Source organism: Massilia pinisoli (assembly GCF_024753285.1).
GTDB lineage: Bacteria > Pseudomonadota > Gammaproteobacteria > Burkholderiales > Burkholderiaceae_D > Telluria > Telluria pinisoli.
In genome coordinates this window covers 1-57,671 of sequence record NZ_JANUGW010000018.1, presented here as the reverse complement: position 1 = coordinate 57,671, position 57,671 = coordinate 1, and the positions used below count along the sequence as shown (strand labels likewise).

40 protein-coding genes (1 of these 40 running past the window's edge) are annotated in these 57,671 nt (G+C 67.2%); 15 read left to right on the top strand and 25 right to left on the bottom strand.

Annotation, left to right across the window (positions count from 1 at the left end; all coding sequences use genetic code 11):
- The 4 genes from groL to NX784_RS21000 all read left to right on the top strand — a co-directional run.
- On the top strand, positions 1–397 hold the 3' end of the coding sequence (groL, locus tag NX784_RS21015) for a chaperonin GroEL (RefSeq protein WP_258818650.1). The gene continues 1,250 nt to the left of window position 1, outside the view; only the last 397 of its 1,647 coding nucleotides appear in the window; the start codon falls outside the window, past its left edge; its stop codon occupies positions 395–397.
- 121 nt (positions 398–518) lie between these two features.
- On the top strand, positions 519–2,507 hold the full coding sequence (locus tag NX784_RS21010) for a M13 family metallopeptidase (protein ID WP_258818649.1): 1,989 nt from the start codon (positions 519–521) through the stop codon (positions 2,505–2,507).
- Positions 2,508–2,585: 78 nt separating this feature from the next.
- Positions 2,586–3,008: a hypothetical protein gene (locus tag NX784_RS21005; protein WP_258818648.1), complete on the top strand. Its 423-nt coding sequence runs from the start codon at positions 2,586–2,588 to the stop codon at positions 3,006–3,008.
- 94 nt (positions 3,009–3,102) lie between these two features.
- The gene (locus NX784_RS21000; protein ID WP_258818647.1) at positions 3,103–3,552 is read left to right on the top strand and encodes a hypothetical protein; all 450 of its coding nucleotides are present in this window, start codon (positions 3,103–3,105) and stop codon (positions 3,550–3,552) included.
- Positions 3,553–3,694: 142 nt separating this feature from the next.
- Here NX784_RS21000 and NX784_RS20995 read toward each other — a convergent pair whose 3' ends face one another.
- A complete protein-coding gene (locus tag NX784_RS20995) occupies positions 3,695–4,423 on the bottom strand; it encodes an AraC family transcriptional regulator (RefSeq protein WP_370662959.1) in 729 nt (242 codons plus the stop codon).
- Positions 4,424–4,564: 141 nt separating this feature from the next.
- On the opposite strand from NX784_RS20995, the gene NX784_RS20990 reads away from it, so the two are divergent.
- Positions 4,565–5,776, top strand: coding sequence for an MFS transporter (locus NX784_RS20990; protein WP_258818645.1), 1,212 nt, complete (start codon positions 4,565–4,567; stop codon positions 5,774–5,776).
- 23 nt (positions 5,777–5,799) lie between these two features.
- Here the strand turns inward: NX784_RS20990 and glk are convergent, their stop codons facing one another.
- The 11 genes from glk to NX784_RS20935 form a co-directional block, all read right to left on the bottom strand.
- A complete protein-coding gene (gene glk, locus NX784_RS20985) occupies positions 5,800–7,662 on the bottom strand; it encodes a glucokinase (protein WP_258818644.1) in 1,863 nt (620 codons plus the stop codon).
- On the bottom strand, positions 7,662–9,290 hold the full coding sequence (locus tag NX784_RS20980) for an alpha-amylase family glycosyl hydrolase (protein ID WP_258818643.1): 1,629 nt from the start codon (positions 9,288–9,290) through the stop codon (positions 7,662–7,664). Before NX784_RS20980 ends, glk begins: the two co-directional genes overlap by 1 nt.
- 202 nt (positions 9,291–9,492) lie before the next feature.
- Complete coding sequence (locus NX784_RS20975) at positions 9,493–9,819, bottom strand: YciI family protein (protein WP_258818642.1); 327 nt, start codon at positions 9,817–9,819, stop codon at positions 9,493–9,495.
- Positions 9,804–10,853 carry a hypothetical protein gene (locus NX784_RS20970; protein ID WP_258818641.1) on the bottom strand — a complete coding sequence of 350 codons (1,050 nt, stop codon included), beginning with the start codon at positions 10,851–10,853 and terminating at the stop codon, positions 9,804–9,806. The genes NX784_RS20975 and NX784_RS20970 overlap by 16 nt, the downstream gene beginning before the upstream one ends.
- 196 nt (positions 10,854–11,049) lie before the next feature.
- Complete coding sequence (locus NX784_RS20965) at positions 11,050–11,421, bottom strand: energy transducer TonB (RefSeq protein ID WP_258818640.1); 372 nt, start codon at positions 11,419–11,421, stop codon at positions 11,050–11,052.
- Positions 11,422–11,439: 18 nt separating this feature from the next.
- Positions 11,440–15,690 carry a DUF3857 domain-containing protein gene (locus NX784_RS20960; RefSeq protein ID WP_258818639.1) on the bottom strand — a complete coding sequence of 1,417 codons (4,251 nt, stop codon included), beginning with the start codon at positions 15,688–15,690 and terminating at the stop codon, positions 11,440–11,442.
- 126 nt (positions 15,691–15,816) lie between these two features.
- The gene (locus tag NX784_RS20955; RefSeq protein ID WP_258818638.1) at positions 15,817–16,479 is read right to left on the bottom strand and encodes a hypothetical protein; all 663 of its coding nucleotides are present in this window, start codon (positions 16,477–16,479) and stop codon (positions 15,817–15,819) included.
- A 69-nt stretch (positions 16,480–16,548) separates the two neighbouring features.
- Entirely contained in the window at positions 16,549–17,253 is a 705-nt protein-coding gene (locus NX784_RS20950) for a hypothetical protein (protein WP_258818637.1), read from the bottom strand.
- Between the two features lie 80 nt (positions 17,254–17,333).
- Positions 17,334–18,140 (bottom strand): DMT family transporter, encoded by an 807-nt coding sequence (locus tag NX784_RS20945; RefSeq protein ID WP_258818714.1) that lies wholly within the window; start codon positions 18,138–18,140, stop codon positions 17,334–17,336.
- Between the two features lie 55 nt (positions 18,141–18,195).
- A complete protein-coding gene (locus NX784_RS20940) occupies positions 18,196–20,067 on the bottom strand; it encodes a glucokinase (protein ID WP_258818636.1) in 1,872 nt (623 codons plus the stop codon).
- Positions 20,068–20,219: 152 nt separating this feature from the next.
- Positions 20,220–21,560, bottom strand: a complete 1,341-nt coding sequence (locus NX784_RS20935; protein ID WP_258818635.1) for an MFS transporter — start codon at positions 21,558–21,560, stop codon at positions 20,220–20,222.
- Positions 21,561–21,693: 133 nt separating this feature from the next.
- On the opposite strand from NX784_RS20935, the gene NX784_RS20930 reads away from it, so the two are divergent.
- Entirely contained in the window at positions 21,694–23,826 is a 2,133-nt protein-coding gene (locus tag NX784_RS20930; protein WP_258818634.1) for a sensor histidine kinase, read from the top strand.
- A complete protein-coding gene (locus tag NX784_RS20925; RefSeq protein ID WP_258818633.1) occupies positions 23,823–24,428 on the top strand; it encodes a response regulator transcription factor in 606 nt (201 codons plus the stop codon). Before NX784_RS20930 ends, NX784_RS20925 begins: the two co-directional genes overlap by 4 nt.
- 97 nt (positions 24,429–24,525) lie before the next feature.
- Here the strand turns inward: NX784_RS20925 and NX784_RS20920 are convergent, their stop codons facing one another.
- From NX784_RS20920 to NX784_RS20890, 7 genes are all read right to left on the bottom strand, one after another.
- Positions 24,526–26,208: an alpha-amylase family glycosyl hydrolase gene (locus tag NX784_RS20920; protein ID WP_258818632.1), complete on the bottom strand. Its 1,683-nt coding sequence runs from the start codon at positions 26,206–26,208 to the stop codon at positions 24,526–24,528.
- Positions 26,209–26,233: 25 nt separating this feature from the next.
- A complete protein-coding gene (locus tag NX784_RS20915; protein WP_258818631.1) occupies positions 26,234–27,865 on the bottom strand; it encodes an alpha-D-glucose phosphate-specific phosphoglucomutase in 1,632 nt (543 codons plus the stop codon).
- Between the two features lie 81 nt (positions 27,866–27,946).
- Positions 27,947–29,281, bottom strand: a complete 1,335-nt coding sequence (locus NX784_RS20910; protein WP_258818630.1) for an MFS transporter — start codon at positions 29,279–29,281, stop codon at positions 27,947–27,949.
- A 143-nt stretch (positions 29,282–29,424) separates the two neighbouring features.
- Positions 29,425–31,197, bottom strand: coding sequence for a DEAD/DEAH box helicase (locus NX784_RS20905; protein ID WP_258818629.1), 1,773 nt, complete (start codon positions 31,195–31,197; stop codon positions 29,425–29,427).
- A 143-nt stretch (positions 31,198–31,340) separates the two neighbouring features.
- Positions 31,341–34,001, bottom strand: coding sequence for a TonB-dependent receptor (locus NX784_RS20900; RefSeq protein ID WP_258818628.1), 2,661 nt, complete (start codon positions 33,999–34,001; stop codon positions 31,341–31,343).
- A gap of 362 nt (positions 34,002–34,363) precedes the next feature.
- Positions 34,364–35,875: a tryptophan halogenase family protein gene (locus NX784_RS20895; protein ID WP_258818627.1), complete on the bottom strand. Its 1,512-nt coding sequence runs from the start codon at positions 35,873–35,875 to the stop codon at positions 34,364–34,366.
- Between the two features lie 188 nt (positions 35,876–36,063).
- On the bottom strand, positions 36,064–38,913 hold the full coding sequence (locus NX784_RS20890) for a TonB-dependent receptor (RefSeq protein ID WP_258818626.1): 2,850 nt from the start codon (positions 38,911–38,913) through the stop codon (positions 36,064–36,066).
- 521 nt (positions 38,914–39,434) lie between these two features.
- On the opposite strand from NX784_RS20890, the gene NX784_RS20885 reads away from it, so the two are divergent.
- Entirely contained in the window at positions 39,435–42,389 is a 2,955-nt protein-coding gene (locus tag NX784_RS20885; protein ID WP_258818625.1) for an MGH1-like glycoside hydrolase domain-containing protein, read from the top strand.
- Positions 42,386–43,462, top strand: coding sequence for an alpha/beta hydrolase (locus NX784_RS20880; protein WP_258818624.1), 1,077 nt, complete (start codon positions 42,386–42,388; stop codon positions 43,460–43,462). Before NX784_RS20885 ends, NX784_RS20880 begins: the two co-directional genes overlap by 4 nt.
- Before the next feature lies 1 nt (position 43,463).
- Here the strand turns inward: NX784_RS20880 and NX784_RS20875 are convergent, their stop codons facing one another.
- The 4 genes from NX784_RS20875 to NX784_RS20860 form a co-directional block, all read right to left on the bottom strand.
- Entirely contained in the window at positions 43,464–45,158 is a 1,695-nt protein-coding gene (locus NX784_RS20875) for a methyl-accepting chemotaxis protein (protein ID WP_258818623.1), read from the bottom strand.
- 69 nt (positions 45,159–45,227) lie between these two features.
- The gene (locus NX784_RS20870) at positions 45,228–45,782 is read right to left on the bottom strand and encodes a GNAT family N-acetyltransferase (RefSeq protein ID WP_258818622.1); all 555 of its coding nucleotides are present in this window, start codon (positions 45,780–45,782) and stop codon (positions 45,228–45,230) included.
- Positions 45,783–45,785: 3 nt separating this feature from the next.
- On the bottom strand, positions 45,786–46,316 hold the full coding sequence (locus NX784_RS20865; RefSeq protein WP_258818621.1) for a GNAT family N-acetyltransferase: 531 nt from the start codon (positions 46,314–46,316) through the stop codon (positions 45,786–45,788).
- Between the two features lie 145 nt (positions 46,317–46,461).
- Complete coding sequence (locus tag NX784_RS20860) at positions 46,462–47,736, bottom strand: amidohydrolase family protein (protein WP_258818620.1); 1,275 nt, start codon at positions 47,734–47,736, stop codon at positions 46,462–46,464.
- Between the two features lie 211 nt (positions 47,737–47,947).
- On the opposite strand from NX784_RS20860, the gene NX784_RS20855 reads away from it, so the two are divergent.
- The 4 genes from NX784_RS20855 (at position 47,948) to NX784_RS20840 (ending at position 54,715) form a co-directional block, all read left to right on the top strand.
- Positions 47,948–48,784: a phasin family protein gene (locus tag NX784_RS20855; protein ID WP_258818619.1), complete on the top strand. Its 837-nt coding sequence runs from the start codon at positions 47,948–47,950 to the stop codon at positions 48,782–48,784.
- 124 nt (positions 48,785–48,908) lie between these two features.
- The gene (locus NX784_RS20850; RefSeq protein WP_258818618.1) at positions 48,909–50,660 is read left to right on the top strand and encodes an ABC transporter ATP-binding protein; all 1,752 of its coding nucleotides are present in this window, start codon (positions 48,909–48,911) and stop codon (positions 50,658–50,660) included.
- Complete coding sequence (locus tag NX784_RS20845; protein ID WP_258818617.1) at positions 50,650–52,440, top strand: ABC transporter ATP-binding protein; 1,791 nt, start codon at positions 50,650–50,652, stop codon at positions 52,438–52,440. The genes NX784_RS20850 and NX784_RS20845 overlap by 11 nt, the downstream gene beginning before the upstream one ends.
- A 205-nt stretch (positions 52,441–52,645) precedes the next feature.
- Positions 52,646–54,715, top strand: a complete 2,070-nt coding sequence (locus tag NX784_RS20840; RefSeq protein WP_258818616.1) for a tetratricopeptide repeat-containing diguanylate cyclase — start codon at positions 52,646–52,648, stop codon at positions 54,713–54,715.
- A gap of 9 nt (positions 54,716–54,724) precedes the next feature.
- Here the strand turns inward: NX784_RS20840 and NX784_RS20835 are convergent, their stop codons facing one another.
- Positions 54,725–55,078, bottom strand: a complete 354-nt coding sequence (locus tag NX784_RS20835) for a hypothetical protein (protein ID WP_258818615.1) — start codon at positions 55,076–55,078, stop codon at positions 54,725–54,727.
- A gap of 170 nt (positions 55,079–55,248) precedes the next feature.
- Here NX784_RS20835 and NX784_RS20830 point away from each other — a divergent pair, with 170 nt between their 5' ends.
- Positions 55,249–56,118: a hypothetical protein gene (locus NX784_RS20830; protein WP_258818614.1), complete on the top strand. Its 870-nt coding sequence runs from the start codon at positions 55,249–55,251 to the stop codon at positions 56,116–56,118.
- A gap of 15 nt (positions 56,119–56,133) precedes the next feature.
- Here the strand turns inward: NX784_RS20830 and NX784_RS20825 are convergent, their stop codons facing one another.
- Positions 56,134–57,018: a LysR family transcriptional regulator gene (locus NX784_RS20825; protein WP_258818613.1), complete on the bottom strand. Its 885-nt coding sequence runs from the start codon at positions 57,016–57,018 to the stop codon at positions 56,134–56,136.
- An 88-nt stretch (positions 57,019–57,106) separates the two neighbouring features.
- Between NX784_RS20825 and NX784_RS20820 the strand changes: the two genes are divergently transcribed.
- Positions 57,107–57,553 carry a PACE efflux transporter gene (locus tag NX784_RS20820; protein WP_258818612.1) on the top strand — a complete coding sequence of 149 codons (447 nt, stop codon included), beginning with the start codon at positions 57,107–57,109 and terminating at the stop codon, positions 57,551–57,553.
- Positions 57,554–57,671 lie beyond the last annotated feature (118 nt).

The window sequence follows — 57,671 nt, the reverse complement described above, 5'->3', positions numbered from 1 at the left end:
GGCCCTGCTGCGTGCCCGCGCCGCACTGCAAGTCAAAGGCGACAACCCGGACCAGGAAGCCGGCATCAAGATCGTCCTGCGCGCCATGGAAGAGCCGCTGCGCATGATCGTCCAGAACGCCGGCGAAGAGCCGTCGGTCGTCGTCGCTGCCGTCATCGGCGGTCAGGGCAACTACGGCTACAACGCGTCGAACGGCACCTATGGCGACATGGTCGAAATGGGCGTGCTGGATCCGGCCAAGGTCACCCGCTCGGCACTGCAGAACGCAGCGTCGATCGCCGGCCTGATGCTGACCACCGACTGCATGGTCTCGGAAGTCGCCGAAGACAAGCCGGCTGCCGGCGGCATGGGCGGTATGGGCGGCATGGGCGGCATGGGCATGGACGGCATGATGTAATAGCCGGACAGGCTGCCGGCATCGCGCCGGCACCGTTCACGAAAAAGCCTGCGGGGTTCGCGCCCCGCGGGCTTTTTTATTTAGAATCGTCCCCTATCGAACGCGAACGAAAGGATGCGGGATGCGAGGATGGCGCCGGGCGGCACGGGCCGCGCTGTGGGGTGTGCTGATGCTGCCGGCGACTGCCGGCGCAGCGCAGGAAGGCAGGTCGGGCTTCGACGTGGCCGGCATGGACCGTGGCGTCCGCCCTGGCGACGACTTCTTCGCCTACGCCAACGGCGGGTGGGCGCGGCGCACGCCGATTCCGGCGGACCGGTCGACGGTCGGTACGATCGGCGCGCTCGACGACCGCAGCCGCGAGCAGGTCCGCGCGATCCTCGAGGACGCGGCGCACGACGCCACCAGCAGGATGGGCACGGCCTGGCGCGCCTTCCTCGACACGGCCGCCATCGAACGGCGCGGCATGACGCCCGTCGCACCGTTGCTCGCGCGCGTGCACGCCGTGGGCACGCGCGCAGACTATGTCGCGACCGCTGCGGAACTGGGCAAGCTTGGCGTCGCGCTGCCCCTGGACTTCACGGTGGAACCGGACGACGGCGACCCGGATCACTATGCGCTGATCGTGTCGCAAGCAGGCCTCGGCATGCCCGACCGCGACTACTACCTGGCCGACACGGCCACCATGCGCGACGCGCGCGCCGCGTACCGGCGCTATCTCGCGGCCGTGCTCGCGCTGGCCGGCATCGACGACGCGGGCGCCGCCGACCGCCTGCTCGCGTTCGAGACGCGGATCGCGCAGGCCAGCTGGCCGACGGACGCGAGCCGCGACGCGCAGCGCACCTACAATCCCCTTCCGCTCGACCGCGCGGGCCCCGGCTTGCCGGCACTGGTACGCGCGCTCGGCTACGACACGCGGCGCGCCGTCGTGCGCCAGCCCGGCGCGGTGGCGGCGATCCTCGCGCTCGTCGACACGGAACCGGTGGAGACATTGCGCGCCATGCTCGCCGTGCGCCTGCTGCACCGCTACGCCGCCGTGCTGCCGACGGCCGTGCGCGATGCGGACTTCGCGTTCTACGGCCACACGATCGACGGCATCGACACGCCGGAGCCGCGCTGGCGCCAGGCCGTCGGCTTCGTGCTCGACGCCGTGCCCGACGACGTCAGCCGGGTCTATGTCGCGCGCCATTTTTCGCCCGCGACGCGCGCGGCGGCGCAGGCGCTCGTCGACAACCTCGTGGCCGCGTTCGGGCGCCGCATCGACGCGTTGGACTGGATGACGCCGGAGACGAAGGCGCGGGCGCGGCGCAAGCTGGCGTCGTTCCGCGCGCAGGTGGGCTATCCGGACCGCTGGCACGACTACGGCAAGCTCGCGCTGCGCGACGGCGACGCGTTCGGCAACGCCACGCGGGCCGCGGCCTTCCACCACGACTGGGACGCGGCCAAGGTCGGGCGGGCCGTGTACCGCTGCGAGTGGAGCGCGACGCCGATGACGGTGGACGCCTTCGCGAACTACCCGAAGGTGGCCATCGTCTTCCCCGCCGCGATCCTGCAGCCGCCGTTCTTCGACGCCGACGCCGACCCGGCCGTCAACTACGGCGGCATCGGCGCGTCGATCGCGCACGAGATGACGCACCATTTCGACGACCAGGGCGCGCGCTACGACGAGCGGGGACGCCTCGCCACGTGGTGGTCGGCGCGCGACCGGGCCGCGTTCGAGGCGCGCACGGGCGCGCTCGCGGCGCAGTTCGACCAGTACGCGCCGCTGCCCGGCGTGCACGTGAACGGCAGGCTGACGCTGGGCGAGAACATCGCCGACCTGGGCGGCCTCGCCGTCGCGTACGACGCCTATCACGCGGCGCTGGGCGGCAAGCCGGCGCCCGTGATCGACGGGCTGACGGGCGACCAGCGCTTCTTCCTCGGCTGGGCGCAGATCTGGCGCCTGCGCTACCGCGACGCCGACCTGCGCCGGCGCCTGCTCACGAACCCGCACGCGCCGGCGCCGCAGCGCGTGTGGACCGTGCGCAATCTCGACGATTTCTATCCCGCATTCGACGTCGAACCGACCGATCGGCTGTACCTGAAGCCGGCCGACCGCGTGCGGATCTGGTAGCGGCGGCCGTCTCCAAGCGTGCGAGCCCGCGCGCGCAAGCGCTGCATACTGGCGGCATCGAACGGAAGCGGAGGCACCATGGCAGCAGTCAACCTGGACGAGCTTGAACACGCGGCAATGGTCGTCGACGACGGCGAGGGCCGCGCCCGCGCCCTCGTCGCGCGCGCGACGGGCATGATTCACGTGCTCAACGACGACTACATGGACGAGGAAGCGCCGCTTCCGTCCGACGCGGACAGTGGCGATGCCGCGTACGTTGCCGTGCCGCCCGCGAGCACGCTCGGCATCGGCGACCCGCTCGTGCTGCGCTTCGCGGCCGCGCACATGGCAGGCGACCAGGCCACCGTACACGACCTCATGCGCGCCCAGGACACGGACGGCTTCGACCGCCTGCTGGCAGAGCGTGGCGCCGCCGAGGCGTGGCAGCGCTTCCGCACCGAGGAGACGCGCACGGCGCTGCAGCGCTGGTGCGACGAGCACGGGTTGCAGCTCAAGGGCTGAAGGACCGCGGTTCGATCGGGCGGCGGCGGCAACTGCTGAGTTGCCGGGTGACACCAGTTGGTTTAGACTGGTTCTTTCTCCCCATCGAGCCGCCATGTCCGCACGTCCGATCCGCCTGCTGAGCGCCACTCTGTTCGCCCTGGGCGCGCTCGCCGCCTGCAAGGGCGAGAAACCGGCGCCGCCGCCGAAGCCTGCCGCCGTCCAGGCACCGGCCGCGCCCGCGCGCACGCGCGAGCAGGCCATCGCCACCCTGATGGCGCTGCCGGAGCTGAAGACGTGGTCGGAACAGATCGAAAAGCACTCGCACGGCGCGGCCCACGGCGCCGTCATCGAGGACGATCCGAACCCGCGCGTCATCGGCGGCAAGGCCTACTACCAGCTGAGCTTCGTGGAAGACCGCAAGCAGAACGTACACCGCCGCGCCAGCTTCCTCGTGGCGCACGAGGGCGACGAGATTCTCGTCGAAGACCTCGACAGCGACACCGTGCAATCGCTGGCCGAATGGCGGCGCAACATCCGCAATGTCGAACTGAAATCCGGTTGACCGAAGACAAACCAGCGGCCTTCCAACGCGCCTATCGTGGACGATGCCGCTGACCGTGCTGCGCCATCGCTCATTCGCCTCATTCCCTTGATCGGTGGCGTCACTCCTCCCCCGGTCGGCGGCGCCTCCGCCCTCTTTTCACTCAGCGCTGCGCGCGCCACTCGGCCAGATAGTGCTGCGGCGTCTTGCCCAGCAGCTTGCGGAACATGCTCGTGAACGCACTCGGGCTGGCATAGCCCAACGCCTGCGCGACGTTGCCCACGCTCTCGCCGCGAGCCAGCATCTCGAACGCATGCGCCAGGTGCACCTGCTGGACCCACTGGCGGTAGTGCAACCCCGTCTCGCGGGGGAATAGCCGGATCAAGGTGCGCGCGCTGGCGCCCGCGTCGAGCGCGTAGTCGTCGAGCCGGCGCAGGTTGCCGGGGTCCGCCATGATGTCCTCGCACAGGGCCAGCAGGCGACGGTCGCGCGGCCACGGCACGGCGATGGGCACCGTCTCCATTGCCGCCAGCTCCGACAGGATCAGCCGCGCCAGCGCCTCGCCGCGTCCGCCGGGCGGATAGTCGACGGGTTCCAGCGACAAGGCCACGATCAGCTCGCGCAGCAGCGGACTCACTTCCAGTACGCGACAGCCGTCGACGAGGCCGGGCGCCGCATCCGCCTCGATGTACAGCGCCCGCATGTTGACGCGGCTGAGCATCGTCAGCTCGTGTACGACACCGGGCGCGATCAGCAGGGCGCGGCGCGGCGGGATGATCCACACGCCCAGCTCCGTGCGCACGCGCATCACGCCCTCGCTCGCGTACAGCAGTTGCACCCACGGGTGGCTGTGGGCTTCGACCAGTTCGCCGTGCGGCACGATGGACGGCATGGCCGTCACGCTGCGCGGCAGTTGGCGAAAATGCTGGCGGTAGCGGGGCGATGGCGTGAGTGTCACCTGGGCGACGAAAGATGGAATATGCGTTCGAATTGCACATATTACACTGGCCTGCCATTCATCGAGAAAGCCACCATGACCACGCCAAGCTCGCCCGTCGTCGCGGCAAATGGGCCGGCCAGCGCCGCGCCCGGGACCGTGCTCCAGATCCTGTTTTCCGTCGCCTTCGTGCACCTGCTGAACGATTGCGTGCAAGCCGTCCTGCCGTCGATCTATCCGCTGTTGAAAGACCAGTTTTCGCTCAGCTTCACGCAGGTCGGCCTGATCACGCTGACGTTCCAGTGCACCGCGTCGCTGCTGCAGCCGTGGATCGGCCTTTACACCGACAAGCGCCCCCTGCCGTTCCTGCTGCCGGCCGGGATGTGCGTGACCTTGGCCGGCGTCGGCCTGCTGTCCGTCGCCGGCAACTTCGGCATGCTGCTGCTGGCCGCCGCCATGATCGGCGTCGGTTCGTCGACCTTCCACCCGGAAGCGTCGCGCGTGGCGCGGCTCGCATCGGGCGGCCGCTTCGGCTTCGCGCAGTCGCTGTTCCAGGTCGGCGGCAACCTCGGATCGGCGTTCGGCCCGCTGCTCGCCGCCGCCATCATCGTCGGGCGCGGCCAGGGCCGCATCGCCTGGTTCATGCTGTTCATCCTCGCGGCCGTAGCGGTGCTCGTGGGCGTGGCGCGCTGGTATGCCGGCCACCTGCAGACGTCCACGCGCCGCGCCGCCGCGCACGCCGGTCCCGCGCTGCCGCGTGCAACGGTCATGCGTGCGCTCGTCGTGCTGGCGCTGCTGGTGTTCTCGAAATACGTCTACATGTCGACCTTGTCGAGCTATTACACGTTCTTCCTGATCGAGAAATTCCAGGTCCCCGTCGGCACGGCGCAGCTGTACCTGTTCGCGTTCCTCGCGGCCGTCGCCGCGGGCACGTTCGCGGGTGGCCCGATCGGCGACCGCATCGGCCGCAAGCGCGTGATCTGGGTGTCGATCCTCGGCGCCGCGCCGTTCACCTTGGCGCTGCCGTATGCGGATCTGTTCTGGACCGGCGCGCTGTCGGTGGTGATCGGACTCGTGATGTCGTCCGCGTTTTCCGCGATCGTCGTGTTCGCGCAGGAGCTCGTGCCGGGCAAGGTCGGCATGGTCGCGGGGATCTTCTTTGGCCTGATGTTCGGCTTCAGCGGCATCGGCGCCGCGGCCATGGGGCAGATTGCCGATGTGGCGGGGATCGAGACGGTGTATCGGATTGCGGCGTTTCTGCCGTTGTTGGGGATTCTTGCGGCGCTCTTGCCACGGATCGAAACGTAGGGTGGACGGCAGAGCCGTCCACCCTACGAATCCAGGTGAGAGATCAGGGCGCGCCGCCCTTCCCCCTCGCCTTCGACCGCCGCCGGCGGCAACGCCCGCGCATGATGCACGTCGACCGAGATGCCGACCGCCATGATGTCGATGAGGAGCAGCTGCAAAATCCGCGAGATCATCGCGAGGAAGTGCGTGCTGTCCTCCGCGTGATCGACGGCGAGCAGCACGTCCGCGCGGCGCGCCAGCGGCGACTGGCTGTTGCAGATGGCGATGACGTCGGCGCCGGCCGCGCGCGCCGCATCCACGGCCGACAGCAAGTCCGGCAGGCGGCCCGAGTTCGAGATCGCGACGACGACGTCGCCCGGCCCCAGCAGCTCGGCCGCCAGCTTGAACAGGTGCGAGTCGCCGTACAGCGCCGTCGGGATGCGGAAGCGGAAGAACTTGTGCTGGCCGTCCAGCGCCACCACGCGCGAATTCCCCATCGCATAGAACTCCACGCGCTTCGCGCGGCTCACCAGTTCGATCGCACGGTCGATGGCGCGCACGTCCAGCTGGTCGCGGAATTGCAGGATCGCGGAGATCGTGTTGTCGATGACCTTCGCCGACAGGTCGTGCGTGCTGTCGCTGCCGCGCACCTGGCTGTGGCGCACGGGGATGGAGCCCGTGAGGCTGCTCGCGAACTTCAGCTTGAAGTCGGCGAGGCCGAGGAAGCCGAGCGAGCGGCAGAAGCGAATCACGGTCGGCTGGCTCACGTCCGCGAGCTTCGCGATGCCGGCGATCGGTTCGTTCAGCACGAGGCGCGGCTGCTCCAGCACGAGCGCGGCCACGCGCTGCTCGGCCGGTGTCAGTTCCGGGCGCAGCTTGTGGATGCGGTCCATCAGCGTGTTGCCGCCGCTGCGGCCGCGCAGGTGCTCGGACAGGATGTTCGCGACGCCGTCGAACGCCACGTGCGGCGTCGAGATCACGTACGTCGGGATGTCGGACAGGTAGCTGGAAAAACGGCCCTTCGCTTCGAAGCGTGTGCGGAACGGCGACGTCTTGAACCACTCACCGAGACGCGGCACGATACCGCCGCCGATGAAGATGCCGCCGAACGCGCCCAGCGTCACCGCGAGGTTCGCCGCCGCGCCGCCCAGCATGCCGCAGAAGCATTCCAGCACTTCGAGGCACAGCGGGTCGTTGCCCTCGAGCGCGCCCGTGATGATCTCGGCGGACGTGCGCGGCGGTGTATCGACGCCGTTGCGTTTGGCGAGCGCGCGAAAGATGATCTCCATGCCGGGGCCGGAGATCAGGCGCTCGTTCGACACGTGGCTCCATTCGCGCCACGCCGTCTGCAGGATCGCGAACTCGCGCTCGTCGCTGGGCGCGAAGTTCACGTGGCCGCCTTCGCTGCCGAGCGTGACGAAGCCGTCGACGGTCGGAATGCCACCCGACACGCCCAGGCCCGTGCCCGGCCCCAGCACGCCCAGGACGGCGCCCGGCACGGGTTTGCCGGGTCCCACCTGCATCAGGTCCGATTCTTTCAGGCCCGGGATCGCCATCGCCAGTGCCGTGAAGTCGTTGACGATCAACAGCGTGTCGAGACCGAGCTCGCGCCGCACGGCGTCCGTCGAAAATTCCCATGGCCGGTTCGTCATCCGGACGTAGTCGCCGTCAACGGGGTTCGCGAGCGCCAGCGCGCCGTGGTGCAGACGCGCGTCCGCGTGTTCGTCGAGGTAGAAGCGCAGCATCGGGACGATGCCCGAGAAATCGTCGCACTTCAGCACGCGCACGGAGCGGTAGGTGCCGGGCGCCGTCTGCAGCGCGAAGCGCGCGTGCGTGGCACCGATGTCGGCCAGCAGGCGCGCACCGTCCGCGAAGGCGGTGCGGGTGTTGTCGGGTTGTTCTTCCATTATGCGATTGTACCGAACCAGCCGCCGTATGGCGGCAGTGTGACGGTCGTGCCGTTCACGTCGCCTCGCAGGCCGTGGCCTTCCAGCTTCGTCGCGCCGGCCGCCTGCGGCCAGTCGAACGTCAGCTCCGCATTGGTCACGTTGAATACGGCCAGTACGGACGGGGCGCCGTCGGCGTCGCGGCGCAGCGCCAGCGCCTGTTCCGGCACGTCGAAGAACACGATGTCGCCGCGCGTGAGCGCCGGTTGCGTGCGGCGCCAGTGGATGATGGTGCGCGCGAAGTTCAACGTCGAATGCGGGTCCTTGTCCTGTCCTGCCTCGGCCAGCGCCACGTGCTCGGGCGGCACGGGCAGCCACGGCGTGCCGGTGGTGAAGCCGGCGTGCGGCGCCTCGCTCGTCCACGGCATCGGCGTGCGGCAGCCGTCGCGGCCCTTGAACTCCGGCCAGAACGTGATGCCGTACGGGTCCTGCAGGAGTTCGTACGGGACGTCCGCTTCCGGCAGCGCCAGCTCGTCGCCCTGGTACAGGCACGGCGTGCCTTTCAACGACAGCTGCAGCGCCAGCACGAGCTTGGACAATGCCGGTGTAAATGCGCCGGCGGACCAGCGCGTCGCGACGCGGATCGAATCGTGGTTACCGACCGACCACGACGCCCAGCCATCCTTCACGCGTGCATTGAATTCCTCGACCTGGCGGCGGATGTGACGGCTGGAGAACTGCGGCGTCAGCAGGTTGAAGCTGTAGGCCATGTGCAGCTTGTCGCCGCCCGACGTGTAGTCGGCCATGACCGCGAGCGAATCGTCCGCGCCCACTTCGCCGATGGCGACGGCGCCGTATTCGTCCAGCAGCTTGCGCAGCTTTTGCAGGAACGCGATGTTCTCGGGCTGGGTCTTGTCGTGGATGTGGGCCTGCATGCCGTACGGGTTCACGTCCGTGACGGTCGACGTGTCGCGCACGAGCGCAGGCGGGTTGCTCTGCAGCGTACGGTCGTGGAAGTGGAAGTTGCAGGCGTCCATGCGCACGCCGTCGACGCCGCGTTCGAGCCAGAAGCGCAGCGAATCGAGGTGCGCCTGCTGCACCTGCGGATTGTGGAAGTTGACCTGCGGCTGGCTGACGAGGAAGTTGTGCATGTAGTACTGCTTGCGGCGGCTGTCCCACTGCCACGCCGAGCCGCCGAACACGGACAGCCAGTTGTTGGGCGGGTTGCCGTCCGGGAGCGGATCGGACCACACGTACCAGTCGGCCTTCGGGTTGTCGCGGCTGGAGCGGCTTTCGACGAACCACGGGTGGGTCTCCGCGGTGTGCGCCATCACCTGGTCGATCATGATCTTCAGCCCCAGCGCGTGCGCGCGCGCGACGAGCGCGTCGAAATCGGCGAGGGTGCCGAACAGCGGGTCGACGTCGCAGTAGTCCGCGATGTCGTAGCCGAAGTCCTTCATCGGCGACTTGAAGAACGGCGACAGCCAGACGATGTCCACGCCCAGGCTGGCGATGTAATCCAGCTTGGCGGTGATGCCGGGAAGGTCACCCACGCCATCGCCATTCGTATCGAGGTAGCTGCGCGGATAGACCTGGTAGATGATGGCTTCGCGCCACCACGGATTCTTGTCGTGCGATGGAATGGTCATGGGTGTCCCTTTGGTAATTTTTACGCAATATACAGGATGCGACACGCCATGACAATCTGCTCAAAAATGCGCTCTTTATTTAAATATTCATTCTAATCAAATACTTACAATATTTTCACCCTAAGGCCATCATTCCGATCAGTAGTCAAACTACATCATCGAGTGTGAATCTGTCGCGCCGATCGAACGGCGCGCACGAGCATCACTCCTGCAATGGCCAGACTTCGATCGTGCCATGCGCGACCGCACAAGGCGAAGTCGACACGAGCCGGATCGCCTCCGCCATGTCGGCCGCTTCGATGATCGCGAATCCGGCAACCGGCAGCGGTGCCGACATGAACGGCGCGTTCTCCGTCTCGACACCGCGGGCTTCCGGATTACGGACCTGGACGGGTGCGCCCGCGATGCCGATCAAGGCGCCGCGCCGCTTCAGCTCCGCATCGTTGGCGTGGGCCGCGTTGCGGACCTCGGGACTGGTCCGGTCGTAACCGGCGCGGTCGCCATAACCGATCGTCACGAATTTGGGCATGTTTCCTCCTGTGTGTGCGGGACTGCGGTCTTTTTACGAACGAGGAAAAACATCAGCAGCAATGCGATCGCGTTCGTCACCAGCTTGAACACGATGTCCTCGCGCGCCGCGCCGCGGAAGCCGAGGAAGCTGATCAGCATCGCGCCCGTCAGGGCACCGGCGAACAAGAAGTACGAATGACGCTGCGTCCATGCGGCGTCAAGCGTCCAGCGCGGCAGCACCAGCACGACGATGAGCAACACGACGGCGCCCGCCGCGAACACGGCGGGCGCGGAAAGGTGCGGGGCAATGCCGAAGGCCAGCACCGCGAGCAGGAACCACAAGACGCCCCACAGGCCGCCGAGCCCTGCGACGACCACCGGGCTGGTCGGACGCCAGGCGCTGCCGAACGTCGGCGGGAATTTGATGCCCCAGGCGATCAAGCCCACGATGACCGCGACGGCGGCCACCAGCTCGACGCGGGTGGGGTTGTACAACGGCAGATGGAAGGTCTTGACCCGGGCGATGTGTGTCCACGCGAACCACGCCATGATCGCGCCCAGCACGAACAGGATCGCGAGGACGACAGTCATCGGCGTGCTGACCCACGTCCCGTCGCGCCGGTCCGGGAAGACCAGTTCAGCGACCAGCGTGGGGAACAGCACGACCCACGCCGCTTCGTAGGCGAGTGCCCAGAGCGCGTAGACGTAATTGATGCCGCCGGCACGGCCCCACTCCACGCCCTTGAGCTGGATGACGAGCGGCGCGAGGCTCGTCTGCTGGATCACGAATTCCTCGGCGACGGCCAGCGCGAGTGCGAACATCAGCAGGCTGCTCCAACCGAGCTTCAGCTTGCGGGCCAGGCCGCGCAGCAGGACGGCACCGCCGCCCCAGACCAAGATCTCCATCAGCAGCACGGGCGGGAACGCGATCAACGTCGACAAGCGCGTTCCGCCGAGCAGCAGCTCGGTGAACGTAGGTGCCAGGATCATCATCAACAGTGCCGGTGCGGCTCGTTGCCACACGCTCGTACGCGCCTTCGGTTGGATATCCATTGCGGCTCCCGCTGTGGGTGGTGAAACCGGAATATCCTGGCAGTGTAGTAGTTTTCCGATCAGTGCGGCGCTAGGTCAACATTGGCAGGACATGGCAGCCAAAGCACGTCGAGCAGCAAAGCGAAAGGCGTCGGCGCATGCCGCTCATTCTTCGCATCCACGGCGAGCAGCACACACGCGATCCCCGAGCGCTCGTTTAGTCGAGCGACCAGGTATATTTAACTTCCTGCCAATGTTCGACAAGTTTGCCGTCGACTGCCGCGGGTTTGAAACGGCACTTCGACAGCGCATCGATGGCTGCGTGGTCCAGGCTCGCGTGACCGCTCGACTTCACCAATCTTGTTTCCTGTACAGCGCCGTCGGCCCCGATCAAAAATCGCATCGTCACGACACCCGCGGCCTCCGCCCTGAGTGCATCGATCGGATAAGCCGGTTTGACACAAACTGACGCGGGCACCTGCTGGGGAGGCACCAACGACGTCGTTTCGATTCGTGTCTGTGCCTGTGCCATCCCTGCCGACACCAGCAAGCCAAAGGTTGCCGTTAACGCGCGGATCGAACAAATCATAGGGTAGTCCTTCCGTAATCAGTTCACCTTGCCGCGACCTTCCTCCACTTCGTCCGGCAGCGGCTCGCCGACCTTCCACGCCGCCGCCGTCGCCTCGGCACTGGCCAGCATGGCGGCATCCAGGCGTGCCCCCATCTTCTTCACCTTGTCGGCGGCACCGGCGCAACGCGTGGCCGCGGCGTCGCGCGCGGCCAGGGCGTAGAACACCTGGGCCATGCGCGGGTTGCGCGGCACGCCCTGGCCGCTGTCGTAGATCGCGGCCAGGCCATCCATCGCTTCGCAGTCGCCGCCGCGCGCCGCATTGCGGTAGCTGCGCCGGGCTTCGGCGTCGTCGCGTTCGACGCCGATGCCTGCCTGGTACATGCGGGCCAGTTCGGTCTGCGCATAGCCGACCTGGGCGTCAGCCGCCTTGCGCATCCAGCGCGCGGCCTGCACCGGATCGGCCGGCACGCCCTTGCCGTCGCGCAGAATGCCGGCATAGCGCCATTCGCCTTCGCGATGGCCGCCCTCGGCCGCAGCGCGATAGTAGCCGGCGGCCCGTGCCAGATCGACCGGACGCGGGTCGCCGCGCGTGTAGATTTCGCCCAGCACGACGTCGGCGTCGGTCACGCGGTCGTCCGCCGCGCGCTCGAGCCAGGTCACGGCCTGCTCGGGATCGCGCGTCACGCCCCGTCCCAGCAGGTAGGCCAAGCCGAGCTGGTATCTGGCGAACGGGTGGCCGGCTCGCGCCGCCTTCTCGATCCAGGAAAAAGCGGCCTTGGGGTCGCTCGCCATGCCGCGTCCGAACAGGTACGCTTCGCCCATGAAGTACCAGGCCTTGACGCTGCCGAGGTCCGCGGCTTCGCGGATCATGCGCGTGCCGAGCTCGGGATTCTTGTCGACACCGCGCCCGTCCCACAGGAAGCGGCCAAGGTCGACGCGTGCGTCGGCGCTCCCGCGCGTGGCCGCGCGCTCGGCCCAGTAAGCGGCGGCCACGTCGTCGCGCGGCACGCCTCTGCCCTCGGCGAAGCGCCAGACCAGGAGCGCCTGGGCTTCCAGGTTGTTGGTCTCGGCAGCCCGGATCAGGTAGCGCGTGCCGAGTTCAGGGTCGCGCGCGAGGCCGTGTCCTCTCGCGTAGTCGCGGCCGACGTTCAGGGCGGCGGTATCGTCGCCGAGTTCGGCGCCGCGCAGGTACCAGTCGTTGGCCGCCGCGAGGTCCTGCGGCTGACCGCCCATGCCGTTGTCGAAATACAAGCCGCGCATGTTGCTGGCGCCGGCATGGTGCTGGCGCGCAGCCAGCTCGAACCAATGCGATGCCGCCGCCTGGTCTTTGGGCACACCGTCCGCGAAGTGATAGGCCAGGCCGAGGCGGTACTGGGCCTCGGCGTCGCCGCGCTGCGCCGCGCGGGTCCAGGCCACGACCGCGCCCTTCATGTCGCTCCGTTCCGCCAGGCCCGCCGCGCCGCGGGTATCCGGATCTTCCGATGCGTACGTCGCCAGCTCGGCCAGCGCGCGCACGTGCACGCGTGTGTTGATCGGCGCATGCGCCCGCACGTGCTCGAAAGCGACGCGCGCGCCGCGCCGGTCGCCGCCGGCCAGACGCTGTTCGCCGATGAACAGCCAGGCGTCGTCCAGCGCGAGCGCGCCCGCATCGCCGGGCAGCGCTTGGGCCTGGGCCAGCAACGCTTCCGGTGTGAGCGTACCGGCCTGCAGGGCCAGCAAGGGCCGCGGCCAGGGCCCGTCCGGCAGTTCACGCGCGCGCGCCGCCAGCGCCGGCGGCAGCGCTGCGCCGCTGCGCTTGAGCAGGGCCGCCGCGTCGGCAAGGTCGAACGCGGTCAGCGCGCCGGAAGCGCTGACCGCCTGGACGAAACGCAGCATGTCGGCCGCCGCGCGCTTGGGGTCGCGCGCATGCAGCCGCGCCCACGCGAGCGTCGCGCGCGCCGCGTCGGCGTCGCCCGGTTTGGCGTGCTCGAAGGCGGTGATCGCGCCCTCGAAATCGCCGCGCGCGAACAACGCGTTGGCGACGCAGGCGGCGGTGCCCGGCAAGCTCTCGCGCACCATCGCGTCAAGGAGGCCGTCGGCACCGCGCACACTCTTCGGGAAGTCGATGGCGCGCATCACGTCGGCGTCGTGCAGCATGTCGCACTGCTCCTCGTCGCTCAGCTTGGGGGCCTTGCGCGTCTCCAGTTCGCGGCCCCATGCGATCGCGTCCTGCTGGGTGCGCGCCACTTCGATGTCGCGCAATGACAGCCCCGACACGCCTTTGGCAACGGCGCCGCGCGCGACGCGGAACGAGGCCTCGACGAAAGGATTCAACTGCTTGGTGTCCTTTTGCAGCCGGGGCAGATCGGCGGCGGCGATGCGGTCGCTCTTCAGGCGATAGTCGAGCACGTAGTCGAGGTAGTTGCCGCGGAAGGCGTATTCCTCCTGCAGGTGCAGGAAGTCGTCGTCGATCGTCTTGGCGGCGATCTCGCCGGCATGGCGTACGTCGCGCGGCCACACGATGCGCAGGCGGTAGCGTCCCGCGTACTTCCCGCGCGGGTAGGCGAAGGGGAAGTTGCGCGTGAGGTTGTTCGGGATGCCGAGCGTGCCGTCCATGATCTGGGTGGTGTACGGCAGGCTGTAACGTTCCTCGCTTTGATCGACGGGCTTGGGCAGCTTGAACGTCGAGACGATCTCGTAGAGGCCCTGGTCGGCCTTGTCGGAGGCGTGCGGACCGTCGACGACCTTCAAGCCGGGATAAGTCTTTTCGTAAGGCGCCAGCGCCTCGCGCAGCAATTCCTTGGAACTCATCGACGGGGTGCGCTGCCGCGCTCTGTCGGCGTATTCGCCCCGGTAGATGTCGCGGCTCTCGAGCGTGGCGTCGCCGTCGAAGGCGTCGATGACGATGCGGTCGACGTGCTCGAACATCGGACGGCCGTCGTCGCGCTCGGGCAGCGTGACGAGCGCGGTGGCCGCCGCGTCGACCGGCAGCGCGGGCGCGCCCGGCATCACCGGCGCCAGCGTGTCGAGCGGGCCTTTCTGGCCGGTGCGGGTCGGGTCGACGTAGACGGTCTTGCCGCCCAAATCGATGCCGACGATGACATGGTCGAACCACGTCGGCGCCGGCGTGACGCGCGCCGGCACCGACGGCAGGGTGGCATTGACCAACAGCGGACGGGCATGGATGCCGAGCTGGCCGAGCAGGCTCACCAGCAAGTAAGCCTTGTCCTTGCAGTCGCCGTAGCGGCGCCGCAGCACCACCTCGGGCGGCTGCGGACGGTGCGAATTCTCGCCGATCGACACGCTGAAATAGCGGATCTCGTCCTGTACCCAATGCAGCGCGGCGGCGGCGCGCGCGGCGGGGTCGGTCTCGGCCGCGAAGCGCTTCGCCACGTCGCGCAGCGCCGGCGTCGGCGCCGCCGGCGGGAACAGCGCGGCGGCCCAGGCAGCGACGTCCTGCCAGGTGTCGTACTCGCTCATCTGCAGCATGCGCAGGGCCAGGTAGTCGGGCGGCGTGGAGGGCTCGAACTCCACGGCATCGAGGGCGCGTCCCTCGAAGCGGATGCGCTCCAGGTCGCCGACCTGGTCGATGGCCGGCACGACGGTCTCGCGGCTGAAGTCGCCCAGCTGACGCCAGTGCAGCGGCTGCTTGCGCGGATGCAGGACGGTCAGGCGGCGCAGTTCCACCGGCACTTGCAGATCCCAGGAAAACTCGTCCGACCAGCGCTTGCCGAACACCGGGTTCGTGCCCTCGGTGGTGTAGGTGATCCACAGCGTGTCGCCGACGCGCACGTCGTCCAGCAGCAGTTGCAGCGTGCTGGCGCCCTCGTAGACACCGTTGCGCACCTGCGCTTCCTGCTGCAGCGTACGGATGTTTGCACTGTGCATACGGTCCAGCACGCGCCCGTCGCGCACGATGGCGATGCGGTGCAAGGTCAGCTTCTGGTAGTCCGCGTGGTAGGTGATGCTGTATTGGCCGATCGTCGCCAGTGCCGAGGCGTCGTTGACCTGCAAGGCCTGATTGACCAGCGTGGCCGGCGCCGGCCCGACCAGGCTCTGCGCCTCGCGCAGGCGGAACACCAGCGGATCGCGGCGCGTGGTCGGTGCGATCTCGGCCAGAGGTTGCGCCCACGTGGGCAGCGGTCCACCGCGCACGAAATGCTTGTCGGCCACCTGGACCACGCGCGGCGCGGGTGCGGCGGCAAAGGCCGGCGCCGCCTGGGCCAGCAGCAGCGCAAACAGGGCGCAGACGGAACCCCGGACGGTGTTCCCTTGAATCGGACGATGTTGTGAATATTTGTATTTCATGACCAGACACTTCCGTTGCCCCGCGGGCGGGAAGCTTTATTTGTATGATATTTCGATCTCTGCTTTATCTTGCATCGGCTACCCCTTCTTCTTTCGCTTGCAGTGCTGCCGTGCCTGTCTGCTTCTTCAGTTCGATGTCCCGCTCGCCACACAAGCACTGCCATACGGCGTGACAGGCCCCTCTTCGCTCGACCCGGGGTTCGTTGCCTCCAGCGCAGATGCCTTTGCTCGTTGCGCCGTCGCCCCCGCTTCATCTCCGCTTGCAGCGAGGACGGATGCGTAACGTCTGCGCACATCGGCCACGCCGCGGGGATGTCGAGCCGAAAACTGCGTATCGTCCAGTTGAGGCTCCAGTTCACGGTAATACTTGACTGCCTGTTGCGGCCCCTGCTTCTCGGCCATTAACGCCAATTCGAGCTGGGGCAAATACGCCGGACCACCCGACTGGCGTGCGAACTGCAGGGACGCCTGCAGCATCTGTTCGGCCAACCCATAGCTGCAGGTAATGCCAAGCACCCGGCCGTATTCATAACTCAACCGGCCCTCCTCGTCGGCGCCCGCATGCGCGAGGCGCGCGTTTGTCAAAGCCTGGGCATATTGCAGGCGCGCCGTCTGCCAGTCGCCGTTGTGCGCGGCGACGCGCGCTGCCGCCTCGTGATTTGCCGCATTCCTGCCGTTGATATTCTGGGCGAGGGACACGCAGCCGCACAGCGTAGCCAGGCAGACTGCAGCCATCGATAACGTCCGGATTCCCATCGACATCTCCATAGAAAAGTTCTGCTGCCTCATCTCGGTCGCTACCGCAGCGGCACCTGTGGCGCGCATTGCGCCCCAATTCTTTGCCCGTCTCGATGAATCTCAGTCCTGCGCACCCTCGGCCTTGATCGGCACCGCATGACGCGCGAACTCGCCGAGCCTGGCATTGAACTCGGCATTCTTCGACTGCGGCAGCTTCACGATCCTGCCGTTGTTGCGCCCCTCGATCAATTCGTTGAGGGCGTAACCGATCACGCTGCCGCCCGCCAAGCCCACTCGCTTCGCGTCGGCCCGTGCCACACCCTCGCCGGCATATGCCGCGACACGCACGGCCTTGGTGTTGGGATCGCGGACATATGTCGTGTTGGTGCAGTCGGCCGCCGCCGGAGGGACGAGGGTTGCGGCGGAGGTGCCGTTCTCGATGACGTACGAATACAGTTGCGGCGGTGCCGACGGATCGCGGGCGACAAAAATGCCGCCATCGCGATCGAGCTGCCACGCGCCTTTGGCCGGCTTGTCTTTCGGCGGCCCCTGATAGACGCCACCCGGCGGCGCGCGGTAATACGTGCCTTCCGCGTCCTCGCCTTCGGCGATATACGGGCCGCGCTCGAGGCGCGTTTCCGACTCGACTTTGAACAGTCCCTTCGTTTCGATGCCCGACAGGACGGCCGGCACGTGGATGCAGGTGACGTGCGCGGGCGGCCGCAGCTCGCCCGGATCGGCCAGGGCCGGCGTCCCGCCACCACCCAGCAGCAGCGCCAGCGCGCCGGCGGACGTTGCAGTGCTACGCGAAATGCGAATCGTCATGGCTCGTCGCTTCCGTGATGAAAACGCGACCCAGCATAACAGCTTGCCGGCGCGAAAAAATCACGAAATGTCACGACCACCTATCCCCGCTTGCGCGCGCGGTCCGTCAACACGAGCGCGATCCCGCCCAGGATCGCGACGACGGCCGCCAGCAGCCGCGCCGTGAACGCCTCGTCCAGCCACAGCGTGCCGGCGCACGCGGCGATCACGGGCACGGACAGCTGCACGCTGGCCGCCTGCAGCGCCGACAGTCCGCGCAGCGCCGCATACCAGATCACGTAGCCGAGCCCCGACGTGAGCGCACCCGACGCGATGGCCAGCAGGACGCCGGCAACGTCCGCATGGGCGCGCCCGACGAACGCGAGACCCAACGCCAACGCCAGCGGCATCGCCCGCAGAAAATTGGACGCCGTGGCCGCGAGCGGATCGGGCACGCCGCGCCCGCGCAGCGAGTACGCGCCCCACGCGATGCCCGCGACGGCCATCAGCGCGGCGCCGGCCGCCGGCGGTGCCGCGACACCAGGCAGCACCAGCACGACGAAGCCGGCCACCGCGAGCGCGAGACCCGCCCAGCCGCGCGGTGAGAACCGTTCGCCGCGCGCGAGGCCCACGGCGAACATCGTCAGCTGGACGGCGCCGAACAGGATCAATGCGCCCGTACCGGCGGGCAGCGTGAGGTAGGCGAACGAGAAGGCGGCCACGTAGGCGAACAGCATGGCGGCGGCGCGCCAGTCCGCGACGGCCGTAGGCCGCGCACGCACGCGCATCGCGAGCGCCAGCACGAGCGCGCCGGACGTCACGCGCACGGCGCCGAACGTGGCGGGGTCGATGTGCGCGTCGCGCAGGGCGGCTCGACACAGCAGCGAGTTCGCGGCGAACGCCGCCATCGCGAGCGCGGTGAGACCGATCGTGGCGGAGGTCGAGCGCGCCACGATCGCCAGGTCAGATGTCGAGGTGGGAGATCAGCAGGCGCCGGCGTTCGCTGTCGCCGTCGGCCACCGCTTCGCCGGCCGGGCCGAGCGAGATGCCGACCGCCATGATGTCGATGAGGAGCAGTTGCAGGATGCGCGAGATCATCGACAGGAACGTCGTGCTGTCCTCGCTGTGGTCGACGGCCAGGCACACGCTGGCCTTGCGCGCGAGCGCCGACTTGCTGCTCGTGATGGCGATGACGTCCGCCCCGGCATTGCGCGCCACGTCGACGGCGTCGAGCAGTTCGGGCAGCTGGCCCGTCGTCGAGATGGCGATGACGACGTCGCCGGGCCCCAGCAGCTCGGCCGCCAGCGCGAACAGGTGCGAGTCGCCGTACGACGACGTCGGGATACGGAAGCGGAAGAATTTATGCTGGCCGTCCAGCGCCACCACGCGCGAATTGCCCATCGCGTAGAACTCCACGCGCTTAGCGCGGCGCAGGATGTCGATGGCGCGGTCGATCGAGTTCACGTCCAGCTGGTCGCGGAAGCGCAGGATCGCAGACACCGTGTTGTCGATGACTTTCGCCGACAGATCATGGGTGCTGTCCGTCATGCGCACCTGGCTGTGGCGCACGGGGATCGTGCCCGTCAGGCTGCCCGCGAACTTCAGCTTGAAGTCGGCCAGGCCCGTGAAGCCCAGCGAACGGCAGAAGCGGATCACGGTCGGCTGGCTGACGTCGGCCAGCTTCGCGATCTCGGCGATCGGCTCGGACAGCACCTTGCGCGGATGCTCGATGACGAGCTGCGCCACGCGCTGTTCGGCCGGCGACAGTTCCGCCTGCAGGTGCTGCACACGTTCCATCAGCGTGTTGGCGCCGCTGCGGTTGCGCAGGTGTTCGGACAGGATGCTCGACACGCCGTACAGCGCCGGCGTCGGCATCATGATCACGTACGTCGGGATCTGCGCCAGGTAGCTGGAGAAGCGGCCCTTGGCTTCGAAGCGGGTGCGGAACGGCGACGTCTTGAACCACTCGGCCATCCGGGGCACGATGCCGCCGCCGATGAAGATGCCGCCGAACGCGCCCAGGGTGACGGCCAGGTTGGCGGCGGCGCCGCCCAGCATGCCCGCGAAGCATTCGAGCACTTCGAGGCACAGCGCGTCCTTCTGTTCCAGCGCGCCCGCCATGATGGCGGCGGCGTCGCGTGGAGGCGCCTCGACGCCGTTGCGCAGCGCCAGCGCGCGGTAGATGATTTCCATGCCGGGGCCGGAGATCAGGCGCTCGTTCGACACGTGCTGCCATTCGCGCCAGGCGTATTGCAGGATCGCGAACTCGCGCTCGTCGGCCGGGGCGAAGTTGACGTGGCCGCCCTCGCTGCCGAGGGTCACGAAGCCGTCCACGGTCGGGATCACGCCCGACACACCGAGGCCCGTGCCCGGCCCCAGCACGCCGGCCACGGCGTTCGACGCGGGCTTGCCGCCGCCGATCTGCAGCAGGTCTTCCGGCTTGAAGCCCGGCAGCGCCATCGCCAGCGCCGTGAAGTCGTTCACGATCAAGAGCGTCGTCAGGCCGAGCGTGCGCCGCACCTCTTCCGTCGAGAACTGCCAGTCGCGGTTGGTCATGCGGATGAAATCGCCGCTGATCGGGTTCGCGAGCGCGAAGGCCGCGTGCGTGATGCGCGCGCCGCCGTTCTGCGCCTGCGTCTGGGCCAGGTAGGCGTTCAGCAGCGGGACGATGCCCGGGTAGTCGTCGCACAGCAGCACGGCCACGTTGCGCAGCACGCCGGGCGCGATCTCCAGGGCGAAGCGCGCATGGGTGGCGCCGATGTCGGCCAGCAGGCGCGGGCCGTCGGAATAGGCGGCGCGGGTCGGCTTCTGTTCGGTGTCGGGTTCAAACGTCATGGTCGCGCGTCTCGGGTCGGTGTCATCTTTGGCGCGTAGGATACCATTGATTGAAATGCACCAAAAAGCGATTGTGGACCGATTCGGACGGTCACAACGAAAAGAGCGGCCCCGCGGGACCGCTCTTTCCATTTCGACAAGCCCAGGCCGCGTTACTGCCCGTGTGCCTCCGCATCGATCTTCGACAGCGCGCCCGTGTCGCGCATGAACCAGCAGACGGCCAGGGTGCACGCAATGACGGCCGTCGCGTACCAGTAGAAACCGCTCTCCAGGTCGATCGACTTGAACCACAGCGCGAGATACTCGGCCGTGCCGCCGAACACGGAGACCGCGAACGCATACGGCACGCCGACACCGGTGGCGCGGATCGATGCCGGGAACAGCTCGGCCTTGACGAGGGCGTTGATCGACGTGTAGCCGGACACGATCATCCACGCGCAGGCGATCAGCGCAAACGCTTCCCACGGGCCGCTCGCGTGGCGGATGCCGGACAGCAGCGGTACGGTGAACAGGGTGCCGAGCAGCGCGAAGCCGATGAGCAGCGGCTTGCGGCCGATGCGGTCCGACAGCGCGCCGTACAGCGGCTGCAGGCACATCGCGAACAGCAGCGACGCCGCCGACACGGCCGTCGTCTGCGAGTCGGAGAGGCCGACGGACAGGCGCAGGAATTTCTGCATATAGGTCGTGTAGACATAGAACGCCAGCGTGCCGCCCATCGTCAGGCCGATCACGAGCAGCACTTCGCGCGGATGCTGGGCCAGTTGCTTCAGGCCTCCCATCGTTTTCGCCTTTTTGCGGGCGGCTTCGAACGATGCGGTCTCCGGCAGGTCGTGGCGCATGCGCATGGCGATCAGCGCGAGGCAGGCGCCGACGAAGAACGGGATGCGCCAGCCCCACGCACGCAGCTGGTCGGCGTCGAGCAGGAATTTCTGCAGCACGAGCAGCAGCACGAGCGCCAGCAACTGGCCGCCGATCAGGGTCACGTACTGGAAGCTGCTGTAGAAGCCGCGGTGCTTCGAGTCCGCCATCTCCGACAGATACGTCGCGCTGGCGCCGTATTCGCCGCCCAGGCTCAGGCCTTGCAGCAGGCGCGCCAGCAGCAGCAGGCACGGCGACAGGATGCCGGCCGCGGCATACGTGGGCGCGCAGGCGATCAACAGGGAGCCGAAGCACATCAGCAGCACGGACGTCATCAGCGCCTTCTTGCGGCCCAGGCGGTCGCCGATGTGGCCGAACAGGACGCCGCCGATCGGGCGCACGAAGAAGCCCAGCGCGAAGATGCCCGCCGTGGACATCATCTGCGCGGTCGGGTCCTGCTTGGGAAAGAACGCGCTGGCGAAGTACAGCGCGAACGCCGAGTAGCAATAGAAATCGAACCACTCGACGAGGTTGCCGGCCGAGCCGATGAAGATGGCCTTCAGGCGCTGGCCGGAGATGCGCTCGCCGGCGCCTGCGCCTGCCTGGGCGCCGGCCTTGGATGTGATGGTGTTCATGGAAGTCTCCTCTTATTCGTATGCCCACTATCCCAGCCGGCGGCCCGGCGCACATCCGCAAAGTCGGCGCGCCCTCCTCCGTAAAATTACGGAGGCGGTTCCCATCGCCCCGCGCAACTGCTATCGTTGCTGCATGCTCCCGCTGCCCTCTCCCCGTCTCGTCCGCCGGTTCCTCGTCGCCGCCGGCGCGCTGGCCGTCATCGCGGCATCGGGCGACTGGGCCGAGCGCCATGAGCTGCAGACGAAGACGGAAGGCCTGCGCCAGGCCGCGGCCGCGCACGTGCTGGGCCTGCGCGGCCTCGTCGAGCGCCACGACTTCCTCCCGCACGCGGCCGCGCGCCACCCGGACGTGCAGGCGCTGCTGCGCGCGCCGCGCGACGCGGCCCTGCGCGCGCGCGTGAACGACTATTTCGCCGACCTGCAGTCGACGACGGGCGCCGCCGCGCTATTCCTCGTCGACCGCGCGGGACTGACGCTCGCCGCCAGCAACTGGAACCTGCCGTCCAGCTTCGTCGGCCAGTCGTACCGCCAGCGCCCCTATTTCGAAGACGCCGTGCAAGGCCGGCGCGGCCTGTTCTACGGCCTGGGCCTGACGACGGGCCAGTCCGGCCTGTTCATCGCGGAACCCGTGCGCGCGGACGGCGCGATCCTCGGCGTCGTCGTCGTGAAGATCAGCCTGGAAGCGCTGCAGGCCACGTGGCAGCGCGGCACCGATCCCGTCGTCCTGCGCGACCGCCACGGCATCGTGTTCCTCTCCTCCGTGCCGGAATGGCTGTTCCACGCCATCCGGCCCGTGCCCGCGGCGGACCTGCAATGGATCGCCGAGCACCGCCAGTACGGCGACCGGACGCAATTCCCCGTCCTGCCCTGGCACGTGGAATCGCGCGGCGGCACGCCTGGTGTCGTGCTGCGCACGAGCGTCGCGAACCGCCGCATGGACCTGCTCGCGCTCGACACGCCGCTGCCGGAACTGGGCTGGACCCTCACCGTCACGACGGACATGCAGGAAGTCGCGCAGGCGCGCCAGCTGGCGCTGATGCTGGCCGCGCTGGCCGTCGCGCTGCTGCTGCTCGGTGTGCTGTACTGGCGCCTGCGCGAGAAGCGCTTCATCGAACAGAAGACGGCGCGCATCGAACTGGAACGCCGCGTCGAGGCGCGCACGCGCGACCTGGAAGAGGCGCACGCATTCCGCAAGGCGATGGAAGACTCGCTGCTCGTGGGCATGCGCGCGCGCGACCCGTCGGGCAAGATCATCTACGTCAATCCGGCGCTGTGCGCGATGGTGGGCTACAGCGCGGACGAGCTGCTGGGCCGCCGGCCGCCCTACCCCTACTGGCACCCGGACGACCACGAAAAGCACGAACGGGAAAGCACCGACGCGCTGCAGGGCCGCGCCGCGCCGCACGGCTTCGAATCGCGCATCCGCCACAAGGACGGCCACGACGTCATCACGATGGTCTACACGGCGCCGCTCGTCGACGCGCAGGGCGTGCACCGGGGCTGGATGAGTTCCGTCGTCGACATCACGGCGCAGAAGCAGGCGGAAGCCCGCCAGCGCGACCAGGAAATCCGCCTGCAGCGCAGCGCGCGTCTCGCAAGCGTGGGCGAGATGGCCTCCACGCTCGCGCACGAACTGAATCAGCCGTTGATGGCGCTGTCGAATTTCGCCGTCGCGGCGCGCGCCCTCGCCGCCCAGTCGGCGCCGCGCGACCTGCTGGCCGGCGCGCTCGACGAGATCGTCGAACAATCGAAGCGCGCGAGCGAGATCGTCAAGCGCGTGCGCGCGTTCATCAATCCGCAGCGGGGCCAGTACGAACGGCTGCCCATCGCGAGCGTCGTCACGCACGCGGCGACCCTGCTCACGCCGGAGCTGCAGCGCGACGGCATCGCCTTGCAGTTGTCGCTGGACGATGGCGATGCAAGCGTGCGCGGCGACCGCGTTCTGCTCGAGCAGGTGCTCGTCAACCTGATCCACAATGCGATGCATGCGATGGAAGACCTGCCGCCGCGCCGGGCTGGCATCGAACTCGCGGCCGCCCGGGTCGAGCATGGCGTGCGCGTCACCGTGAGCGACGCGGGGCCCGGCATTCCGCCGGAACAGCTGGACCAGATCTTCGCGCCGTTCTTCACGACGCGCCCGGACGGCCTGGGGCTCGGGCTGAACATCTGCCGCACCATCGTCGAGGCGCACGGCGGTTTCATGACCGTCGAGAACCGCGCGGACGGCGGCGCGGCCTTTTCCTTCACGCTTCCCACCGTGCCATGAAAGACATTCCGCTGACCCTGTACGTCGTCGACGACGACGAAGCCCTGCGCCGCTCCCTCCTGCTGCTGCTGTTTTCGCAGGGCCTCGCCGTGCAGGCGTTCGAGTCCGGCGAAGCGTTCCTCGACGCCGTCGACATGCGCCAGCCGGGCTGCCTGATCCTCGACCTGCGCCTCGGCGGCATGAGCGGCCTGGCCGTGTTCGACCGCCTGCGCACGGCGCACAGCCCGCTCGTCACCTTGTTCCTGTCCGGCCACGGCGACATCCCGACGGCGCTGGAAGCGGTGCGACAAGGCGCCTGGGACTGGGTGGAAAAGCCGGATACGCAGCACCTGCTCGACAAGCTGCCCGCCGCCATCGCGGAGGCGCGCGCACGTGCGCACGCGCTGCGGCTCTGGGCGGAGCTGACGCCGCGCGAACGGGAGGTGGCGCGGCTCGTGGGGCTCGGTCAGCCGAACAAGGAGATCGCGCGGCTGCTCGTGCCGCCGTGCGGGCCGCGGTCCGTCGAGACGCACCGGGCGAATATCTTCAGCAAGCTGCAGTGCGCGAACGATAATGAATTGGGGCGGTGGCTGGCCGCCCATCCGTGGTTGGGCGCATCGTGATGATGCCGTCGGGTGGGCACAGCGTGCCCACCCTACGCAGGCGAACGGCAAACGTCCGCGTGGGCGGAGGCCGCCCCCCCTACGACTGGTTCGGCGCTCAATCCTGCGAGATCAACGCCACCGGCGCCCGCGTATCGAACTTGACCTTGCCGTCCGCGACGATGGCCGTCTTGCCGGTAAAGCCATCGCGCACCGTCTGCCCGTCGCCGAACACGCCTACCACGGAAATGGCGACCGTGCGATCCTGCGGCAAGCCCAGCGCGACGACGACGCGGTCGTTCACGCCGTTCTTCTCGTACGTGCGCTTGAACGTGTACGGGCTCGACGCGATCATCTGGTGCACGCCCGCGCCCACGGCCGGATGCGCGTGGCGGAAGCGGATCAGGCGCGCCCAGTAGTCGCGCACCTCGGCCACGCCGTGCAGGCCCACGCGCGCATTGTTCCGCAGTTGGTCCCAGTTCATGAACGAGCGCAGGTTGGCGTCGCCCTCGGCGCCGTCGATCTTCAGTACGCGCGCCGTCTCGTCGCCGTAATAGACCTGGGCCTGGCCCGGCGCCAGCAGCAGTTTGTCCGCTTCCTCGAACGGATGCTCGCGCAGCGGATCGAACGGATGGCTGTCGTCGTGCGAATCGAGGTAGTTCAATACGGTCACGCCTTGCAGCGGGCCATTCAGCTGCGTCGAATAATCGGAGAACAGCTTTTCGTAGCCCTGCCCCGCGTCGCGCGGCAAGGTGAAGTTGATCATGCTGTCGAAGCCGTTGTTGTAATAGTCGACCTTCGTGCCGTCGTCGTACGCGAACTGGCGGCCGTCCGCGATCGAATGACCGAACGCTTCCGCGGTCATGAAGAACGGCACGTTGCCCATCTTCTCGACGGCTTCCTTGCCGGCCGGCGTGCGCTTCCAGTCCTCGTACGCGTGGCTCGCCACCGTCTTCAGGTCCTTCCACACAGCGGGTTCCGTGTGCTTGACGGTGTCGGCGCGGAAGCCGTCGAAGCCGTACTTGCGCACCCAGTCGGCGTGCCATTTCATCAGGTAGTAGCGCGGTGCGCGCGGATAACCCGTGCGCTTGAAGAAGTCGTCCAGCTCCTTCACCTCACGCTCGTAGCGGCCTTCCTTCTTCCACTTCGCGACGAGGAAAGGCGGCAGCGCGACCTTCGCATTGCTGTCGGTGCGGAAGTCCGGCAGGTTCTTCACGAGCGCGCAGTCGACCGTGCCCTTGACGTCCTTGAATGTGCACGTCGGATCCGTGCGCACCCAGTCCGCCGGCCACACCGGGTCTTCCGCCGTGACGGGGCCCGTGTGGTTCATCACGACGTCGAGCAGCACGCGGATGCCGCGCGCGTGCGCCGCCGCGACGAGGTCGCGCACGTCCTTCTCTGTGCCGAGGTTCGCGTCGACGGCCGTGAAGTCGCGCGCCCAATAGCCGTGGAAGCCGTAGCTGACGCCCGTCCCTTCGTCCGTCGATCCGTGGATCTGCTCGACCGGGGGCGAGATCCAGATCGCGTCGATCCCGAGGTCCGTGAAATACCCGTCCTTGATCTTGGCCGTGACGCCGGCCAGGTCGCCGCCCAGGAAACCGCGCGCGACGGCTGCATCGTTCTTGCGGCCGTAGGCGTGGTCGTTCGACGGATCGCCGTTGTTGAAGCGGTCCGTCAGCAGGAAGTAGACGGTCGCGTTATCCCAAATGAACGGCTTGGCCTTGACGGGCGAGAGGTCCGGCGCGGCCGAGGCGGCGCCGAATGCGAGCATCAGGGAAGCGGCGAGAACGGGAAGTTTCATGCGGGGTCCTGTGGTGGGTGGATGATCAGGTCACGACGGTCGGCTCGGCGCGGCCCGTGCGCTGCTTGAGTGCCGACACCTGCTCGGCGATGGCGATCAGCGGCGCCAGCGCGTCCTGCGTGTCGAGGTCGTGGCGCGCCGGGTCGGCTTCGTAGCGTTCGAGGTACAGGCGCACGGTCGCGCCCTCGGTGCCGGTGCCGGACAGGCGCAGCACGATGCGCGAACCGTCCGTCATCACGATGCGCACGCCCTGGCGCGCGGAGACGGAGTTGTCGACAGGGTCGGTGTACGTGAAATCGTCGGCGAGCTGCACACGGTAGTCACCGAAAGTCTGGCCGGCGAGCGACGGCAGCCTGGCGCGCAGCGCGTCCATCATGGCATTCGCGGCCGCCGCGTCGACGGCTTCGTAGTCGTGGCGCGAATAGTAATTGCGGCCGAAGCGGGCCCAGTGCGCCTGCACGATCTCGTTCACCGACTTGCCCGTCGCGGCGACGAGGTTCAGCCAGAACAGCACGGCCCACACGCCATCCTTTTCGCGGATGTGCGCGGAGCCGGTGCCGTAGCTCTCCTCGCCGCACAACGTGGCAAGCCCCGCGTCGAGCAGGTTGCCGAAGTACTTCCAGCCGGTCGGCGTCTCGAAGCACGACACGCCCAGCGAGGCCGCGACGCGGTCCGCGGCCTGCGACGTGGGCATGGAACGCGCGATGCCCTTGATGCCGTCGCGGTAGCCCGGCGCCACGGTTGCATTCGCCGCAATGATGGCGAGGCTGTCCGACGGCGCCACGGCGAGCTTGCGCCCGACGATCATGTTGCGGTCGCCGTCGCCGTCCGACGCGGCGCCGAAGTCCGGTGCATCCGGGCCGTCCATCAGCGCGATCAATTCTGCCGCGTTGACAGGGTTCGGGTCGGGGTGGTGGCCGCCGAAGTCTTCCAGCGGTTCGGCATTGATGACCGTGCCGGCAGGCGCGCCCAGCATGCCTTCGATGATCGCCTTTGCGTACGGGCCGGACACGGCGTACATACCGTCGAAGCGCATCGTGAAGCCGCGCGCGAACAGGGCGCGGATGGCGTCGAAGTCGAACAGGCCGGCCATCAGCTCGGCGTAGTCGGCCACGGAATCGATCACCTCCACTTCCATGTCTTCGATGCGGATGCTGCCGAGTTTATCGAGGTCGACGGGGCCGGCATCGCTGATGCGGTACGAAGTCAGGGTCGTCGTGTGTTCGTAAATGGCCTCGGTGATCTTTTCCGGCGCAGGGCCGCCGTTGTCGATGTTGTACTTGATGCCGAAGTCGCCGTCCGGACCGCCCGGATTATGGCTGGCGGAGAGGACGATGCCGCCGAGCGCGGCGCGCTTGCGGATGACGCAGCTGACGGCGGGCGTCGACAGGATGCCGCCGCGGCCGACGAGCACGCGGCCCACGCCGTGCGCCGCGGCCATGCGCAGGATCGTCTGGATCGCGTTACGGTTGAAGTAACGGCCGTCGCCGCCGAGCACCAGGGTGCGCCCTTGAAAGTCGCCCAAGGTCAGGAAGATGGCCTCGACGAAGTTTTCCAGGTAGCCGGGCTGCTGGAACTCCGTCACCTTCTTGCGCAACCCGGACGTGCCGGGGCGCTGCCCGGCGAACGGGGTCGTCGCAATGGTCTGAATCGTCATGTCGTGCTCCTGTCGGGGATGTTGTTGTCAAACCCGTAAGGATACGACACTCGCCCCGAGCGTGGCGCCGCTTATTTCCGCTTACCGGGCGGCCGCGCCGTCGCGGTCGGTGACGAACAGCGCAAGCGCGGCCGCGATGACCATCGACACGCCGCCCAGCACCAGCGTCATCACCGCGTGGTTGCCGAACATATGCTTCGTGAACCAGCCGAGCACGAGACCGCTGACGACCTGCGGAATCACGACGAAGAAGTTGAAGAGGCCCATGTAATAGCCCATGCGGTTGGGCGGAAGCGCCGCGGCCAGGATCGAATACGGCATCGTGAGGATGCTCGCCCACGCCAGGCCCACACCCACCATCGGGATCAGCAGCAGGTGTTTGTCGTGGATGAAGAACGTGCTGGCCAGCGCCAGGCCGCCGATCGCGAGGCACACTGCGTGGCATGCCTTGCGGCTCGTGCGGCGCGCCAGCATGGGCAGCACGAACGCGGCCAGCGCGGATATGCCGTTGTAGACGGCGAACATCACGCCGACCCAGTTGCCCGCCTCCTGGTAGCCGGCCGACAGCGGATCGGTCGTGTTGTAGACGTTGTCGGCGATCGCGGGACCGGTGTAGATCCACAGCGCGAACAGCGCGACCCACGAGAAGAACTGGACGAACGCCAGCTGCACCATCGTCTTCGGCATGTGCGCGAAACCGCCCACGATCTCGCGCAGCGCGACGCCGATATTGCGCGAATGCTTGCGCTGGGCCGCGAAGCGGTCGAGGTCCGGCGGCGGCAGTTCGGTCGACGTGAACACGGTCCACGTCACGGCCAGCAGGAACGCGGCGCCGCCGATGTAGAACGAGTAGCGCACGGAGTCCGGCACGGCGCCGTTCACGGGCACGTTGGACACGCCCAGGACATCGGTGAACAGGATCGGCAGCAGCGACGCGATCACGGCGCCGCAGCCGATGAGGAAGGTCTGCATCGCGAAGCCGGCCGTCTGCTGCGACGTGTCGAGCTTGTCGCCGACGAACGCGCGGAACGGCTCCATCGACACGTTGATGGACGCGTCCATCAGCCACAGCACGGCCACGGCCATCCAGATGGCGGCGGAATTCGGCATCAGGAACAGCGCGGTGGCGGCCAGCACGGCGCCGAGGAAGAAGAACGGACGGCGGCGGCCCCAGGTCGGGTGCCACGTGTTATCGCTGAGGTAACCGATCACCGGCTGCACGAGGAGACCGGTGACGGGTGCCGCGAGCCACACGAGGGCAAGGTCGTCCATCGACGTGCCCAGCGTGGCGAAGATCCGGCTCGTGTTCACGTTTTGCAGCGCAAAGCCGAACTGGATGCCGAAGAAGCCGAAGCTCATGTTCCACAACTGCCAGAACGACAGCCGCGGCTTGAGCGTGTGAGTTTGCATTTCCATCTGTGTCCCCTAACGCGCCCGGACTCGTGCCAGGCTGCCACATGTAGCAAAGTAACATGGGGTTTTCTGAGTGTCAACGCGATTTGCGCCTTGAATCCACAGAAAATGTAGTCAAACAACACAGATGCAGCGCGTTTGACGGATTAACCCTTGCGTGGCTTCTTGTCGGCGAACTTGCGCTTGGCCGGCTTCTTCTCGGGCGGCTCCTGCCCGTCGCGCGTGATGCCCAGCTGCTGGCCCGCCACCCACACCTTTTTCAGATGGTCGAGCAGGTCGGGAGGCAGGTCGGAGGGCATGTCGAGCGTGCTGAAGTCGTCGTAGATCTCGATGCGGCCAATGTCGCGCGAGGCGATGCCGCCCTCGTTCGCGATCGCGCCCACGATATTGCCCGGCTTGACGCCGTGGTGGTGCCCCACCTCGATGCGGTACGTGGCCATGCCCGGCTCCGGCGCGCGCTCCACGCGTTCCTTCTTGAAGCTGTCGCGGGCCGGACGTGCGGGACGCTCGTCGCCGAAGCTCTCGCGGCCCGCGCGCGCTGGACGCTCATCGCGCTCGCGTTCACGTTCGCGGAACTCCGGCTTCGGCTCGCGGTCCGGCTTTTCCAGCAGCAGCGGTTCGTCGCCGCGATACAGCTTGGCCAGCGCCGCGGCGATGTCGATCGCAGGCACGTTCTGCTCGCGCTCGAAGTCTTCGATGAGGGAGCGGAACACGTCGAGGCCGCCCGCGGCCAAGGTCTGGCCGATCTGTTCCTTGAAGCGCGTGATGCGCACTTCGTTGACGGCCTTGATGGTCGGCAGCGTGAGCTGCGCCACCGGCTGGCGCGTGGCACGTTCGATGGCTTTCAGCAGGCTCCGTTCGCGCGGCGTGATGAACAGGATCGCGTCGCCGCTGCGGCCAGCGCGGCCCGTGCGGCCGATGCGGTGCGTGTAGCTTTCCGGGTCGGACGGCACGTCGTAGTTGATCACGTGGCTGATGCGCTCCACGTCCAGGCCGCGCGCGGCCACGTCGGTGGCGACGAGGATGTCGATCTTGCCGTTCTTGAGCTGCTCGATCGTGCGCTCGCGCTGTTGCTGGGCCATGTCGCCGTTGATGGCGGCCGCCGCGAAGCCGCGCGCCTGCAGCTTGGCCGCGAGTTCCTCGGTGCCGAGCTTCGTGCGCGCGAAGACGATCATGCCGTCGAACGGCTCCGCTTCCAGGATGCGCGTCAGCGCGTCGAGCTTCTGCAGGCCTGCGACGAGCCAGTAGCGCTGCGTGATGTTGGTGGCCGTCGTCGTCTTGGCGGCGACCGTCACCTCGCTCGGTTCGCGCAGATAGGTCTTGGCGATGCGCTTGATCTGCGCCGGCATCGTCGCGGAGAACAGCGCCGTCTGGCGTCCTTCCGGCGTCTCCTGCAGGATGCGCTCGACGTCGTCGATGAAGCCCATGCGCAGCATCTCGTCGGCTTCGTCGAGCACGAGGGTCTTCAGCTGCGAGATGTCGAGCGAGCCCTTGTCGAGGTGGTCGATGACGCGGCCCGGCGTGCCGACGACCACCTGCACCCCGCGGCGCAGCGCCGACAGCTGCGGGCCGTAGCTCTGGCCGCCGTAGATCGGCAGCACGTGGAAATTCTTCAGGTGCGCGGCATAGCTCTGGAACGCTTCGGCGACCTGGATCGCGAGCTCGCGCGTGGGCGCGAGCACGAGGGCTTGCACGGCCGGGTTCTTGACGTCGATCTTCGACAGCACGGGCAGCGCGAAGGCGGCCGTCTTGCCGGTGCCCGTCTGCGCCTGCCCCAGCACGTCGCGGCCTTCCATCAGCAAGGGGATGGTGGCGGCCTGGATCGGCGACGGCGTCTCGTAGCCGACCTCCTTCAATGCCTTGAGGATAGGTGCGGGGATGTCGAGGTCGGCGAACGTCTGGAGCTGTGTGTCATGCATGGAAAGTATCTTTAAGAATCGTAAGCAAACCTCCAGTTTACTCCTTTGAACGCCGGGGTTCAGGATTATTTGGCATCGCGTGCATGAAAAATGCCCCTTGCCGCAACAACGGCAAGGGGCATTCGTACGACGCCGGGACGTGCTTACAGCTTGTAGTTAAAGCCGAACAGCATCTGGCGGCCGTACTTCGTGTAGCCGCGCGGACGGTCCGTCGAACCCGAGTAGGTCTGGAACGCCGTGTCGGTCAGGTTGTTCACCTGGAACAGCACGGACAAGCCCTTGATCTCCTTGAAGTCATACCCGAGCTGCAGGTCGACGACGCGGTCCGGTTTAGTGAACGTCAGTTCCGTCGCGCCGCCGATGCCGCCGATCTCGGCCACGTAGTCGCTGCGGTAGCGCTGGGCGATGCGGGCCGAGAAACCGTTGTCCTCGTAGTAGGCCGTCACGTTGAACACACGCTTCGACAGGCCCGGCAACGGGATGCTCATGTTGCCGAAGCTCTGGTTCTTGATCGAGATCTCGCTCGTCGTGAACGCCGCGTTGGCCGTCACGCCGAAGCCGGACAGCACCGGGGTGAACAGGTCCAGCGGAACGGAGGCAGCCAGTTCCAGGCCTTCCAGCTTGCCGCCGTTGCCGTTCTTCGGCTGGGTCATCGTGCCGATGTTGCTCGTCGCGCCCTGCAGGTTGTACTCGGAGAAGTCGCGCGGTTCCGTGACCGTGTAGATGTACGACTTCAGGTCCTTGTAGAAGCCCGCCACCTGCACGTAGCCCTTGTTGCCGAAGTATTTTTCCCACGACAGGTCGACGGCATTCGCGCGCCACGGATCGAGTTGGGCATTGCCGCCGTTGCCGTACGGCGTACCGGTGCTCTGGTGCGTCAGGCCCACTTCACGCGACGCGTTCAGCTCGTCCAGGCGCGGGCGGGCCAAGGTCTTGTTGGCGCCGAAGCGCACGATCTGCTGTTCCGGCAGGCTCCAGATCAGGTTCAGGCTCGGCAGGTAGTCGTTGTACTTCTTGCCGTCCGTCAGCGGCACGAGGTCGGCGAACGGCCAGGCGCGCAGCGTCTGCGCGGTCGAGCTCTGGTCCGTGTGCACGGCCTGGATGCCCACGTTGCCGCGCAGCGGCATAGCCATCAGTTCCGTGTCGATGTTCAGCTTCGCGTAGCCGGTCTGCACCTTCTCCGTGATGCTCCAGTTCTTCGTCGCGCCCCACGGCACCAGCACGGCCGGCGTGTACGGCGCAAAGTTTTGCGACAGCACGGACGGGATGTCCCAGCTCAGCGTGTCCGGGAGCGCGTACAGCGATTGCGAACCGTTGACCGCGCCGGCGGCGATGGCGCCCGTGCCCAGCTTCGTGAAGCCGGTCTCGAGGTGGTGCTTTTCCTTGTCGCGCTTCGAGTTATTGAAACCCACTTCGACGCCGTTGAACAGCTTGCTGTCGAAACGGTATTCGGCGCTGACGCGGAACGAGTTCAGCTTGTCCTTCAGGTGCGGTGCGTTGACGTAGCCATCGCCGTACTGGCCGCCGATCGTCAGCAGCGACGGATCGTTGTACACGCCCGTCAGGCCGATGTTCGGCACGGTGCCGTTCGCGTAGTCGAACGTCATCGTCTGGCGCGACGCGAGGCCCGTGTTGATCTCGTCGAGTTCTTCCTTGTGGTCGGCCTGCGAGTGGCTCAGGTCCGCGACGAAGGTCCAGTCGCCCGCGATGTACTTGTTGTTCCAGCCATAGGCCGTCAGCGTGTCGTTCTGGCGATAGTGGTTGTTGCGCACCACCGGATTGACGTTGTTCGCGGTACCGGCCATCATGATGCCGTTGCCGTTGACGGTCGTCGGCGTGAACGAGACGTTGTTGTCGTCCGTGAGCTGGACCTCCATGCCGCGGCGGTCTTCGTTCAGCTTGAAGCGCGAGTGGTAGGCGTCGACGGTCGACGTGAACTCGCGGATCGGGTGCCATTCGACGACGCCCATCAGGCCGTCGCGCACCTGGTTGCCCGTCTGCGCCAGCGACTTGATGCCTTTCGGGACCTTGACCGTCTTGCCTGGCACGGCCGACGTGTTGTCGACCCAGTCCCACGTCTCGAACTGGCGCGACTCGTTCGGCTTGTCGGCGCGCGCATAGCCCACGGCCACACCCAAGGTGCGGTTCAGGAATTGGTCGACGTACGAGGCGCTGATGCGGCTGCCCGTGTCCTTGGCGCCGGCGCTGATCTTGCCCTGGCTGTTCTTTTCGCCGCGCACGTTCAAGGTGACGACGCGCTCGCGCAGCGACAGCGGCTTGATCGTCTTCAGGTCGACCGTGCCCGACAGGCCCTGGCCGACGAGCGCCGCGTCCGACGTCTTGTACACGGTGACGGCGTTGATCAGTTCCGACGGGTACTGGTCGTACTCGACCGTGCGGTTCGCGCTCGTGCTGACCTGTTCGCGGCCGTTCAACAGCGCGGTCGACAGGTCGCCCGACGTGCCGCGGATGCTGATCTGTTGCGCCTGGCCGTTCACGCGCTGTGCCGACAGGCCCGGCAGGCGCGCCAGCGATTCGGCGATGCTGATGTCCGGCAGCTTGCCGATGTCCTCGGCGGAGATCGTCTCGACGATGCTCGTGGCGTCCCGCTTGACGGCGATCGCGTCTTCGATACTGCGGCGGATGCCCGTCACGGTGACGGTGGCGACCGGTGCGGCCTGGGCGGCATCGGCCGCCTGGGTCTGCGCGGACGCCTGGGCGGCAGCGAGCGTCAGGAAGACGGCGCAACCGACCGCGACCGGGCTGAGTTGGAATGCGGGCTGACTGCCCTTCGAAATGTTCATGTGTCCCCTCGACATAATCAATGTGCTTATCAGAGGAACGTCAGCCTTTCGCCGATGCGTGTTGCCGGCCACGGGCTCGAACGTTCGGAACCGATTCTGTATTAAAACTAGATTACGTGTCAACGAAACGCGGGTTTTGGTAATGTACTTGTGGTTTTCGCCCACAGAATGCGTACAGACGGGGGTTTATGCGGGCTGTTTTAGTAGATACATACATCGAAGAAATGTAGTTCGGGTACAAACCCACGAATGAAAACGGTTACATGGACGTGGCGGCGCCGCCGCGGGAACGGCTGAGGGCACTGGAGAGGGAATCGGGGAGGAGGACGCCGCCCGGCTGGCGCATCCGGGCGGCGCGGGGCTTACATCGGGGGCGCCTTGCAATACTCGGCGATGAACGCAGCGTGATCGGGCATGTAGTCGACGCACTGGCGGATGACGTCGGCCACGCTGTCCATGTATTCCTGGATGCCCTCTTCCGACTGCACGTCCACCAGCGGGTGATAGGCTTGCGGGTGGATGTTCTGGCCGACGAGGACCTGCTGCCAGCCGACTTCCGTGAACAGCTCGCTGTCGACGCGGCGCAGGCGGCCGTGCGTGCGGAACAGGTCGATCTTTTCGCGCAGCGCGGCCGGAATCTCCATGTGCGCGCAGGCGCGCCAGAACTCCGCGTCGTCGCGCTGGTTCGCGTAGTAATGCAGGATGATGAAGTCGCGCGTGCGCTCGTAATGGAAACGCGACAGGCGGTTGAACGCGTCGACGTCCGGCTGGCTGAAGCCCTGGTCGGGGAAGTAATCGAGCAGGCGCTGGATCGCGTCCTGGATCATGTGGATGCTCGTCGATTCGATCGGCTCCAGGAAACCGCTCGACAGGCCGATCGCCACGACGTTCTTCTCCCACGCCTTCTTGCGCATGCCCGTCGTGAAGCGGATCGGGCGCGGGTCCCCAAGCGGCTTGCCGTCCAGGTTGGACAGCAGCACGTGCGCGGCCTCGTCGTCGCTGATGTAGCGGCTGCAATAGACGTGGCCGTTGCCGATGCGGTTCTGCAGCGGGATACGCCATTGCCAGCCCGCCTGGTGCGCGGTGGCGCGCGTGTACGGCGTGAGGACCGGCACCGATTCGCACGGCACGGCCAGCGCGCGGTCACACGGGAGCCAGTGGCTCCAGTCCTCGTAGCCCGTCGCCAGGGTCTGTTCGATCAGCAGGCCGCGGAAGCCCGAGCAGTCGATGAACAGGTCGCCCTCGATGCGGTCGCCGTTTTCCATCACGACGGCGTCCACGTGGCCGTCGTGCACGCGCTGCGTCGCGCGCACGATCTTGCCTTCGATGCGCTCGACGCCGCGGCTTTCCGACAACTTGCGCAGGTGGCGCGCGTACAGGCCGGCGTCGAAGTGATAGGCGTAGGTGATCTCGGCCAGCGGCGAGTTGCCCAGGTCGGTGCGCGGCAACATGAACTTGTTCGCGCGCGCGGCCGCGCGCGTGATCGAGTAGTCGGCCAGGTCGCGTGCCTTGCCCAGCGCGCGCATCTTGTGCCAGTACTGCTCGAAGCCGACCATCCACAAATCCTGGCCGAGGCGCCCGAAACCGTGCATGTAGCGGTCGCCGCGGCGGCCCCAGTTGACGAATTCGACGCCGAGCTTGAACGTGCCGTTGGTCGCTTTCAGGAACTCGGCCTCTTCGATGCCCGCGACGGTATTGAAGCGCTGGATCATCGGGATCGTGGCCTCGCCCACGCCGACGATCCCGATCTCGTCGGACTCGACGAGCCGGATGCGGTAGCGGCCGCGCAGCGCGGTGGCGAGCGCGGTGGCCGTCATCCAGCCGGCGGTGCCGCCGCCGACGATGACGATGGTGTTCAGGTGAGGGACTTGCATGCTGGGTCTCGCGATCATGAAAAAACACCCCTGCTGACCAGGGCCGGCAGGGGTGCTTGCGTAACTGTCGACACCGACAGGATACCGTAGGGTGGACGGCTCCGCCGTCCACGCGTCCAACCGGCGTTTGCATTGTCGCGGCGCTCGACCGGTGATTGAACGCGTGGACGGGAAACCCGTTCACCCTACTAGAACTTGTAGCTCGCGCCCACGCTGTAGGTACGGCCGAAGCTGATGTCTTCCGCGATGCTGTCACGCTTGCCCGCGAAGCGGATGAAGTGCGAGTTCGTGAAGTTGTTCACGGCCGCCGACAGCGTCAGGCCCTTCAGCGCGCTCGTGGCCGGGAAGTCGTAGTTCATCTGCCCATCGACAGTCGTGTTGCCACGGATGAAGGTGAGCTGGTTGTTGTCCTGGAAGTCGCTGACTTCGCCCAGGAAGTCGCCACGCTTCTTGGCAGCCACCGACACGCGGAAACCGGCGTTCTCGTAGTAGACACGTGCGTTGGTCACCGTATGCGACAGGCCCGGCAGCGGGATCGTGCTGACGCCACCCGTGTCTTCCACGGTCAGGCCGGTCGTCTGCAGGTTCACCGAGCTCAAGGTGTTCGAGTAGTTGACCTCGACGCCGAAGCCGGTCAGGTACTTGGTCACCATGGCGAACGGCAGCGACGCCGTCAGCTCGATACCCTTGATGTTGCCACCCGAGCCGTTGACCGGGGTGTTCAGGATACCGATGGTCGAGCCGGAAGGCGGCAGCGGGGTCTTGGCGCTCAGCAGGCCGCTCGTCGCGAAGTCGACTTCTTTAGGAATGGTCAGCACGTACGTGTCGAGCTTCTTGTAGAAGGCGGCTGCGGCCACGTAACCCTTCGCACCATTGACCGAGAAGTATTTTTCCCACGACAGGTCCAGCGCCTTCGCACGGAACGGCTCCAGGTTCGGATTGCCGGCGCTGCCCGACAGGATCGCACCACCCACGTGCCCGCGGTCCACGCTGACGCCGCCGCCCGGACGCAGGTCGTTCATCTTCGTGCGCGACAGCGTCTTGCCCAGGCCGATACGGAACATCTGGTCATGCGGCAGCTCGAAGCCCAGGTTCATGCTCGGCAGGAAGTCATTGTACGAGTGGTGACCCTGGATCACATAGGCCGGGCAAGGCTGGCCGGCGTTACCCGCGCAATTGCTCGTGTCGACGACGCTGCCGGTCGAGCCCTGGCTCGTGTGGATGTACTGCGCGCCGACGTTGCCGCGGTACGACAGGCCGAACAGCTCGCCTTCCAGGTTACCCATCAGGTAGCCGGTCGAGACCTTTTCCGACACGTCCCAGTTCTTGTCCGTCTGGATCGGCTGGTCGACCTTCGGCAGCAGCTGGTAAATCGTGCCCAGCGAACCGAGCGGGTTCCAGGCGACGACCGGGATGCCCGATTGCGGCGTCACGACAACGTCGGTGCCCGGCACCGGTGCCGAGCCGTACGGACCGGTACCGACGGTCAGGTTGCCTTCGTTCTGGTCGCGGCCCTTGTTGCGGTTCGTGCGGTTGACGCCGAATTCGACGGCGGTGAGCGGACCCAGTTCGAGGTCGTGCTTGGCGGAGAGACGGTACGACTTGACGTCGTCGGTCGTCACGCCCACGGCCACGTAGCCGGCCTGCGGGTTGCCGGTCAGGCCACCGCCCCAGCCCGCGTGGTCGGTCAGGACGACCTGGCTGCGGTCGGCGTAGTTCAGCGACGTCGTGTATTTCGGGGCCAGGTTGTCGTTGCCGCCGTAGCCGGTCCAGGAGATGGTGGACAGGTTCGTCGCGTCGCCCGGCTGGCCGGCCGTCGTTTCATAGCGGTTCGAGTCGTGCTTGACCTTCGAGCCGGCCACGTCGCCGGTGACGGTCCAGCCGTCGCGGCGCAGGCGGCTGTTGATGCCCCACGAATTCAGCGTGTCGGTCACGGCCTCGATGTGGTTACGGACGTCGCCCTTGAAGTTCGTGCAGGTGCCGGAGGTGGCCACACCGTCGACGATGGTGGCATTGGTCAGGACGCCGTTCGGGTCGTACGAACCGGTGCTGCCGCAGACGGAGCCTTCCAGGCCGGTCTTCTTGGTGTTGTCGGTGTTCTTCGAGTGGAACAGGTCGACCGTCGTGACGAAGTCCTTGTTCGGGCGGAACTGCAGGATGCCCATCACGCCCTTGTTCGTCTGCGGGTCGCGCTGCACGTCCGTCTTGAAGCCGTTCGGCACTTTGACGGTCTGGCCGTTGTACGTGGCCGAGCCCGAACCACCGCCCCAGCCGTCGGCCTGGAACTGTTCGGCGCCCGTGTCGTTGAACTTCACGGCGCCCAGCGCGACGCCGATCGTGCGGTTCGCGAACTGGTCGATGTAGGTCAGCGTGCTGCGGTAGCCGGTGCCGCTGGCGAGACCGTTGTTGTGCTCACCGAAGCGCATGGACTTGTAGCCGATGGCGACGGTACGCTTCGCGAAGTCCAGCGGCATCACGGTGCGCTGGTCGATCGTCGACGCGATGCCCTGGCCCATCAGGCTGGCGTCCGGCGATTTGTAAATGGTGATGGTGCCCAGCATCTCGGCCGGGTACAGGTCGAACTTGACGCCGCGGCCGTCGCCGGACGTCGCCTGCTCGCGGCCGTTCAGCAAGGTGCCGTTGAAGTCCGGCGACAGACCGCGCACGGAGATCGCGGACGCGCGGCCCGACGACTTGTCGCGCTGTGCGGTCACGCCCGGCAGGCGCGAGATCGATTCGGCGACGGTCGCATCCGGCAGCTTGCCGATGTCTTCCGCCGAGATCGCCTCGACGATGGAATTGGAATTCTTCTTGATGGAGATCGCCGCCTCGATGCCGCGGCGGATACCGGTCACGGTCACCTGGCTGATCGGATTGCCATTGGCATCCGTCGCCTGCACGGCTTGCGATACGGCGGCGTCCTGCGCGTACACGTTGGCGCCCAGCGCCGACAGGAACACGGTGCAACCGGCAGCTACCGGGCTCAGCTTGAACACGAGTGCGCCGTTGCGCGCGTGCTTGCCATTAAAAATCTTCATTTGTCCCCTCAAATCATCAGATCTCATTATTTTCCCGAGGACGACAGCGTGAGCCCGCACACGGGAGGCCAGAAGCAAACGTTCTTATACGTTCCGTCAAGGATTCTGTATTAAAACTAGATTCAGTGTCAACGCGACTTGCTTTCAATTACGAGAATGTAGGGGTTTTACGCCGTTTTACCCTAAAAACGACGATTCCCGTTGTATTCGAGCTACAAAATATACGTATCGTCCGTGTAGTCGGGCTACAAATTGATTTCCGTGCATCAAATAAGGGCAAAACTGCACCATCTTTGTGCAAATTCCCGTAGTAGCTTTACAGAGCGTTGGAATTTGCCCACATTTGGTATTGCCCGGGGCTCGCGGATCGGTGTAGCAAAACTAGTGTCCGTCGCCCCTGTGCGCGTTGCTGGCCTCAAGGGTGTGTAGTATTCTCCGGACAATGATGTAGTAAATTCATTGCCTTAATGCAATCAACTGCATGCCTTCTTGTAGTTGCACTACGCCGACAAGCGAATCTCATGATCAAGCCGACCCTTTTCGCCACCGTTCTTGTCTCCTCGGTCGCCGTGGCCGCACCGCCTCTGCACTACGACGTCTACGTGCGCGGCGCCTTCAACGGCTGGGGCACGGACAACGTGCTCACCTACCAGGGCAAGGACGTCTACCAGGCCGACATCCTCGTCAGCCCCGGCAACCACGCATTCAAGGTCGGCAGCCGCGACTGGGCCGCGGAATGGGTCGCGAATCCGGCCGCCAGCGTGACCGTGAAGCCCGGCGCCCCGTATCCGCTGGCGACGGAAGCGGGGCCGGAAGACTATCTGTTCACGAAGCAGACGGCCACGTTCCGCTTCCGCGTCGACGTGTCCGATCCGAAGCATCCCGTGCTGACGGTCACGAAGCTCGAGACGCCCGCGCCGGCGCCTGCGCGCGACCCGCACGCGGGCGCGGGCGCGACGGCCGCCCTCACCTTCCCCACCTGGGACGGCAAGGAGGAGACGGCGCGCTTTTCCGTGCGCGATCCACAGGCGCCGCTGCGCAGCTACGCGCAATCGACGACCCAGCAACTGCGCGATCCCGGCCCGCAATCGACGACCTACGACGAGGACGCGTCGCTGCCGCAGGTCCGCAGCGGCAACCTCGCGTTCGACGCGCTGTTCGCGCTGGCCGGTCACGAGATGAAGCTGGACTCGGTAAAAGAGATCCGCGACGGGAACTACAACGGCGGCGCCGCGATCCCGTGCGACTGTTTCGAGACGGGCGAAAAATGGCATTACGTGTGGACGCGCGACCTGTCGTATGCGGCCGACCTGGGCCTGGCGATGCTCGACCCGCAGCGCGTGCGCAATTCGCTGCTGTTCAAACTGTCCGGCTGGCGCGCGGGCGTGACGAAGGCGCCCCACGTCGCGGGGACGCCGGACGGCTTGCAGGTCGTGCAGGATACCGGGAGCGGTGGCAGCTGGCCCGTCAGCACGGACCGCATCACGTGGGCGTTCGCGGCCGAGGAAGTCCTCAAGACGCTGCCCGCGGACGAGCGCACCACGTTCGCCGCGCAGGCGCTGAAGGCATTGTCGAACACGATCAAGAACGACCGCATCGCCGCGTTCGACGCCACGACGGGCCTGTACACGGGCGAGGAATCGTTCCTCGACTGGCGCGACCAGACCTACGCGAAGTGGATCACGGACGACATCGCGTCGATGGCGAGTGCGAAAGCGCTGTCGACGAACGTGGGCCACTACAAGGCGCTGACGGTGGCCGCGATGCTCGCGCGCGAACACGGCGACAAGACCCGCGCCGCACGCTATGAAAGCTGGGCGCGCGACCTGAAGCGCGCCATCAACGCGCGCCTGTGGCTGGACGACGCGGGCATGTACAGCAGCCTCACGGCCGCGCATTTCGACGGCGCGCCGCTGCACAAATTCGACTGGCTCGGGCAAGCGCTCGCCATCGTCACCGGCGTCGCGGACGGCGCACGCACGCAGCGCATCCTGGCCAGCTATCCGCACGGGCCGATGGGCGCGCCCGTCATCTGGCCGCAGCAGCAGGACATGCCCGTGTATCACAACCGCGCCATGTGGCCGTTCGTCACGGCCTACGGCCTGCGCGCCGCCATCGTCGGCCGCAACGTCGCCGTCGCCGACGCGGCGTACGATGCGCTGATGCGCGGTGCCGCGCTGAACCTGTCGAACATGGAGAACCTGGAATGGCTGTCCGGCCAGCCGCTGCTGCTGGACGAGGCGCATCCGAACCTGATCGGGCCCGTCATCAATTCGAAACGCCAGCTGTGGTCCGTGGGCGCCTACCTCGGCATGGTGATCCGCGACGTGTTCGGCGTGTCCACGACCCGCGACGGCATTGAAATACAGCCCTTCGTGACGGCGAAGCTGCGCGGCGGCGTGTTCGCGGGCGGCGACGGCATCGCGCTGTACAACCTGGGCCTGCAAGGCCACGCCATCGACGTCAAGCTCGTGCTGCCGCCCGTACCGCCGGCCGGCAGCAGCGGCTACTACGCCGTCAAGCAGATCCTCGTCGACGGCAAGCCGGCGGGCAGCGGCATTCCGTGGCGCGCGCTGGGTGCGCACAGCGCCATCGAAGTCCGGCTGGGCGACCTCGTCGCCGGCGACACCGCGATCCACCGCGTGAACGCCGATCCGTACGAGGAAGCGTCGTCCGTGTTCGGCCCGCGCGAACCGCGCATCGACGGCCTCGCGCGCGCGGGCGGGCGCACGACGGTGACGATCGCACCGGCCGCTACACAGGCCGCTACACAGGCCGCTACACAGGCCGATACGCAGGCCGGCATCACCTATAACGTCTACCGCGACGGCAAGCTGGTCGCATCGAACGTGGCCGCCGGTGCGTGGACGGACGCCCGCGGCAGCGCGACCGCGTGCTATGCCGTTGAAGCGCAGTACGCGGCGTCGGGCAACCGCAGCCACCACAGCGTGCCGCGCTGCGTCGACGCGGGCGTGATCATCGCCGCGGCGGACGCGCGTGTCGAATCGAACTTGGGCATCGCGCCGGCCAACGCGCGCTTCGCCCAGCCGCATCGCGCGAACTGGGGCCAGCCGGCCGACCGCTTCACGGTGCGCGACGTGCGCGTGCCCGCGGCCGGACGCTACGCCCTGCAGGTCCGGTACCACAATGGCGCCAACCAGGTGAACCTCGGGATCAGCGGTGGCGTAAAATGGCTGGCGCTCAAGGATGCGTCGGGCCGCATCGTCGCCCAGGGCGTCGTGCAACTGCCGCATGCGCGCATCGACAAGGCGAACACGCCCACTGTGTACTCGACGCCGCTCGCGGCACACCTGAAGGCGAACATGCCGTACCGGATCGAGATGAGCGACTTCTACAACATGAGTTATTTGGACAGCAACCGCAGCTTCAGCGCGGCCGGCGGCACCGATGGTCCGTCGAACCGCTTCGACATCTACGGCGTGCGGCTGCTGGCCATCGACGGAACGGAACCATGAAACACCTCGCAATCGCCGCGGCGGCCCTGCTGCTCGCGCAGGCGCCGGCCGGCGCCACCACCGTGCGCGTGCACTACGCAGCGGGAAAGGACGTCATCCAGGTGCGCGCCGACAAGGGCGCCGCCGGCTGGTCGCAGGGCGTGCCCGCCACGCGCGACCTCGGCCCGCTGAACGTGTGGACGTTCACGTGGCCGGACGCGCTGGGCGACATCCAGATGAAACCGACGCTCGGCGCGGACAAGGTGTCGATCGGCGGCGTGTACAAGCTCGCCGCCGGCTCGACGCTCGACATCTACCCGTTCTTCGGCGCGCCGTTCGGCAAGGTGACGATCGTGAAGGACGTCGCCTCGCCGCAACTCTCCAACAAGCGCGCGCTCCGCATCTACCTGCCGCCCAGCTACGGCGAGAACCTGGCCAAGCGCTATCCCGTGCTGTACATGCACGACGGCCAGAACCTGTTCGATGCGAAGACGGCGTCGTTCGGCGTCGAATGGGGCATCGACGAGACGATCAACCGCCTCGTGGCGACGGGCGTGATGGACGAGGTGATCGTCGTCGGCATCGACAACACGCCGGAGCGCATCGCCGAATACACGCCCTGCTGCGACCCGAAATACGGCGGCGGCAAGCTGGCCGCGTACGACGCGTTCATCGTGGAGACGGTGAAGCCGTACGTCGACCGCACGTACCGCACGCTGCCCGGCAAGGACACGACGGCGATCATGGGCTCGTCGCTGGGCGGCATCGCGTCGGTGCTGATCGGGCAGCACCATCCGGACATCTTCTCGAAGGCGGGCGGCGTCTCCAGCTCGTTCTGGTGGAACAACGGGACCTTGCTGACGAAGGTGCCGGACCGCGTGCCCGTGAAGTTCTACCTCGACGCCGGCACGCGCGACGACGGCCTGGACGACACGACGAAGATGCGCGACGCCATGCTGGCGAAGGGCTGGCGCGACGGCGACGACCTGCTGTTCTACAAGGCCGAGGGCGGGCGCCACAACGAGGCGTCGTGGGCGGCGCGCGTCGACAAGCCGCTCACGTGGTTCTTCCCGTGGGGCTCGGCACGCCAGTGATTTAGAACGTTTCCCAGCCGTCGGCGTCCGCGAGCGCCGGCTCGCGCTTCGGTGCGGCCACGGCCTTGCGCGCGGGCGCAGACGGAATGACATGCGCTACGGGCGCGGTGTCGCGAGCTTGCGCATCGCCGGCCAGGCGGAACACGCCCACTGCCTCGGCCAGTGCGAGCGCCTGCTGCTGCAGGGCGTCCGCCGCGGCGGCCGCTTCTTCCACCAGCGCGGAATTCTGCTGCACGACGGCGTCCATCTGCCCCATCGCCTCGTTGACTTGCGTGATGCCGTCGCTCTGGTGCGTGGCCGCGTCCGTGATCTCGGCGATGATGCCGGCCACGCGCTGCACGCTGTCCACCACGTCCTGCATCATGCCGCCGGCCTCGCCCACGAGGCGCGTGCCCGTCTTGACCTTGTCGACGGAATCGCCGATCAGCGCCTTGATCTCCTTGGCCGCGCTGGCCGAACGCTGCGCGAGCGTGCGCACTTCGGAGGCCACGACGGCGAAGCCCCGACCCTGTTCGCCGGCGCGCGCCGCTTCCACGGCCGCGTTCAGGGCAAGGATGTTCGTCTGGAACGCGATGCCATCGATGACGCCGATGATGTCGACGATCTTGTGCGACGCGGCGTCGATCTCGCCCATCGTGCTGACCACCTGCGCCACGGCGGCGCCGCCGCGGGTGGCGACGCCGGAGGCCTCGTTGGCCATGCGCTTCGCGTGGTCCGCGCTGTCGCGGCTGGCGCGCACGGAGGTCGTCAGCTGGTCCATCGATGCCACCGTCTCCTCGACCGAGCTGGCCTGCTCTTCGGTGCGCGCGGCCAGGTCCTGGTTGCCCTGGGCGATCTCGCTCGTGGCCACGGAAATCGTATCGGTGCCGCTGCGCACGCGCGCGACGATGCCGGCCAGGCTGCCCTGCATGTGCCGCAGCGCGTCCAGCAGCATCCCGATTTCGTCCTTGCGGTCGACGACGATGGGATGCGTGAGGTCGCCGGCGGCGACGGTGCGGGCGATGGTCACGGCATCGTGGATCGGACGCGTGATGCTGCGCGCGAGCCACGTCGTGACGGCGGCCGCCACGAGCAGCACGGTGGCGAAGGTGACGATGGCAAGGCGACGCTCGGCCTGCTCGGCGGCTTCCTTGTCCCGGCGCATCGCCGCGATGGTCGTCTTCGCATAATCCTGGATGCCGTTGACGATGCCGTCGATCTGCGTCGTCGGCGCCCGGTCCATGCCCTTGACCTGCTGGTCGAGCAGCTTGTAGCTCTCCGGGTTGGCACCGTCGTAGGTCTTCAGCGCGGCGTGATAGTGGTCGTTCAGTTCGCGCAACGCAGCCTGGGCAGCGTCCACCTTGTCCGTCGCGGCACCTTGCGCGGCCAGGACCGTCTTCAGCTTGTCGAGTTCGCCCAGCGTTCCGGCGGCGCTCTTTTCGAAACCGTCCTGATATTTCTTGAAGTCGGCCGCGTTGCTGCCGCGGATCAGGATGTTCTTCCATTCCTGCACCTGGATCTTGAATTCCACCTGGGCGCTGCGCGCCATGTCCGCCGCCTGGGCCAGTGCCTCGACCTTGGTCAGCGCAGCCGAAGCTCGCTCGTTGGCGTTACCCAGCGCACGCCAGGCATTGACGCTGACGACGAGCATGGCGAGCAGGAAAAACCCGCCCAGCAAGCCCAGGCGCACGGAGATTTTCAAATTCACGAGTTTCATGATGATCGCTACCATTCACAGAGTCAGAATGAATGATGACCAAGCGAAACTACAAAGCCAATGACGGCGTTACAATTCGTGAATATTTGTGTCCGTACGGCAACATTCTGTGCTCTGTTCGATATCGATGCTGTACAGATTGCTGCCCGCGTCGCCCGGCACGAGGTGGACGACGCGTTCGAACCGCATGCCCATCTTGCGCAGCAGGCCGTTCGACGCGACGTTGTTCGGCGACGTGATCGCAAGCACGCGCGTCAGACCCAGCCTGGGCGCGAGGCCCAGCACGGCCATGCCGGCCTCGTAGGCATAGCCGCGGCCGCGATGCGCGGCGAGGTAGGCGTAGCCGATGTCGATGCCGTCCAGCGTTTCGCGCTTGATCAGGCCGCACATGCCGATGGGCGCCCCGCCCTCCTTCAGCTCGACGACGTACAGCGAATGACCGCGCGCGCGCTGCATCGCCATGGGCCCGTCGAGCAGCGCCTGCACGGCATCGTCGCGCGTGCGGATGCCACGGTCGCCGATGTGTTCGAGGAAGCCGGGGTCGTTGACGAGCGCGAGATAGAAGTCGGCATCGCCGAGGTGGACGGTACGCAGGCGCAGGCGCGCTGTCGCGGCGATCTCCACGCGTCAGTCTTCTTCCGGCAGCGGCCAGCGCGCCGGGTCTTCCAGCAGCTTGTACATCACGTACGCGTCGACATAGCCCAGCCGGCGGTGCCGATACGCCTTCGGCAAGGTGCCGACGATGGAAAAGCCGAGCCGCTTCCACAGGTGGATCGCCGGGTTGTTCGTGCTGACGACGAAGTTGAACTGCATGGCGAGATAGCCCTGGCGCCGCGCCTCGCCGATGCTGTGCTCCCCGAGCAGGTGGCCCACGCCCACGCCTTGCGCGTTCGGGCTGACCATGTACGATGCGTTCGCCACGTGGGCGCCGCGCCCCACGTGGTTCGGCTGCAGCTTGTACATCCCCAGGAGGCGATCCTCGCCGCGCACTGCGACATAGGTCGATGCCTCGGGCGCGAACCAATAGTCGTACGTCTCTTCGCGGCTCGTCCCGGCATCCTGGGCATACGTTTCGCCCTCGGCCGCGTGCGCCTGGAAGATGGTCCACATCGCATTGAAATCGCTTTCAGTTGCTGGACGGATCTGGATATCTTTCACTGCGTGCCCTGCTGGGATGTATCGAAAGCGCAAGATTTTACCGAATGATTTGGCCGCACGGCTGCCAAACCCGTAAGGGGACGTAGAAAATTTCCGCTGAATTAAGGTAGGAAAGTTTTCATGCCCTGCGTTACTGTCCCGCCTGCTATTTACGTTCCAAACGGAAATCGACCGTCGGCGGCCGGTCCGGCAAGCGCAAGGTCGCGCGCGCGGGCGGCGCCTCGCTGACGACCCGGCCCGCGCGCACCACGAGCCGGCGAGCCGCGCGCAGGCGGATCGCCTCGACGGGGTCGCCGGCATCGAGCCAGACGAGGTCGGCGCGGCAGCCCGGCGCGATGCCGTAGCCGGCGAGGCCGAGGATACGCGCCGGCGTCTCGGTCACCGCCTGGAAACACTGGCGCATCGCGGCCTGCCCCGTCATCTGCGCGACGTGCAACCCCATATGCGCCACTTCCAGCATGTCGCCGGAGCCGAGGCCGTACCACGGGTCCATCACGCAATCGTGGCCGAACGCCACCGGCACGCCGGCCGCCAGCAGTTCCGGCACGCGGGTCATGCCGCGCCGTTTCGGATAGGTGTCGTGGCGGCCCTGCAAGGTGATGTTGATCAGGGGATTGGCGATCGCGGCGACGCCGGATTCCGCCATCAGCGGCAGCAGCTTGCTCACGTAGTAATTGTCCATCGAATGCATGGACGTCAGGTGCGACCCGGCCACGCGGCCTTGCAAGCCCAGGCGCAAGGTTTCCGCGGCAAGGGTCTCGATGTGGCGCGACAGCGGGTCGTCGCTTTCGTCGCAATGCATGTCGACCATCAGGCCCTGCTCCGCCGCGAATTCGCACAGCAGCCGGACGGATTCGGCGCCGTCGGCCATCGTGCGCTCGAAATGCGGGATGCCGCCGACGACGTCCACGCCCATGCGGATCGCGCGCTTCAGGTTCGCGAGCGCGGTCGGGCTGCGCAGCAGGCCGTCCTGCGGAAACGCCACGAGCTGCATGTCGATGTACGGCGCGACGCGGCGCTTGACGTCGAGCAGCGCTTCCACGGCCAGCAGCCGGTCGTCGCACACGTCGACGTGCGTGCGGATCGCGAGCAGCCCTCGTGCGACGGCCCAGTCGCAGTAGCGCAACGCGCGCTCGACGAGCGCCTCCTGCGCCAGTTGCGGCTTCAGTTCGCCCCACAGCGCAATACCTTCCAGCAGCGTGCCGGATTCGTTCACGCGCGGCAGGCCGTAGCTGAGCGTGGCGTCCATGTGGAAATGGGCATCGACAAACGGCGGCGTCACGAGGTCGCCGCCGACGTCGATCTCGCGCGCCCCTTGCAGCGCTAACGCGGGCTCGACGGCGGCGATGCGGCCACCCTCGATGCCGATGTCGACGCGGCGGCCGTCCGGCAGGGTGGCGTTGCGGAGGACGAGGTCCATGCGGATGACTCCTGATGAGTGGGAACCACATCAGATTACCACGATGATCATCTTGTCAATGATCCATATCAAACCCTAATGCTGCACCGCAAGATTTCATTATAAAAACAACATAGAATTCGCTTTTCAACCCGCATAAAGCCATTTACACTCGTATTATTGCAGTGCATCATAAACCTAACGGTCATAACCTGAAAGACAAGGAACTCCGATGACTTTACTTTCCGAACAGTTGTCCGCCGTCCGCAAGTCCCAATGGGAAGCCCAGCTCGACGTGTTCCGGGCTTTGAGCCAGCGCGCGCTCGACAGCGCTGAACAGCTGATTGCACTCAACATGAAGACTTCCCGCGCATCGGTCGAACAAGCCGCGGGCACGTTCAAGCAATTGCTCGAAGCGAATAATCCGCGCGATCTGATCGCCATCGGCTCGACGGCCCAAGGGCAGTGGCAGCAATTCTTCACCTACGGCCGCGAGCTGCTGGGCATCGCCACCGGCACCCACGAGCGCACCTGGAGCACGCAGCCGTCGCCGCTGCAGCTCGTCCCCGCCGCGACGATGAACATCCCAACGTCCGTGCCGCAGTTGATGGAGCAGGCGGCCATCGCGACGGCCGATGCCACGACCGTCAACAGCGAGATCGCCCAGGCCGCCATCGAAACGGGCGAGGCGCTGACCGAAGCGGCGCTGGATGCAGTCGCCCACAGCGCCGACCCGCTCGTGCACGCGCACGCCGACGCCGCGCCGGCCGAAGCACCGACGACCACCGTGACGGAGGCCGTGACCGCCGAAGCGGCGGCACCGGCGCCCGATCCGGTGGAAACGGCCATCGCCGACGACACGCCGCGCGCCAAGGCCAAGCCGCTGTCCAAGGCCTTGAACGAGGTGGCGCCGAAGCCGGCCGCCGCCGAGCATCCGATCGCTTCCACCGTGCCGCTGGAAGCGGGCCCGCAAGTCGACCTGCCGATCGTCACGCCGGCCGACACCACGCCGCCGCTGCGCGTCGTGACGCAGGGCGGCAAGTCGGCGCGCTCGTCGCGCAAGAAGTAAGCACCGTCGGGCGGGCCGGCAAACGGTCCACCCGACACACGGAATCGGCAAAAATAGTACATTAGCGGGCCGCGTGCCCGCTTTTTCTTTTGGCGCGCCCCACCACAATCAACAGGATGCTTCAATGGGTCTGGCAAGGCTGATCGGCGGCTTCGTGCGCCGCCACTGGCGTTCCTATGCGTCGTCGGCGGTGATGCTGTTCGGCGTCGCCTTGTGCACCGTGCTCGTGCCGCGCAAGGTCGGCGCGATGATCGACGGCCTCGCCGCGCACCGCCTGGCCGGCCACGACCTCGTCATCCAGATCTGCCAGCTGCTCGGGCTCGGCCTCGCCATCTACGGGCTGCGCGTCGCGTGGCGCCTGCGCCTGTATTCCGCGTCGTACCTGCTCGGCGTGGAACTGCGCACGAAGCTGTACGACCGCCTCGCGGCGCAAGGTCCCGCGTTCTTCCAGCGCCAGCGCACGGGCGACCTGATGGCGCTCGGCACCAACGACATCGACGCCATCGAGCAGGCCGCCGGCGAGGCGATGCTGGCCGGCTTCGACGGCACGCTCACGCTCGTCATGGTACTGGGCATCATGTTCCTCGGCGTGGACTGGCGCCTCACCCTGATCGCCCTGCTGCCCTTTCCCTTGATGGCGCTGGCGTTCTGGCGCATCTCCGGCCACATCCACAAGGCGTCCACCGATTCGCTGAAGCGCTTTTCCGCGCTCAACGACCACGTGCAGGAAACGCTGTCCGGCGTGCGCACCTTGCGCGCCCTCGGCCTCGAACAGCGCAGCGCCGACCAGTTCGCGCAGCTCGCGGCACGCGCCGCCGACGCCAGCCTCGCGGCACAGAAATGGGAAGCCGCGTACGAACCTGCCGTCGGCCTCACGCTCACCGCGGCCACGGGTCTCACGCTGGGCCTCGGCGGCTATCTCGTGTGGCAGGGCCAGATCACGATCGGCAGCCTCACGAGCTTCACGATGTACCTGGGCCAGCTGATCTGGCCCATGTTCGCGGCGGGCTGGGTGCTGTCGCTGATCGAACGGGGCCGCGCCGCGCTGGCGCGCCTGCAGCCGCTGCTCGACGCGCCCCTGACCGTCGACGACCACGGCACGCTCGACACCTTGCAGCGCGGTCCGCTCGTGCTGGACCACGTCCGTTTCGCGTACAGCGACGACGCGCGTCCTGCGCTGGACGACGTGTCGCTGCGCCTGGAACCGGGCAAGACGCTGGGCCTCGTGGGCGCGACGGGCGCGGGCAAGTCCACGTTGCTGCGCGTGCTGCTGCGCCAGGCCACGCCGCAGCAAGGCACCGTGACATGGGGCGGCCACGCGCTGGACGAGTACGCGCTCGCCACCTTGCGCACGCACATCAGCTGGGTGCCGCAGGAATCGTTTTTGTTCTCCGCGTCGATCGCGGAAAACATCGCGCTCGCGTGCCCCGGCGCGTCGCGCGCGGAGATCGAACAGGCGGCGAAGATGGCCGCCATCCACGACGACATCCTGCGCTTCCCGGACGGCTACGATACGCCGGTCGGCGAAAAAGGGATCACCCTGTCGGGCGGCCAGCGCCAGCGGGTGGCGATCGCGCGCGCGCTCCTCGGCACGAGCGCCCTGCTGCTGCTCGACGATGCACTGTCCGCCGTCGACACGGGCACGGAAACGAACATCCTCGACCACTTGAACGACGTGCGCCGCGCGCGCCCGGAACTGTCGGCCATCATCGCGAGCCACCGCCTGTCGGCCGTCGTCAACGCGGACCTGATCGTCGTGCTGCGCGACGGCCGCATCGTGGAGCGCGGCACGCACGACGAACTGCTCGCCCTGGACGGCTGGTACGCCAGCCAGTGGCGCTACCAGCAACTGGAGGCCAGCCTCGATGCCGTCTGAAGACATCAAAAAGAGCGTCACCGCGGCGCAGGCGCGCCAGGCCGCCGGCCTGCTGCGCCGCGCCGCCCATCCCGACCGCGGCCACCTCGCGTGGGCGACCGTGTGGCTCGTCGTCGCAGCGGGCCTGGAAGTGCTGGGCCCCCTGCTGGGCAAGAAGCTGATCGACGACCACCTGCTCCCGCACCGCCTCGACTGGCCGCGCATGGCGTGGCTGCTGGCCGGCGTCGTCGTCTTCGGCTGGGTCGCGTCGTGGCTACGGTTTTTACAGCTCGTGCGCCTGTCCGGCCTCGCCATGCGCGCCGTGCAGCGGCTGCGCGAGTGGGTGTACGGCCACGTATTGCGGCTGCCGATGGCGTTCTTCGACCGCGCCATCACGGGCCAGCTCGTGAGCCGCGTCACGAACGACACGGAAGCCGTCAAGACGCTGTACATCCAGGTGCTGTTCGTGATCCTCGATTCCAGCATCGTCCTCGTGGGCACGTCGATCGCGATGGCCTGGCTGGACTGGCACCTGATGGTGATCGTGCTGGCGCTCGTGCCCGCGGTGCTGGGCATCGTGTGGCTGTACCAGCGGCTGTCCGCGCCCGCCGTCACGCGCGCCCGCGCGCTGCGCAGCGACATCAACGGCCAGATGGCGGAATCGATCGGCGGCATGAGCGTGCTGCAGGCGAACAATGCGCAGCACCGCTTCGGCCGGCGCTTCGCGCACACGAACGACCAGCACTACACGGCCCGCGTGGCCGAGCTGCGCGCCAACGCCTTCCTGCTGCGGCCCGCGCTCGACTTCCTCAACGTCGTGCTGCTGGCCGTCGTCATCTACAGCTTCGGCCAGCGCAGCATGAACGCCGTCGAAGTGGGCGTGCTGTACGCGTTCATCAGCTACATCGCGCGGGTCGTCGAACCCCTCATCCAGATCACGATGCAGTTCTCCGGCCTGCAGCAGGCCGTCGTCGCGACGGCGCGCGTGGCCGCGCTGCTCGACGAGGCGGGCGCCGCCGAACACCTGGCCGGCCGCGCCACGTCCGAACGGAAGCCCGTCGCGGCGGACGTACCGGCCGTGCGCGTGCGCGGCCTGTCGTTCGCCTACGTCCCCGGCCAGACCGTGCTGCACGACCTGTCGCTGGACATCCCGCAAGGCGCCTTCTTCGGCATCGTGGGCCACACCGGCAGCGGCAAGTCCACGCTGCTGTCGCTGCTGCTGCGCTACTACCCGTTCGAACACGGCACCATCACCCTGTTCGGCGAGCCCCTGGCCACGATCGGCAACGAGCGCTTCCGCGCCGAGGTCGGGCTCGTCCCGCAGGACCCGTTCCTGCTCGCGGCATCGGCACGCGAGAACATCGACATGGGACGCGGCCTGCCGCAAGAAGCGATCGAGGCGGCCGCGCGCGCCGCGCACGCGCACGGCTTCATCGCCCGGCTGGAGCAAGGCTACGACACGCCGCTGGGCGAAGGCGGCTCGCGCCTGTCGTCCGGGCAGAAGCAGCTGATCGCCATCGCGCGCGCCCTCGCGGGCCGGCCCCGCATCCTGCTGCTGGACGAAGCGACGTCGCGCATCGACAGCCAGACGGAGCAGATCGTGCAGCAGGCGCTCGACGAGTTGCGCGGCCAGGTGACGATCATCGCCATCGCGCACCGGCTGTCGACGATCCGCGACGCCGACCGCATCGTCGTGCTGAACCACGGCCGCATCAGCGAAGCGGGCAGCCACGACGACTTGATGCGCATCGAAGGCGGCTTGTACCAGCGGCTGTATCTGCTGCAGCAACTGAGCGTGTGACCCGCCGTGATTGCCGTTTCTGCATCATGTAAATAATGACATGTTTGTTATCTGAACATCATTCTTATCAGCGCGCGGCTTTTTTCGATACGAAACTGTCTGTTTTACGCATAATCGTTCTAAATATTGATCTTTCTCAATTGCAAGAGCCTATAATCATGTGAAGAGATGTCCCAAATCGAGGGACTACACTTCTCGGGGAACTATGTCGGCAGGCCTTTATCGTGCATCGCAGCACCGACGCAGCCGTGCGCTGCTGGCTTTGCTATTGCTGGCTGCCGGCAGCGCCACGGCGTCGGATGCCGCCGCCCCCACGTCGGACCGCTACACGGAGCTCGCGGAAGTCATCCGCGTCACGCCCGAACGCGCCGCGCCGCGCCTGGCCGCACTGGAAGCGGAGGCGCGCCGCTCCCCCGCCGAACAAGCCCGTTATCTCACGCTGTCCTGTGACCTGAGCCACCGCCTCGGCAAGCACGAGGAAGCCGTCCGGTTGTGCGAAGACGCGCTGCAACAGGGCCGCCAGGCACATGACGACAGCCTCGTCGCACGCGCGCTGCTGTCGAAGGCCTATGCCGTGTTCGGCTTGAACGAATCCGTGCAGTCGCACCAGCTGGTGTGGGAAGCGGAGCGGCTCGCCGCGAACAGCCCGGACGGCGACCTGCGCGTCCTCGTGCTGATCTCGTCGGGCGAATCGTTCGCCGAGGAAGGCAACTTCCCCGTCGCCCTGAACAAGCTGCAGGGCGCCGTGACGCTCGCGCGCCAGCACGGCGATCCGCTGCAGATCGCCATCGCGCTCAAGTCGCTGGCCTATCTGTACGGCCAGATGCGCGAATTCGACAAGGGATTCGAGGCCGTCGCCGAAGCGGAAAAGCTCGCGAAACAGATCGACTCGCCGGGCCGCCTCGCCATCTTCAAGACCACCGAAGCGATCCTCGCCGTCAGCAACGGCGACGTCGCGCGCGGCACGAAAGCGCTGCTGGCGGCGCTCGCGCTGGAACGCGACATCGGCGCCGACGCGATGGTGTCGAACACGCTCGTCAACCTGGCCGATATCTATCTGCGCCAGCAGGACTGGCGCCGCGCGCTGACGTATGCGCAGCAGGCGCTGGACCAGGCGCAGAAGCTGCACGACGACTCGCTCGCCGCGACGGCCCGCGTCAACGTGGGCCAGGCCTATCTGGGCATGGGCCGCCTGGCCGAGGGCAAGAAGCACATCGAAGAAGGCATGGACTGGTACCAGCGCTCGGGCAACAAGCCGGACCAGCAGGGCGTGCTCGTCGAATACGGCGACGCCCTCGAACGGGCGGGCGACTTGGCCGGCGCGCTGGCCGCGTACCATCGCGAGCGTGCGCTGTCGAACGAATTGTTCGAGACGCGCCGCCAGAAGGCGATGATGGAGCTGCAGGAAAAATACGAGGCCGACAAGCGCCAGCGCCAGATCGAGATGCTGCGCCAGGAAAACCAGGTCAAGTCGACGGAAATCGACAACCGCCGCCTGCAGCAGCGCGTCTGGTGGCTGCTGGCGCTCGTGTTCGCGCTGGCGTCGGTCATCGTCGGCATCCTGTACCGCAAGGTGCGGTACGCCAACGCGCAGCTCGAGGAAAAGAACCTGGAACTCAAGCAGCAGAGCGCGCGCGACCCGTTGACCGCGCTGTACAACCGCCGCCACTTCCAGGAATTCATGCGCTCGCACCAGGAGATCGAGCGCCGCGGCGCGAGCACGAGCGGCGACGAGATCGTCAGCGCGATGTTCCTGCTCGACGTCGACCACTTCAAGCACATCAACGACACGCACGGCCACGGCGCCGGCGACGCCGTGCTGCGCGAGATCGCCGACGCGCTGCGCGAGATCCTGCGCGAGACCGACATGATCGTGCGCTGGGGCGGCGAGGAATTCCTCGCCTTCCTGCCGGCCGTGCCGCGGGGCAGCCTGGACGAGGTGGCGCGCCGGCTGCTGGTCGGCATCCCGGAACGGACGATCGATTACCAGGGCACGCGGCTGTCGGTGAATGTGTCGATCGGCTTCGCGCCTTTCCCGCTGATCGCGGGCGCCGCGTCGATCTCGTGGGAACGCGCGATCAACATCGTCGACATGGCGCTGTACATGGCCAAGGGCCACGGCCGCAACCGCGCCTACGGCGTACGCGGCCTGGCCGGGCTCGATCAGGCCAACATGGACGAGATCGAGCAGGACATCGAGAAGGCGTGGCGCGATGGACTCATCGACTTGTCCGTCGTGACGCCGCCGCTGCCGGAATTGAGGATGGCGTCGTAACGCTGCGCGTTACTTCGCCGCCTGCTGCATCTTCTCACCGGCCTCTTCCACCTTCTGGCCGACCCGCTCGGTCGCGGCCTTCGCTCCTTCGCGCGCCTCGCGCACGGCCTGGTCGGCCTTCTGGACCTGGGCCTGGACCTTGTCCTCCACCTTCGCGTTGACCTCGTCGATCTTGCCATTCACGTGGTCGAGCTTCTGCTGCACGCGGGCGCCGGCCTCATCGACCTTCGCCTGCGCGCGGGCGCCCGCGTCGTCGATGGCCTTGCCGGCCTGCTGGGCCGGGCCCACGCCGTCGGGGGAGCGGTTGCAGCCGCCCAGGAGCCCCGCCGCCAGCAGCGCGCTGCAAATGAACAAACGATTCATATTGTGTCCTCCTTTATTGCAAAATATATACCTTTCGGCGTGGATGAAGTAGCACGCCACGCGTCGCCACGGTGCCCGCCGCGATACCGCGCCGAATCAAGCCGCACCCGGCGCGCGGGCAACGGCAAAACCCGGCATCATCGACGCACCTCAACCCTGCAAGGAGAACCATGACCACGGTCGACATCCCGATCCTCGGCCCCATCCACCGGCGCCTCGCGTTCGCCGCCTGCTTCGCGCTGCTGGCCGCCTGTTCGCGCCACGAACCGCCCGCGCCGCCGTCCTCACAACCCGCCGCAGCCGCCGTCGCGCCGCCGCAGGCACTCGACGGCGAGCGGTCGCCCGAGATCATGCGTGCGATCTTCGGCGCCGCCTGCGACGCCGCGGGCAAGAGCGCGCACGCCACGGTCAAGGTCGACGGCGCCGACACCGGTGTCGTGATGACGCTCGTCTCCGCCGCCGCGTTACCGGATGGCCGCGTCGCCGCGATCGTCAACGGCGAGCCGGAATTCGCCTCGCACGGGTCCGCGGGCATCCTGAACGTCTACCTGCTGCGCCGTGCGCAGAGCGGATGGACCGTCGTCCAGCGTCACACCAACGCCGCCCAGCTCGGACCATACGGCAACATCGGCAGCGCCACCTGGGTCGCGCTCGGCACGGGCCGGCCCGGCTTCATCCTGTCCTGGGGCGACATGGGACAGGGCTATTCGATCGACCTTGCCGATGTCTTCGAGATCGGCAACGGCATCGTGCACCGGGGCCAGTTCAAGGAAGGCAGCAGCAACGGCGGCGCCTGCACGCCCGAGGAGAAAGCATGCTGGACCGTCGAGGGACACATGCGCCTTGCCCCTGACGTCCAGCCCGGCGGCTACCGCGACATCCTGATCGACTTCACCGGCAAGCGCTATACGCTGAGCGAAGGGAAAGACGGCACCGACGTCGAACACGTCACCGAAAACGTCCGCCAGACCGCCCGCTACCGCTTCGACGGCAAGGCATATGCGCTGACGGCCGGCACGAACCCCGTGCCAGACATCTGACGATCCTTGACACGGCTATGCCGTCCGCCAGTCCTCGCGCATCAGCGCCACGTAGCGGCGCGCGGCCAGGCCCTGCGGCCGTTCGCGCGACCACACGACGTCCACCCACAGCCGCAGCACATTGCTGATGTTGTCGAAGCGGATCTCGACGAGGCTCCCGGCCGACACGAGCGGCTGCACGAGGGCGCGCGGCAAATACGCCCAGCCGAGGCCCGCCTGCACGAGGTTCAAGGTGGCGAGATGGCTGTCGACGCGCCACACGTCGCGCGCGTGCACGAAGCGCGGATCGCGGCCCGCGCCGTCACGGCTGGCCACGACGATCTGGCGCACGTCGATCAGGTCTTCCAGCCGCGGGGAGCCGGCGGCCAGCGGATGTTCCGGCGCCGCCACCGCGACGAGCAATTCGCTGCCGACTTCCTGGAACGCTTCGCGGTCGTCCAGCCGTTCGCGCTCGAACACGAGAGCCAGGTGGGCGCAGCCGTCGTGCAGCAGGCGCAGCGCGTCGGCCTGCGGCGCCGACAGCACCTCCACCTCCAGCGACGGGAATTCGCGCGCCAGCACCGCGAGCGGCGCGCTCCAGCGGCCCGCGATCAGCTCCGGCACGACGGCCACCGTCAGGCGCCGTTCCAGCCCGCCGTGCAGCGCGAGCGCATCGGCCTGCAGCCGCCGCAGTTCGCTGGCGACGTGGCGGGCGCGCGGTTCCAGCGCCCGCGCGGCGTCCGTCGGGCGCGGATCGCGCCCGGCTCGGTCGAACAGGACCAGGTCCAGCTCCGCCTCGAGCTGGGCAATGGCCATGCTGACGGCCGACGGCACCCGCCCCAGCGCACGCGCCGCAGCGGAAAAGGAGCCGTGGTCGAGCACGGCGAGGAAGATACGGACGCTGTCGCTGGAAAACGCCATGACCTGTCAATCAAATTGAAAGATCCTGACTTTATACATCAGGCAGGCCGACATATGCTCATGCCATCTCATTTTTTGGAACAGCACAATGCAGGGCATTCAACGCAAGATCGTCTACGTCGCACTGTACGAAGCCATCGCCATCGCGTGCACGACGGCGGGCCTGGCCGGTGTCGGCGGCCACGAAGCGGGCGCCGCCGGCCTCGCATCCGTCCTCGCGTCGGCGACCGCGGTCATCTGGAACGTCGTCTACAACTCGCTGTTCGAAGCATGGGAAGCGCGCCAGGGCACGCGCGGCCGCAGCGTGGTGCGCCGCGTCGTCCACGCCATCGGCTTCGAGGGCGGCCTCGTGCTCGCCATCGTGCCGATGTTCGCGTGGGCGCTCGGCACGTCGCTGCGCGACGCCTTCCTGCTCGACATCGGCCTCGTCGTATTTTTCATGCTGTACAGCTTCGCGTTCAACTGGGCATTCGACCTCGTGTTCGGCCTGCCGAAGGCGGCGCTGGGCAGGACCGGCGTCGCTGCGGCGCGCTAATAAAGTTCGCCACAACACAATAAAGTCTGCCACAACGACCAAGTACAACGTACATCCCGCGACTTGTCCTATCAGCAACAAGCTCGTACACTGAGCCATACCGCCCGTCTGCTAACGG

Bases quoted from the DNA above. Each gene is read 5' to 3' on its own strand.
- NX784_RS21010 (WP_258818649.1), top strand. From the start codon at position 519: ATGCGAGGATGGCGCCGGGCGGCACGGGCCGCGCTGTGGGGTGTGCTG.
- NX784_RS21005 (WP_258818648.1), top strand. From the start codon at position 2,586: ATGGCAGCAGTCAACCTGGACGAGCTTGAACACGCGGCAATGGTCGTC.
- NX784_RS21000 (WP_258818647.1), top strand. From the start codon at position 3,103: ATGTCCGCACGTCCGATCCGCCTGCTGAGCGCCACTCTGTTCGCCCTG.
- NX784_RS20995 (WP_370662959.1), bottom strand. From the start codon at position 4,423: ATGCCGTCCATCGTGCCGCACGGCGAACTGGTCGAAGCCCACAGCCAC.
- NX784_RS20990 (WP_258818645.1), top strand. From the start codon at position 4,565: ATGACCACGCCAAGCTCGCCCGTCGTCGCGGCAAATGGGCCGGCCAGC.
- glk (WP_258818644.1), bottom strand. From the start codon at position 7,662: ATGGAAGAACAACCCGACAACACCCGCACCGCCTTCGCGGACGGTGCG.
- NX784_RS20980 (WP_258818643.1), bottom strand. From the start codon at position 9,290: ATGACCATTCCATCGCACGACAAGAATCCGTGGTGGCGCGAAGCCATC.
- NX784_RS20975 (WP_258818642.1), bottom strand. From the start codon at position 9,819: ATGCCCAAATTCGTGACGATCGGTTATGGCGACCGCGCCGGTTACGAC.
- NX784_RS20970 (WP_258818641.1), bottom strand. From the start codon at position 10,853: ATGGATATCCAACCGAAGGCGCGTACGAGCGTGTGGCAACGAGCCGCA.
- NX784_RS20965 (WP_258818640.1), bottom strand. From the start codon at position 11,421: ATGATTTGTTCGATCCGCGCGTTAACGGCAACCTTTGGCTTGCTGGTG.
- NX784_RS20960 (WP_258818639.1), bottom strand. From the start codon at position 15,690: ATGAAATACAAATATTCACAACATCGTCCGATTCAAGGGAACACCGTC.
- NX784_RS20955 (WP_258818638.1), bottom strand. From the start codon at position 16,479: ATGAGGCAGCAGAACTTTTCTATGGAGATGTCGATGGGAATCCGGACG.
- NX784_RS20950 (WP_258818637.1), bottom strand. From the start codon at position 17,253: ATGACGATTCGCATTTCGCGTAGCACTGCAACGTCCGCCGGCGCGCTG.
- NX784_RS20945 (WP_258818714.1), bottom strand. From the start codon at position 18,140: ATGGCGGCGTTCGCCGCGAACTCGCTGCTGTGTCGAGCCGCCCTGCGC.
- NX784_RS20940 (WP_258818636.1), bottom strand. From the start codon at position 20,067: ATGACGTTTGAACCCGACACCGAACAGAAGCCGACCCGCGCCGCCTAT.
- NX784_RS20935 (WP_258818635.1), bottom strand. From the start codon at position 21,560: ATGAACACCATCACATCCAAGGCCGGCGCCCAGGCAGGCGCAGGCGCC.
- NX784_RS20930 (WP_258818634.1), top strand. From the start codon at position 21,694: ATGCTCCCGCTGCCCTCTCCCCGTCTCGTCCGCCGGTTCCTCGTCGCC.
- NX784_RS20925 (WP_258818633.1), top strand. From the start codon at position 23,823: ATGAAAGACATTCCGCTGACCCTGTACGTCGTCGACGACGACGAAGCC.
- NX784_RS20920 (WP_258818632.1), bottom strand. From the start codon at position 26,208: ATGAAACTTCCCGTTCTCGCCGCTTCCCTGATGCTCGCATTCGGCGCC.
- NX784_RS20915 (WP_258818631.1), bottom strand. From the start codon at position 27,865: ATGACGATTCAGACCATTGCGACGACCCCGTTCGCCGGGCAGCGCCCC.
- NX784_RS20910 (WP_258818630.1), bottom strand. From the start codon at position 29,281: ATGGAAATGCAAACTCACACGCTCAAGCCGCGGCTGTCGTTCTGGCAG.
- NX784_RS20905 (WP_258818629.1), bottom strand. From the start codon at position 31,197: ATGCATGACACACAGCTCCAGACGTTCGCCGACCTCGACATCCCCGCA.
- NX784_RS20900 (WP_258818628.1), bottom strand. From the start codon at position 34,001: ATGAACATTTCGAAGGGCAGTCAGCCCGCATTCCAACTCAGCCCGGTC.
- NX784_RS20895 (WP_258818627.1), bottom strand. From the start codon at position 35,875: ATGCAAGTCCCTCACCTGAACACCATCGTCATCGTCGGCGGCGGCACC.
- NX784_RS20890 (WP_258818626.1), bottom strand. From the start codon at position 38,913: ATGAAGATTTTTAATGGCAAGCACGCGCGCAACGGCGCACTCGTGTTC.
- NX784_RS20885 (WP_258818625.1), top strand. From the start codon at position 39,435: ATGATCAAGCCGACCCTTTTCGCCACCGTTCTTGTCTCCTCGGTCGCC.
- NX784_RS20880 (WP_258818624.1), top strand. From the start codon at position 42,386: ATGAAACACCTCGCAATCGCCGCGGCGGCCCTGCTGCTCGCGCAGGCG.
- NX784_RS20875 (WP_258818623.1), bottom strand. From the start codon at position 45,158: ATGAAACTCGTGAATTTGAAAATCTCCGTGCGCCTGGGCTTGCTGGGC.
- NX784_RS20860 (WP_258818620.1), bottom strand. From the start codon at position 47,736: ATGGACCTCGTCCTCCGCAACGCCACCCTGCCGGACGGCCGCCGCGTC.
- NX784_RS20855 (WP_258818619.1), top strand. From the start codon at position 47,948: ATGACTTTACTTTCCGAACAGTTGTCCGCCGTCCGCAAGTCCCAATGG.
- NX784_RS20850 (WP_258818618.1), top strand. From the start codon at position 48,909: ATGGGTCTGGCAAGGCTGATCGGCGGCTTCGTGCGCCGCCACTGGCGT.
- NX784_RS20845 (WP_258818617.1), top strand. From the start codon at position 50,650: ATGCCGTCTGAAGACATCAAAAAGAGCGTCACCGCGGCGCAGGCGCGC.
- NX784_RS20840 (WP_258818616.1), top strand. From the start codon at position 52,646: ATGTCGGCAGGCCTTTATCGTGCATCGCAGCACCGACGCAGCCGTGCG.
- NX784_RS20835 (WP_258818615.1), bottom strand. From the start codon at position 55,078: ATGAATCGTTTGTTCATTTGCAGCGCGCTGCTGGCGGCGGGGCTCCTG.
- NX784_RS20830 (WP_258818614.1), top strand. From the start codon at position 55,249: ATGACCACGGTCGACATCCCGATCCTCGGCCCCATCCACCGGCGCCTC.
- NX784_RS20825 (WP_258818613.1), bottom strand. From the start codon at position 57,018: ATGGCGTTTTCCAGCGACAGCGTCCGTATCTTCCTCGCCGTGCTCGAC.
- NX784_RS20820 (WP_258818612.1), top strand. From the start codon at position 57,107: ATGCAGGGCATTCAACGCAAGATCGTCTACGTCGCACTGTACGAAGCC.